We start from the raw sequence: 55,398 nt of genomic DNA on the forward strand, positions 1-55,398 counted from the left end.
CCTTGCTGGGTAAGGAGCTCGCTAATGAAAGATGAAGGATCGCGTAAAATCAGTCGATCCAGGCCTGTGATGGACAGTTCGTTCAGGGACTGATAAGTGATGGGTAAGTCGGGCTTACGCTCCGGATTGAGAGTCATCTGGATCAGGCTCAGCATCTGAATATTGAGCTTGATATACCCTAGGTCTATCAAGGCTTGTAGGGAGTCAGGGGAGTGATCTGCACCCAAGCTATGAAACTCCACAGGGTGTTGTGAAAAATACTTCCACCCTTCTGTCTCGCTGCGAAGCCCAGGAATGAGCAAGGTGACATCTTCAAGCGATTCAAGCAAAGGCACAAAGCTCGCGTCAGGATCGCCTTCGATATCCTCAATTTCATCTGCATTGAGTGAAGACAGAATACCGCGTAGAAGCTTTTGACGATTTTGCGGGCCAGAGAGCTGCTCACTCTTGGTCAACAAGGCTTGATAGAGAATCCCTTGGTGATGATAGATAGCACGCACCAGCCCTGGAAGGGATTCGCTATCCAAAAGCCCACTGACAACCTGTGCGACACGGTCAAGATGATCGATGCCGCCCTCAAGTATCGACTCCAGCTCTGAATGTTTTTTGCCAATACCCTTCAGTTTATCAGGGCCGCAAAGGTATCCGACGAGTGCAGCCAGTAAGCCTCTCCCGGCTGCCAAATCGGAGTGTGATAGCTTTGAAAGTACTAGCTCAGCGTTTACCAGTGGGCTATCAACATTAGGTGACTTGCCCGCACGCAAATCCAGGATGAGGTTCATGTCCTCCATACCCAACGCGCCCGCATAAAAATAACCGATGTACGCTGTGTAATCGGTGCCAAAAAAGCCAGCTCTGACCAAGTAGCTCATTGCTTTCATGGAGGCGAAGTGTGTGACTACCCTCTCATTGAAGGTGGTGTGAGCCAGAGCGCCTTTTAGTGGCATCCTCTGAATTTGCTCTTTCTCTTGACTCAACTTGCTAATAGCGGCGGCCAGCGACCCCGAACTGCTGGACAGCAAACTAACTTTTTTCAGATAAGAGGGAGATCCGTAGTTTAAGAGTTCCGAAAGCTTTATTCGCTTGCCGGTTTTATAGAAACGATAATCGTATCTACCTACCGCAATGTCAGCATCACCTTTCGAAATTTTCTCAAAGACTGTGTCGTCAAGGAACTGCAGCATGGTGTAGAAACCACCGTCTTCCACATCAAAATTAGGTGCATAATCAGCGCCTGTCAAACTTAGTAAGTCAAACCAAAGATTTTGCCGCAACTCCTTTACATTCTTGGCCACCAGTTCCTTGCGGAGCTTTGCTTCTGCTCTTGCAGTATCTATTTCGGCATCGACCTCAGCAACCCGGCCAACCTTCCATGACTCGAAAAGTTCAAATAATGCGTAAATAGTTCCAGCGCGCCGCAGTAGCGCGGCATACTCCTTAGGGTAAAGATTCCTGATAAATATTATTGACAACAGCTTATTTTTATCCAGATTAATCTCAGACGTTAGCAAGCTGGCATACATATCAAATTCATTGACAATGTTCTTCAACAACCTCATATCGTCTATGTAGTAGGAAACGGTTTCCACCAAAATAGGATTCAACCCATGGTAAAGGGTCTCATTTTTTATGTTGCGAACTGAAAGTAGCTCAATCAACTTTTGCTGAGAGTTCTCAAAGTTAACAACTGGAATGACAGGAATGATGACATCAAAAAACTTTGTCTTTTCATTTGAAACAAATAACTCATCACGCAGGGCGTACACAAAAAATATGGGCCTTTTGATCTGCGGAGAGTTCTTAATGATCAGATTGATTTCCCGGAGCCTGAAGAAAACGTCCTGAATACCGAAGCGGTCGAGGTCTTCGATCCAAACCACATCAATATTGCTTCGTTCAAAGCAGTAAATAATTTCATCTATGTTTTTGTGAAGAACTGATCCGTGGTTGGTAGCCTCCAGTTTTCCGCCCTTTACGGTGAGCCCATCTATATTGAACGCTGAGAACAGGCTCGTAGCACGATAAATCAACGAAACTATGCCAACGGTCACCACGAGAGCGGCCGCCCAGTCTGGAATCCTTAACAGGAGATCTACTAACCAGCTTGGCTCGAATGACCAAATGGTCGTTAGATTTTCTGCGTACAAACGCGCGCCACCAAGCACAACTGCGCTTAGAAACACCGTTGACCAAATGATCGATGATTTCGACGCCTGGACGATTCTCTTTAGACGGGTTTTGGGCAAGTCCTTTGCCTTCACCGTATAAAGCAGTTGCTGAACGATCGTTTCCTCGATCCGGTCGAGCAAGTTTAAATCGCTGGTTGTCTTTGGCTGGCCGGAGGAAACGTCCGTCTTCGCACTTTCATTGCCTTGGAGGGGGGGCACTGCTGCCGGTATTGATACTGATGCAGTTGTAGGTGATGGAGAATCAACCACGCCGTCTTTTCCGAAGGTGGCCAGAGACACCCAGGCGTAATTGAGCTCTCGATGCTTCTCTACAAACGTTCGAATCAGGCTACTTTTGCCAGCACCGTAGTCACCTGTGATCGCAATGTTTCGCACCTGATCGTTCAGCAGCGCATGGCGAAGCTCGCTCAGATAACGAGCCGACTGCTCGTCGGTCATGACTACGGGCGTCAATGGCTCGAAAACGTTCGGTTGCGCGTCATCGCTTGCTAGCTTGTGTGTCAGCAGCGCTCTGGACTGGAGCAGGGACGCGCGCCCCACTATCTGCTGAATCTTTGAGCGCACCGCGATGCCAATTCTACCTAACCGCTGAGTAACTACTTCCATTCCTGCATCCTTACTGAAAATCTTGATGGCCACTCGCGGTCAGGTTCATAAGTCACAGCGCAGCCCCCCTGATGTGAGGTGCTTCGACTTCTCCGACAGCAAAATTGAGAATGCCTGATGATATCGTATAGCCACACGGAGGAGTGAGTTGAAGCCCTTTGCTGATTTATTGGCGGAGCTCAGAACGCGCCCTGCTTACGCAGCATCATGATCGTAATGCCGTTTGGCTCTCGCATTTTGTAGGACAGGCAAAGAAATATGCAGATCAGGCACAGATGGCCGACCTGGTCTTTCCTCACCATGCATCTACAGGGTGCAAGACTGATTACCGATTTTATTGCGGGAGCTGTCGAAGAAGGTATTCGATCAGGCCGCCCGAATCTCATTGAATTACCGATCATGCCCTGAAGAAAAGGGAGCTTGCCCGCTGGGGGGCATAGCCGCCTTCTCCTTCAGATGGTGGCTTGACAAGTTAGTACACATGCAGCTGGCGCAATTCACCACCCTCCTCCTTGAGCCGCTCCAGATACACATCAACGTTCAGCAATTGATGAGGATCCTCTCAGGGTTTAGCACTCACACCGATTGCCCCAGCAAGAGCAGTGTCTTGCGGTCCGGCTCACCCGAATAAAACTGCTCGAGCGCTTGCTGATACACAGCGGGGCCGGACGGGACACTCTTGAACAGCGTAAGGCAGGAGCGAAATTTCAGGTCATCGGGCGAGCCGAATATCCGCTCGGCACTCACCCCTCGGTGCTGCAAAACGGCCGCGACGCATGCCTCCAGTCGTGGCCCCAGCAACTCATGCTGGAGGTAGGCACGAGCCTCGGCAAGGCCGGAAATCGCGAAGCGTCCGGCCATATCGGAGCGACCCAGCCCCTGCAATGGATGGAAGACGAACCACATCCAATGGCTCGTCTTGCGGCCCGCGCGCAGCTCGTCCATGACCCGACTGAACACCAGGCGCTGCGCCTCGACGAAACGGGACAGATTGAACGAATCCTGCATTATTCGCTCCTCCTACGATGAGCGCGTCGGTAATCTCAGTTCAGCGCACAGTCCGCCGCCTTCGCGGTTTCTCAAGGTCAGGGTGCCGCCGAGGGCTTGTGCCAGTTGCTGGGCGATAGCCAGGCCCAGGCCCGTGCCGCCGGTGCTGCGGTTGCGCGAATTTTCCACGCGGTAAAATGGCTCAATCACACGGGCCAGCTCCTCTTCGGCAATGCCGGGACCACGATCCATCACGGTCACCGAGAGGCTGTCGCCCTCCTCCGGCTCGACCCGCAGCTGCGCGGCACCGGCGAATTTGAGCGCGTTATCCGTGAGGTTTACTAGCACTCGGCGCAGCGCGTGGGGCCGCGTGTGAATCACTGCGTTGCTTTTGCCGCTGAGCTGCACGTCCTTGCCCATGTCCTGGTAGTCGAACACGAGGCTGTCGAGGAATGAATCAAGATCGGTACGGCGGCTTTCCTCGGTGGCGCCATGCACGCTGCGGGCATAGGCAACGCCTTCACGCACCAGATGCTCCATCTCGCCGAGGTCATTCCACAATTTGTCTTTGTCACCGCAGTCGTCCATCAATTCGGCACGCAGCTTCATGCGCGTGATCGGGGTTTGCAGGTCGTGGGAAATCGCCGCCAGCAGTTGCATGCGTTCTTTCAGATAGGTCGCAATGCGCGCCTGCATGGCATTGAAGGCGATGGCCGCGTGTGCGACTTCGGTCGGGCCTTGTTCATCCAGATGCACCGGGTGAGTGTTGGGATCAAGGTTTTCCACGGCCTGGGCCAGGCGGGTCAGCGGGCGTATGGCAATACGCACAGCCAGCCACGCGCATAGAATCATCAAGGCCAACTGGCCCAGCAAAACCACCGGCAGCCACGGCGACAATGGCACCATCGAGGGGCGCACGTCGATGGTCACCGGGCTGCCGTCGGCCAGTTTAAGATGGACCTGGAAATGTTTGATAGGCCCGGGAATGTCTGTCACGGTCATCGGGTAATCCTTGCCGATAGCCTCCTTGATCGAGGTCACTGCAATCGGCGTGTCACGCAGGGCGGTGCCTGGCGAGCCTTCGTCGAGCAAATAGCGGTAATTGCGTCGATCCAGTTGTTTCAACCAACTCATGCGTTCCTCGGCGGGCAAGCGATCAAGGATGGCAATGGACGTCGACACATCGGTTTCCAGGTTACCGAGCATGGTGTTTTTCGCGGTTTCGTAACGCTCGTAATACTGCACGCCGAAGGACAAGGCCTGCGCGAGGGTCAGCCCTACCAGAAAGATCAACGACAGCCGCGAGATGAGGGTACGAGGCCAATGCAGCGAAGGCTTCATGCCGGTGCTCCAAGCACTTGCACCGGCAGCGAGAAGACATACCCCTCGCTGCGTACGGTTTTGATGTAAGCCGGCTCGCGGGCATCGTCAAGCAGGCGTTGGCGCAGGCGGCTGACCAGCAGATCAATGGAACGGTCGAACAGGTCGGCGTCACGGCCCTGGGTCAGGTTGAGCAACTGGTCGCGATTGAGTACTCGTTGCGGATGGTCGAGGAACACCCGCAGCAGGCGATATTCAGCGCCGCTGAGGGCGACCATGGTGCCGTCCTCATCAAGCAGATGGCGGGCGGAGGTGTCCAGGCGCCAGCGCCCGAACCCCAGCAACCGTCCGGTTTCGGTAACGACCAGGTTGGGCGGCAGCATGCGCGTCCGGCGCAGCACAGCATTGATGCGTGCCAGCAATTCACGGGCGGCGAACGGCTTGACCAGGTAATCGTCGGCGCCCATTTCCAAACCGATGATGCGGTCGGTTTCGTCGTTGCGGGCGGTCAGCATCAGCACCGGCGTGGCCTTGTGTTTGCCGGCGCGAATGTCGCGGCAGAGCACCAGGCCATCGTCGCCGGGCATCATGATGTCCAGCACGATCAGGTCCACCGGCGTGGCCTCGAGAAACGAGCGCATCTGGCGGCCATCGGCAACCAGGGTCGTGCGCAGGCCGTTCTTCTTCAGGTAGTTGCCTACCATCTCTCGAATCTCACGGTCATCGTCCACGATGAGGATGTGATCAACGTGTTCCATGGGCCAAGCCTCTGTCATTGGAAATTGCGGCTCAGTCTATAGAGGCTGAGCCCGTTCGCCCGCGGCGGTTTGTATTGCAGTGTATCTGCTGTGGCGAAGGATACATGCAGAGGCAAAAACAACAATTTCCTAGGTTTTGTATGGCTGTGTATCGGGACGGGGTCCTGATACGAACCGATTTATCCGCGCCTGTTTTTGACACAGGCGAGATACCTCGCGGGCTTCTAATGAGCCACATCGAGGCCAACCCAAGCGCCTCGGCTCAACTGAACGACCCAACCCTTGAAGCCTTGAGGAAACGACCATGAACACCAATACCCTCTATGCCACTTGCCTGTTTGCCGCCCTGAATATCTGCACCTTCTCGGCCCGCGCCGAAGCCGACGTCACGCCGCAAACCTACACCTACGGCACGCATCTGGACATCCAGAAAGTGGTGGCATTGACAGAGGATGCCGGGGCGGCCTGCGGCATTGTCGATGCCCAACTGACCTACCTGAATTCGCAGGGCAAGACCGAGATCCTGAACTACCGCAAATTTGCTGAGTGCCACAGCGATAACTGAGCCCGGCCCACATTTCATCAGGAGACCCTTATGTTCCTCATCGCATTCCTGGGCGGCTTATTGACCGTCCTCAGCCCTTGTATCCTGCCGGTCGTGCCGTTTCTGTTCGCCGGTATCGACCGCACACGCTCCTCGATCCTGCTTACCCTTGGTGGCATGGTCCTGACCTTCGCGCTGGTTTCCAGCCTGGCCGTGGTCAGCAGTGAATGGGTGATTCAGGCCAACAACACCGGGCGTCATGGGGCACTGGTGGTGATGGCGCTGTTTGCCTTGTCGCTGATCTCGGCGCGGATCAGTGGCTGGCTGGCCAGCCCGTTCGTGTTACTGGGCAATCGCCTCGCCCCCCAGACGCGCAAAATGTCCGGGCCGCTGGGTTCGCTGATGATCGGCGTCGCCACCGGCCTGCTCTGGGCGCCGTGCGCCGGGCCTATCCTCGGTGTGATCCTGACCGGCGCCATGCTGCAAGGCGCCAATGCGCAAACCAGCCTGCTGCTGGTGGCCTACGGCCTGGGCGGTGCACTGTCGTTGGGTACGCTGATTTTCGCCGGACGCGGTTTAGTCAATCGCCTGAAGGCCTCGATTCCGGTCACGGGTTGGCTGCGGCGCGTCACCGGTTTTGCGGTTCTGGCCGCAGCGCTGATGATTTCTACCGGTGCCGACAAGACGCTGTTGGCCGGGGCGTCGTCCGAAGGCGTCAGCGTGCTGGAAAAAGGCGTGCTGCAAAGCGTCCCCAAAGTCGTCGAATACTTGGTAAGCAAGGCCAAGGCCGAACCCACCCTCGACAACGCCCAAGGCCCGATGCCGTCGCTGTCCGGCGCTGTGGAGTGGCTCAATTCGCCCGCACTGACCAGTGAATCGCTCAGAGGCAAGGTGGTGCTCGTCGATTTCTGGACTTACGACTGCATCAATTGCCAGCACACCCTGCCGTACGTGAAGGACTGGGCGCAGAAGTACGAGAAGGATGGCTTGGTGGTAATCGGCGTCCACACCCCGGAATACGGTTTTGAACGCATCATCAGCAATGTCAGGGATGAGGTGAAAAAGCTCGGCATCACTTACCCGGTAGCCATCGATAACAACTACGCGATCTGGCGCAACTTCGATAACCAGTACTGGCCCGCGCACTACCTGATCGACGCCAAAGGGCAAGTGCGTTTCACCCACTTCGGAGAAGGTCGCTACGAGACGCAGGAAAAGATGATTCAGCAACTGCTGCAGGAGGCGAAAGCTCCAGCCGCGTAACCCTTGAAAATCCATGGCCCCCAGGCAACGCGCTGTGGGCCATTAGCTTTTTCTGCTGCGGCCTGGGTTGCGCGACCACACTCTCCCGCCCACCCCAGGCTAATCGGACACGATGCTTTTGGCCTCAAGAAATGCTTGCAGCCCAAAGGCTCCAAACTCCCGGCCGACACCGGACTGCTTTACCCCGCCGAACGGCGCCAGCAGCTCTGGCGAAATTCTGTTGATCAACACCGAGCCGGCCTGCAGCTGGGTCGCCAGGCGTTGGGCACGTTCCGGTTGCCGGGTAAATACATAAGCCTGTAAACCGTAGAGACTGGCATTTGCAATAGCGATCACCTGTTCTTGCGAGTCATACGCAATGATCGATAGCACCGGGCCGAAAATCTCCTCTTGCGCGATGTCCATGTCATTGCTGACGTCGGCAAAGACCGTAGGCCTGACGAAATAGCCCTTGTCCAAGCCGGTCGGTCTGCCCTCCCCGCCGACAATCAACGTCGCGCCTTGCGCCTGCCCGCGGCGGATGAAAGCTTGTACGCGGTCGAATTGGGCGCGATTGACCAGCGGCCCGAGAGCCGTGGCCGGATCCTGCGGATCGCCGACGACCATCGATTCAACCAGGCTTTTGACGCGGTTGATAATGTCCTCGGCGTGCGTGCGCGGCACCAGCAGACGTGTGCCAGCGACACATGCCTGACCGTTGTTCATGAACGCAGCATTCAGAGCCAGGGGAATGGCGATGTCGAGATCGGCGTCATCCAGGATGATAGAGGCCGACTTCCCCGTGAGCGACAGGCTCACTCGCTTCATGGTCTCGATTCCGGCACGTGCAATGAGCTTTCCGGTGGCGGTGGACCCGGTGAATGAAATTTTCGCGATGAGTGGGCTGGCGCTGATTTCGTCACCCACATCACTGCCGCGTCCCAACAGAATATTGAAAACCCCGCTGGGTAACTCTGCGCGATGCAACGCTTGGGCGAGCACGGTGGTCTGCAAGGGGCTCAACTCGCTCGGTTTGATGACCGAGGCACAACCCGCCGCAATGGCCGATGCCAGTTTGCTGCATATCGTCCCGGCGGTGCTGTTCCAGGGGGCAAACAGCGCGGCGACTCCGACCGGCTCCATCACCACGGTAGCGTCACCGATCGAACGACTCAGGTCGAAGTGTTTCAACACCTGCCCCGCATTGGCAAATGACTGCGAAGCGTAGCGACTGACCCATTGCGCACGGGCGAACGGCGCACCGTACTCTTCGATGGCGGTGTCGCGAATTTCATTCGTGCTCGCCAGCACGGCAGCCTGCAACTGCTCGAGCATGTCGATACGCTCGGCTTTGGAGGTGCGGCCCATCGCGACTTGAGCATGCGAAGCCGCCGCGATAGCGCGCCTGGCATCTTCACGATCAGCCAGAGTGAGCGTACCGATGACCGCCTCGGTAGCCGGATTGATGCATTGCACCGTTTCATTGCCCTGGACGGGAACGAATGCTCCGTCAATGTAACTGTGATTGATCTTCCACATCGTGGCGTACCTGATTGATTGCGGTTGCCCGCGATAAGCACAACGCCCGGTATACCCAGGCGTTGGCCGCGTCGAATACCCCCTCTCCCGCGTTTCAGCGTTGCACAAGTTCAAAACGAATCCCGCCGGGCGCCGTGTAAAGCCCGCCTCGGCGTAGAGCGCTGAAAACGCTGCTTCGCCGTTGGCGTGTCATTTCGCCGTGGCGGCTTTTTCGATGAGGCGGGCAACCGGTTCCGGGTTCGAAACCATCACCACATGTGAAGCGCCCTTGACCACTTCAACGGCTTTGGCGGCGGCGCGCTTGGCCATGAATGCCATGGCTTGCGGGGGAATGTTCTTGTCCTTGTCGCCGTAGATGTACCAGGACGGAATATGCTTCCAGGCAGGGCTGCCGGACGCTTCGTTGAGCGCCGCTTCCGTTACCGGGCGTTGGGTGGCGGCCATCAATGCCGCCTCTTTCGCGGGGACGTCAGCGGCGAACTGGTTGTGAAATTTGTCCTGCTGGATGTACAAGTCCTTGCCCCCATCGGCCAGCGGTACAGGCGCAGCCAGCGTTGGGCCCAGCGTGCTGCCCGGGAATTTGCCGGCCAGCCCGGCGACGGTTTCCCCGGCCTCAGGTGCAAACGCACTGACGTAAACCAGGGCTTTGACGTTTGCATGATCGTTGGCCGCATCACTGATAACGTTGCCGCCATAGGAATGGCCGACCAACACCACCGGCGAATGAATGCTCGTCAGCAATGCCGAGATTGCCGAACCATCGCTCTTTACACCGCGCAATGGGTTGGCAGCGGCAACCACCGGGTAACCGTCCTTCTCGAGAATCTTCACGACACCATTCCAACTCGACGCATCGGCAAAGGCGCCATGTACGAGCACAATCGTGGGTTTTTCAGTTTGCGACCAGGCGTGTGTCGCCATGCCCAGGCTGACGGCGACGGCCAGTGCGGTTAATACTTTTTTCATTGGTGACTCCGGGTTTGGCGGGAAATCAGGGAGCGACGCGAGTGAAGACAAAGTCGTGATTACGCACTCGCGCCTGGTGACAGGCGAAGCAGGTTGCGTGTTGGGCTTCATCGGCCGGTTTACCGTTGATAAACCGCCCGAATCCCCAGCCACCGGTTGCTGCATATTTTTTCGAGTCCTTGACCATCACCTGCACGGTCGTGGCCGGCCCCGGGATGGACGCCGGCTCGAATTCCGGAGACTGCACATGTTTCCACGCCAGCTTTACCAGCACCGTGCCATCAGGGAATGGCAGCGTTGAGTCCTGATAAGCCTTGATGGCCAAGTCATTGCCCAGCACGGCTCGCAGTTCATTCAGGGGTGCTGCTTCCTGCGCCGGCGCAATCAGCGGCCATAAGCGGTAGTTTTCAGGCAATTTCACGCCATAGATCGGTGAGGCGTCGCCAGTACTGGCGTCGCCCGAGGCAACACCGGTAGCGCTCAACGCTGCGATTGCAAGGGCAGCCGACATCGCGGCCAGAAATTTCAGCTTCATCATCGCCATCCTCTCAGCCGGTTTTCAAAGATGATCGGCATCGATCACCGCCTGGGCGAAGGCTTTCGGCGCTTCCTGCGGCAAGTTGTGGCCTACACCACCGGTGATCAATCGGTACTCATACTTGCCAGTGAAGCGCTTGGCGTACGCTTCGGCAGGTGGGTGCGGTGCGCCGTTCGCATCACCTTCCAGGGTGATGGTCGGCACGCTGATGGATGGAAATGCCGCGAGTTTCTTCTCCAGCGCGTCGTATCTGGCCTCGCCCTTGACCAACCCCAGGCGCCAGCGATAGTTGAAAATCGACACGGCCACGTGATCAGGGTTTTGCAAGGACGCCGCGCTGCGCTCATAAGTGGCGTCGTCGAAATTCCACTGTGGCGACGCCAGCTTCCAGATGAGCTTGGCGAAGTCATGGGTGTTTTTCTCGTAGCCCAGGCGCCCGCGCTCGGTCGCGAAGTAGAACTGGTACCACCACTGCAGTTCGGCGGCTGGCGGCAATGGCGCCTTGCCAGCCTCTTGGCTGCCTATCAGGTAACCGCTCACAGCGACCAGGGCTTTCACTCTTTCCGGCCACAGTGCCGCAACGATATCTGCAGTACGGGCGCCCCAGTCAAACCCACCCAGTACCGCCGTCTTGATCTTCAGCGCGTCCATGAAGTCGATCAGGTCGGTCGCCAGCGCAGCAGGTTGACCATTGCGAACTGTCTTGGCCGAGAGAAAATGCGTATCGCCATAACCACGCGCAGAAGGGATCAACACTCGATATCCCTTGTCCGCCAAAGCAGGAGCGACATCAGCGTATGCGTTGATATCGTAGGGCCAGCCGTGCAACAAAATGATCACAGGGCCATCGGCTGGGCCGAGTTCCGCGTAAGAAACGTCCAGCAGCCCCGCTTTCACATGCTTAAGAGCACCGAGAGAGGTGTGAGCTCCCGGGGTGATAGCCCCAATGGTGGACGCGGGCACATCAGCCGCGCTGGCTTGGGAAAAACCGACAGCTACCGCCGCGAATTGCAGCACCGCTGCTGCCAACAGCGATGGGGCAAGACCCCGCAGGCGGCTGGATTTATTTTGATTGTTCAGCAAGGTCATCTCCATGGTGTTTCTCCGTAGCGAGCCGCCGAATAGCGGCCCGGTGTGTTGACTCGATTGCGTGTGAGCTACTGGGCTGTCTTCGTTGCGCTCAGCTTGGCGCGCAGCGGCCGGAAGGCCTCCCGCAACTCTTCGCTGAACAATTGAGGTTGCTCCCAGGAAGCGAAGTGGCCGCCCTTGTTAACCTGGCTGTAGTAGGAAAGTGATGGGTAAGCGCGTTGCGCCCAGCTTTTTGGCGCCTGATAAATCTCGTGCGGGAAGACCGTGATCGCCACCGGCACCTTGATGCTTGCGGTGTTCTGCGCGGCAGCGCTGAAATTGTTGTTGTTGTTTTCCCAGTAGAAACGCGATGACGATGCGCCTGCGTTCGTCAGCCAGTACAGGCTGATATCGTCCAGCATCTCGTCACGGGTCAATACCCGTTCAGGCTGGCCATCACTGTCCGTCCACGCGGCGATTTTTTCGTACATCCACGCCGCAGTTCCGGTGGGCGAATCGGCCAGCAGGTAACCGATAGTCTGCGGGCGCGTAACCATCATCGCGCCGTATGCTGCATTGCGGCCGAAGAAGGTGCTCAAGGAATCAAACGCCTTGCGTTCAGGCTCAGTGAGCCCGTCAGGGGCCGGGTCACCACTGTTGATCGGCTTGACCAATTCGGGCGGGATGGTGGCCGGCATGTTCAAGTGAATGCCCAACAGCCCCGGCGGATTCAGGCGGCCCAATGCATCCGATATGACCGAACCGTGATCTCCGCCCTGGGAAACATAATGGGTATAACCCAGACGTTTGACGAGCACATCCCAAGCCTTCGCGACTCGATCCGGCCCCCAACCCAATTCAGTCGGCTTACCGGAAAAACCGTGTCCCGGAATCGATGGAATGATCACGTCGAACGAATCTTCAACCTTACCGCCGTAAGCAACGGGATCCGTCAGCGGGCCGATAGTCTTCAGGAACTCAAACTGTGAGCCAGGCCATCCGTGTGTCAGAAGCAGCGGCATCGCGTTGGGGTTTGGCGAGCGAACATGGATGAATTGAATATCGACGCCGTCGATTCTCGTGATGAATTCAGGCAGCGCATTGAGCTTCGCTTCGGCCTTGCGCCAGTCATAGCCGCTACCCCAATACTTCACCAGCGCCTGGACCTGGGCCAACTGCACGCCTTGGGAAACGTCGTTGACGGTCTCTTTGTCCGGCCAGCGGGTCGCCGCAATGCGCTTTTTCAGATCGGCCAATTGAGCTTCATCGACGTGAATTCGATAAGGTCTAATCGATTCGGGACTGGTCGAGGCCGAGCTGGCAACTGAAGCATCGGCGGCCGGGCCAGCAGCCCAGGCACCACCGCTGCCGGTTATCAGGGCCAACCCCAAAACACCCATTCTCACGGAAGAAGCCAGACAATGGCGCCAGGTGAAACCGAACGTGGCTGCAGGCATTTTGAATTTCCTATAAGTCATTGGTCGACAACGTCGCGAAACGCGCAGAGATAGCCGCGAGTTAAATGAGTCATCCATTGGAGAAGGTTTGCGCCTTCTCGATGGGTTCATTTAAAGCCCCGCTGGTATCCCGTATGTGTCATCAACCGACTTAAAGGAATCGCTGTGTATCTATCCAAAGCGCAGATACAAAACGATACAAATGCGCCAATCGCTGCTAAAGACAGGGTTCCACTTCGTGATCTACCCCCTGCCCATTCACGCCTTGATCGATTTGGGTATCGCGATACGGCTACTGGTCTTAATTTCGCGTAAAGCCAGACTGGACTGGATGGACGCAATACCCACCTGATGCCTGAGCACCTGCTCGATAAAGTCACTGTAGCTATCAAGGTCCTCTGCTAACACTTGCAGCACGTAATCGGCATCCCCGGTGATCTTGTGACAGGACAACACTTCAGGCAGTTGAGCGATCACCGCCTCAAAATCATCGGGAGCGTGGTCGGCGTGGGTGGAAAAACGGATATGCACGAACGCCATGATATCCAGCCCCAGCATTCGTCGATCAAGGTTCGCCTGATAGCCTTTAATCACGCCCGCCTCCTCCATTCTCTTACGCCGCCTCCAACAAGGTGTCAGGCTTAACGACAAGCGCTCACTGAGCTCCGAGTTGGAAATACTCGCATCCTCCTGCAGCAACGCGAGAATCGCCAGGTCGGTGTCGTCGAGACTGATGCGTTTGGATGTTTTTTTCTGCATTACGTCATTCCTGAGTAAAAACGCCCGAATAATCCAGTAAACCACGAAAACAAAGCAAAGAAAGCGCATCAGAGCCGGAACAGAATATTTGCACTGGCTCACATCAACGGATGCGCACAATGTTTACAGTTTTCAGTGATTCCCACCGTTTGCACCACGGCACCGAATTGAAAGACGGCGTGCTCAAGCCGTCCTTCGAACAGCCCAGTCGGGCCGATACCGTCCACAATCGGGTCAAACAGGTAGGTCTTGGCCAGATCATCGAACCGCGGGCATTTGATCGGTCGTGCTATGTCAACGCGCACAGCGAGCGCTACGTAACTTTTCTGGAATCTGCCTGGTCTGAATGGTGTGCAACCGGGCGCACCCACGACGCCTTGCCGCTGGTATGGCCAGTGCGTGATCTGGCCAACGAGCAAGTTCCGAGTTTCATCGACGGCAAGCTGGGTTTCTACGCCATGGACGCCGGCTCCCCCATTACCGCCACCACCTGGCAAGCGGTAAAAACCAGTGCCGATATCGCGCTGACCGGACTGGCGCTGATCGATGAAGGTCACGACAGTGCCTTTGCCCTATGCCGCCCGCCCGGCCATCACGCAGCACGTGAATACATGGGCGGCTATTGCTATCTGAACAACGCAGCCATTGCCGCACAGCAGGCTATTACCCGAGGCGCCAAGCGTGTCGCGGTATTGGATGTCGACTTTCATCATGGCAACGGTACTCAGAATATTTTCTACGGACGCAGTGACGTCATGTTTGTCTCGCTGCACGGCGAACCGGCGGTGTCCTATCCGTACTACTCAGGCTACAGCCACGAAGTCGGCGCTGGTCACGGCGAAGGTTACAACCTGAACTATCCGCTGCCGAAGAACACCTCTTGGGAAAGCTACCGCAACGCCTTGCACCACGCCTGCAAGAAACTTCAGCAATTTGCCCCTGACGTGCTGGTTATTTCACTGGGCGTCGACACCTTCAAGGACGACCCCATCAGCCACTTTTTGCTTGAAAGCGAAGACTTCATCGGCATCGGCGAGTTGATAGCCGGCGTGGGCTGCCCTGCCCTGTTTGTGATGGAAGGCGGGTACATGGTCGATGAAATCGGGATCAATGCAGTCAATGTGCTGCATGGTTACGTGAGCAAACGGGCCTGAAACTCCGCAAACCACTACCGTCAGTAGCCATTACATCTCTATCAAGGTCACGTGATTCCCACTTTTCTACCAAAACTCAAAAACATAAAATCAAGAGGTTTTGTAATGAAATCGACTCCGTCCGAACGGGTTGAACAGCCCGCGCTGCAGCGCACGCTCAGCAATCGTCACATTCAGTTAATGGCCATGGGCGGTGCTATCGGGACAGGCCTGTTCATGGGGTCCGGGAAGATCATCGCCCTCTCTGGCACGTCGATCATCCTCATCTATATGATCATCGGTCTGTTCGTCTACTTCGTCATGCGTGCCATGGGCGAAATGTTACTTTCCAACTTGAACTTCAAAACCTTCGCTGATTTTGCCGGTGCCTATCTTGGCCCACGCGCAGCATTCTTTCTCGGCTGGTCATATTGGCTAAGCTGGAGCGTTGCAGTGATAGGTGATGCAGTTGTGGTGGGTGGATTTTTTCAGTATTGGTTCCCTGATTTACCCGCCTGGATACCGGCCATCGGCATGCTGATAACACTGTTCGCCTTGAACGTGCTGACTGTCAGGCTCTTCGGTGAAGTGGAGTTCTGGTTCGCGATCATCAAAATCATTGCCGTCGTTGCCCTGATTAGCGTGAGCATGGTGATGATTGCCAGCTCCTTTGTCTCACCCAGTGGCGTCACTGCGTCCCTGAACCACTTGCTGGATAAACAGGGCGCATTCCCCAACGGCTTTTTCGGTTTCTTTGCCGGGTTTCAGATGGCGATTTTCTCATTTGCGGGCACCGAGCTGATCGGCACCGCAGCCGCCGAAACGCGCTCCCCCGAAAAGACCCTGCCTAAAGCCATCAACTCGATTCCGCTCAGAATCATCTTGTTTTATGTGCTGGCACTGGCCTGCATTATTGCAGTGACTTCCTGGCAACAGGTTTCGCCCAACAAGAGCCCCTTCGTCGAGCTGTTTCTGGTTGCGGGGTTCCCCGCAGCAGCCGGTATCGTCAACTTTGTGGTGCTGACATCCGCCGCCTCATCGGCCAACAGTGGCGTATTTTCATCCAGTCGGATGCTGTTCGGGCTGGCCAATCAGGACAACGCTCCGGGGATTTTTCGGCGTCTGTCGAGCAACAGCGTGCCTCTGCTGAGTTTGGCGTTCACCACCTTGTTGATGCTGCTGGGCGTGTTGTTGCTGTTCATCGTTCCAGAAGTCATGACCGCGTTCACCATCGTCTCTACCGTGTCAGCAATTCTGGTGATTTTCACTTGGTCGACGATCCTCGCGTCGTACATTGCCTATCGCAACACTCGCCCTGACCTGCATGCAAAATCGACCTACAAGATGCCTGGCGGCGCGCCGATGGCCTGGTTCTCTTTGGCGTTTCTGGGCTTTGTTCTTTGTCTGCTGGCATTGAGACCAGACACCCGAATTGCCTTGATGGTCATGCCGGGTTGGTTCATATGGTTGGCAATTGCTTACCAGTTGACCTGTTCCAGAAAACCCAAGCCCGCTGACAGTTCGGCAAATCAATACACACGCGAAGGCTTGGTTTAAGGGCTATGGCTTACCGCCCTCGTACCTCCTGGCGCGGAACTCCAAGAAGTACGAGGGAAATCTTGTTGAGGTTCAGCGACCAAGCAATCTCTTCAGCACCAGTAAAGCAACAGCCCCGATTGCCAGTGCAGCAACCGGCTTCTCTTTGACGAATGTAGAAACGCTGTCCAGTGCGTCGCCATAAGTTTGCGTCAGTTGACCGGCAGCCTGGCGTCCAGCGCCCTCAGCTTCCAACTTCGAATCACCAAATAGCTTCCCGACTGCGCTCTGCGCTTTGCCAGCAACCTTTTCTACAACGCCTTCTACCTGTTCGCTCTTCATGATTAACCAAACCTTCGTGTGTAATTGAGTAACCCAGGAAAAACCTGGGTTTGAGGCAACGTGCAAAGCGTTAGGTGGACAGGCTTATTGATTAGTTCAAAGTTGATGAGCCTCACTTAGTCCAGATCAACCGATAAGTCTTCTTTCCTGTAGCGGCATCCTGATAGGGATTTTCGCCCTTCGCTGTCTTGTCCTCACCATCCATTTGAATCGAAGCCATCTTCATCATCCGGCCATACCCGTTGGCCTAGCCAAACGCCTCTTTGACCAAGCTGTCGAACATACTGTAGGCCGACAGCGCTTCACGACGGTAATCCTCGTCGTTGGCGTCCAGGGGTGTGACCCGCAAGGTTTGGATCTCGATGATATTGCTGGTTGCGTCATGCTGGTAGTGAAGCAGCACCGAGATACCGTAGTTTTCGCCACACAGGCTGTAGCAGACGTTCATATACTGCGGCTTGAGCAGCGCCAGGCCGTGCATCTGGCTATGGATCGCCAAGGCACAGACCCTGGCCTGGCAGGTCGCGGCGAATGCAGATTTGGGTAGTTTCTCGGCGTAGGCCGCGTCTCCGATCACATGCACGCCCGGTACTAACAGGGATTCCAGGGTCTGGGTGTTGACCGGACACCAGCCATGTTCGGCAGCAAGGCCGTTGTACCGTGAAAAATCATCAGCCTGCTGAGGCGCAATGATGTTGATCACTTGGCCACTGACCGGCCCTCCCTCGGTCAGCAGCTGCCCTTTAGCTTCGTCGAAACCTTGCACGGTCCCGCCCTGCAAAGCGCCGATCCACTGGATGTTGGCCTGCTCGGTGCCATAGCCATAGAAGCGTTTCCAGGCCTGCTCGAATTGCGCTTGCTTGGCGAACTTGGGCTTGGCGTCCAGAATGATCACGCGTGACTCGGGCTTGTGGGTCTTCAGATAATCGGCAATCAGGCTAGCCCGTTCATACGGCCCGGGCGGGCAACGATAGTCGTCCACGGGAACTGAGATCAGCACGTTGCCGCCGTTGGGCATTGCCTCCAGTTGCCGTCGAAGCAGGCGCAGTTGCTCGCCGCCGCCCCAAGCATGAGGTACACGCTGTGCCACCGCCTCGCTGTAACCAGCGATGCTGTCGTACTTGTAGCCTATGCCCGTGGCTACTACGCAACGGTCATAGCCGAGCATCGAACCGTCGGCGAGCATCACCTGCTTTCGTTTGGCATCGATCAAGCGTGCTTTTTGATGGACCACCTCGATCCCCTCGGCGCATAACTGCTCGTAACCAAATATCAGGGTTTTTTCGTCCCTCTTGCCTACCAGGTATTCGACCCCCAGCGGACAGCAGTGATACTGCCGGCTGGGCTCGACCAGCGTGATACCGACCTTGCTATCCAGACGCCTGAGTGTACGAGCGAAAGTTGCGCCGGCAAAACCGCCGCCGATCACCACTACGCGGTAGGACGGGACCGTTACGGGCGTCACGGTGCTCGCCAGGGCCCGGATCGAAGAGGCGCCGATGCCGGTGGCCAGCCACTTGAGCAACAGCCTTCGTTGAGGGTTCAGTGGCATAAAGCCTCCTGCGAGCAACCTTGCAGGTAACCTAGCAATTGCTGTAATTCCTCACCTGTGAGGGCGGACATCGCGCTGGCCATCTCCCTTGGTATCGTTCGTTGGCCTGTGGCCATATCTTTCAGCACGTCTTCCATGTACTGCGCATTTTGCCCTCTCAAATACGGCGTATCCGCCTGCCCTTCATGGCAACCGGAACAGTGTTGAACGTACAGTCCCTCCCCTTGCCCGGGTACCTTGGACATGGCCGTCGCCGGCGTGTCTTTCGACAGGCCGCTGTAATACTTGGCGAACTGCCGGAGTGTCCGGTCGTCGTACCCTTCCATCGCCCGGTTCATGATGGTGCCCTTGAGCGTGCCGTCGCGATACGCCGCGAGGGTCTTGTACAGGTAGGCCTCGGGCTGGCCCGCCAGTGAAGGAATAGCCCCCGGCGTACGTCGCCCCTCAAAACCGTGACAATTGATACAGCCGTTGCTCAACATGAAGGGCTCGCCGCGATTGCCGGCTTGCACACCTGGAACCGCAAAAACTAGGCCGATAAACAGCGACCCGATGACCACGTGCATAGGCTGGGACTCTCTCTGTTTTTTGTCGGTCGTTTTACTCGGTGAGCACGTTGCTCATGTACACCTTGGTGTGGCGCAGGTATTCCTTGGGAATGTGGTAACCGCCGTAGGCTTTCACATGGCCGTCTATGTAGCCGCTCATAGCCTCGCGTGAAGCAAATATTTGCTTGGCCCGCTCAAAGGTCGCCGGGTCCCGGTAGATCATCAGGTGGATCAACGGCTCGCCCAGTTCGGTGGGGATCAGGTTGATCACCTTGACCCCGTCCTTCGATTTGCCAGCATAAGTTTGCATGTAGGCAGCTTGAGAGGTGACGAAGGAATTCAGGAACGCCTCCTCCTGTCCCTTGGGCGGCTCGAAAATGATAGTCATGGCCTTGCTGGTGGAAGTTGCAGCCGGGGCTGCAGCTGTCGGGGCCTCAGTCTGAGCCCATGTTTGGCTGCCAAAAAAACACAGAAGGCTGACCAGTCCAAGACGTGCTGTGAGCTTGTTCATCGCTATCACCGTTATCGTAACTAATGGCTTATTTATTCTGTCCGGCCAGGCACGTTAGGCGCGCAGGCCTGAAAGGGGGCTTGAGGCTTTTCCTATTTGTGCAATACGACTGAAATCATTCGTCCGTCCAGCTCCGCCGTGGGGTTGGCGGTATCTCTGGGGGCAACCTGCACCGAGCTGATTTCCACCCGGCGATAATGTTCGAACATCACTCGCTGGTACTCCCGCGGCAGCAAGGGCCGGATGCAGAACAGGGCCAGACGCCCGCCATCGCCCAGTAGCGACTGTGCGGCGAATTTGAGGAACCTGAGGTTCTCGTCGTCAACCGCCGCCATGTCGTCGGCGAACGGATCGAAGAAGATCGCCGAATAACGCTGGGGCCCGGCGTCCAGCTGTTGCCAGTAGCCTGAGTGCAACTGAATGTTCGTGCGTGTGCCCTTCCAGCGCTCAGCCTGGACCAGCACCTGGGGGTGGGGTTCGACAATGGTATGGGACGCCGGGCCGAACTCCTGCAGAATGCTGGCCGAGATGCCCATGCCGAAGCCGATTTCCAGCAGATGGTCATCGGGCGTAAGTTTGAGGTCTTCGACCATCCTACGGATCAGTGGCCTCTCCCATTCATGCATGACGTACTCCTCGCCGATGCGCAGCGAGTCGCCTGTGTAAACCGCTTCTGTCGCCAAATAGTCCTTGCGTTGCGGGTCCATGAATACTCCTTTTCACTTCACTCAGGGTAGGCTCGGCGATCACGCCAACAGGGTGTCGGCGTCACCTGACCAATTTCAATTCGGGCCTGCCGACGAAGGCTTGCGCCGGGGTTACATTTGATTTCAGCAGCAGGGTCTGGAACCCGCCCTTGAACGGGACTCTGGCGAGGATCGCGATACTCAGTTCTTCGAGGTACAGCGAAAAGCTCTGTAACGTCTGCAGGGGCAGACCGGCTAGTACGGCGTAAGCGATTTCCAGCAACAACTGGTCGAGATAGATCACGAGGGTTCTTTCGCTGTGCCGACGGAGAATCGCTTCCAATTCGAGGGCAAGCGCATGAAACAGAGTATTAAGGCTCTCGCTGCCGTTACGACCGGCGTAGGCATCGAACAACCAGTCCATCTTGCGGGCCCCATGCACCTGCTGCGGATCGTAGAACTCCTGCTCGAAGACCAGCGTCTGGATCTCAAGGTTGCCAGCCAGCTCCAGCACGGGGGCATAGCAGGCAGAGCGGCCGGACAGCATTAGCAGGTCGCCATGTGCCCGTTGTAGCGTCTGTAGATGGCTTTGCAATAAAGCCTCGTCGAGCTGGCGCGCACGGCGCATGAGGATCACGTTCATCTCTTCAAGTTCCTGAAGCCAGCCTCGCAGGCCGCCAATGCCTCGATATGCTGTGTACGGGTAGCGCCGACAATACAAGCATCGACCTGGCGATGATGAAAGGCGTAGTCCAGCGCAGGCTCCAAAGGAATATCGCCGCCCGCCAGACAATGCACTGCGTAAAGCCGCGACCGGGCCTTGATCTGATGTAGATAGCCCGCGTAGCTCGCGCATTGCATATTCAAGAGGTTGACTGGCACCGCAGCGCCGGCGAACGGCCGTTCTTTCAACACCTGCAGGAAGCCGGCGCTGGGATGGAACCCCAGGAGAATCCGCGAGGCCGCCGGAATGGCCGCCTCCATCTGTCGCAGGATCGCCTCAAGCAGCGCGTATTGCTGTTGCGCCAGTAGTATGTCCAGCCAGTCGCCACCCAAGGTCACCAAACCAGGCTGGCAGCACCGGATGATTTCGAGGTCTTCGGCTATTTGTTGCGCATCGGCGGTGAAGGTATAGCCAAGTGCAGTGTAGTAGTACGCCGGGGTTGCCTGGACCTGACGGACACTGACGCCCTGCCCTGTTGCCTGCTCGGTCACCCGCAGAAGAAACCGCGAATGATAGATATGCCGCGTTCGTGGGCCGCCGGCCAAGGCATTACTGACCGCCTTGGCTGTGGGCCAGTCGCCGCTGGCCATGCCCAGGTTGGAACTGGCCAATACCCGGCGCGCGATCTCCTCGACCTGCTGCGCCGAGTAGGGGCTGCCGTAACGTTTGAGAAACCCCCGGTCACCCAGGTACAGAATCGGCTCATCCATGAGTACTTCCTTGCATCGGGCAATCAGCGAGTCAGCTCGTCCAGCTCGATGTTATGTTCCAGTCGGCAACGATGATCCACCAGTACCAGGGTATTGCCGCTACGCTCGGCATAACGGTGCAACGCCTGCACATGCTCCGGTAATTGCTCGGCGTGCAAAGCGCTGAACGGCTCATCCAGCAACAACAGACAGTGGCGGTCTTCCGGTAACGCACTCAGCCAGGTATGCATCCAGTTGCTTGCCCCTGGCTCACCGCCGAGCAGCGCCAGGGCTTCACGGTCCAGGTAATAGCGAGTTGATGTCGTCGCCTGCACCACGCCCGGCTCTTCGATGATCACGTCGGTTATCCCGGCCACGCCCTTCAGGTAGTCGCTCTTGCCGGAACCAGAGTGGCCCGATAACAAATACAGCCGGCCTCGCTGCAGGTTCAAGGCACGATAGGCACGTTGAGCGATAAAGGGCGCGATGCTCAGGCTCTGCCCGGCAATCGTCACGGCCACCAAGCTTTTGGGCCGGGCAAAGTGTTGCAGACGCGCCACCGACACCGACTGCGATTTGAAACCCGTGATGGCCAGAAATACATTGGCCAGATCGGAACGAACCAATAGCAAGGCCGTGACCGCCAGCACAAACGCTGAATCACTCGTTCGGTAGAGGCTACCCATCAGGACTATCAGGACAATCACCAGGTCGCTGAGCAACGCACAACTGGCCGCCGTGACGGTACGGGTGATCACACTGCGCATGCGGGTGGTATAGAAATACTTCAGCCCCTCGGCTAACGCTCCGCGCTGAGTGAACGTCAGCCAGTCACCCAGGCGTTCGAAACCCGCCCCACCGGCACGGGAGATTGCAAACGCCACATGGGCCGAGCGTAGCAGGGAATCGAATCCCTTCACGCTCTCCACCCGGGTACGATATAGCTCGTTGATCGAAAGCCGGTACAACACCGCCAGCAACCCGCTGAACAGCAGTGCCACGACAATGCCGAACAGGCCGAACCCCATCCACAAAGCCACGCCATTGCACAGCAACAGCGCAATGATCCAGGCGATGTCGTGGGCATACCAGGCGATGCGTTCAAATGTCGTGGTGACATCGCGCGAAACTGTCTGCAGCGCATCGGCCAGCCCTGTGACTCGGATGTCTCGCAGGCCATCGATGAACAAACGGGAAAAGCGGCTGCGCAACAGATCCTCGATGAACAGTCCGGCAGCGATTCCTGCGCCTACCCCGGCTATGGCATACAACAGAACCTGCCAAGGCGAGAAACCTGCCTCTGGCAGCGTCAAGTTGGCGGCATAGCTCATCATCAGCGCCGGCACCAACAACATCAGCACACCCCAACGACAATACTTGAAGAGATCGCCGAGGCTAAAACGCTCCCGCACCGGAACACCGTCCGACACCGTCGAAGCGGTACGCTCAGCGACCTGCTCCGGTGCCCCTTGGCGCTGCGCTATCGCGCTTGCAGCCGATGGGCTGAAGCTCACCCAGGGCAGACGGTCCAAGGCTCCTTTGACGGCAAGGACGGCTGCGGCGTCCAACACCGAAAGGTCGTGGTCGATATTCAGGGTTCCATTCTGGACTCGGGCCAGAAACACCCCACGCAGCAGTTGCAGACGCAGGCGCTGCCCGGTGGAGAGATTGCTTGCGTCCAGTTCAATGGGCAGTTGCATAACGTGCTGTGGGTCTTGCCCCAACTCGGGTACCAAGCGGAAAGCGCCCAGCAACGCCTGCAAGTCCTCGCGCTGACTATCCAGCGAGCCAGGAATCAGTTCGACCAGCGTTGCGGGCCATATCGGCCAGTCAGCATCGAACTCGATCACGCCGCAGGGCTGATCGGCGTCAGCGGTTCGAGGTACCGGCTGACTGGACGAATGCTGATACAGGCTATTAAGTGCCTCCAAGGAGCGGCCTACGGCCTTGTAACTCACGTACGCGCGGGGCAACGCGAGCACCGCCGCCAGCAACGGAATACTTAGCCAGAAAATCGCCCCGTCCCAGACCGAGGCTGATCCCGAGGTGCCCAGTAGTCCAAGCAATACGAAGGGAATCAAACGGCCGAAACCGATGATGTAGCTGTCGGCGCCACGCAGCAATGTGTCCAGGTTGCGAAGGTCACGTTCGCCCGCCAGTGCGTGCTCAATACTCTGCAAGGCGCTCTGGTCAGCGAACTGCTTAAGCCACGGCCCTTTGCGCAACCATGCCGAACACTGTTCGATACGCTGCGCGGTCATATCCATGATTCGCTGGTAGTTACGGTCCGAGAGCCAGGAAAGCAGATAAGAAAGCGGCAGGAACATACTGATCACTGCAACGGCCCAGAAGCCTGCCGTGCCGAAAATCAGCAATGCCAGCAGGATCGAAAGCAGCAGGAAAACCGGAATTGCCAATAGGTTAATGCTAGTACCGATGCCATCTAGAATGATGCTGAAATCCCGTGACACAACCCGTTCCAGCACCGAAACCTCAACGCGGGGGTGCAGCTTGCGCGCCAGAAGGCTCTCGAACTCGCGGCACAGCCTCAGGCAGATGTAGCGCTCCAGGTTGAGCTCGCTCACCACCAGCAAGAACCCACTGATGGCCAAGAACGCGAGGAGCGCGATATCCCACAGCACAGTATCGGCACTGCTTTGGGCGCTCACCAGTGTGCTCAGCGTGTAGATGAACAATAGTGGCACGCTATATTGCAACAGCGACACCAGTACATAAGCGCCGGTCGCCCACGGCGCAAGGCTGAAGGCCAGGCCGAAAAAGCCAGTGGCGAACGCTCGCTCTTCGCAGCGAACGGCCGGCCGATAGCGCAACGCTGGGGTAAAGCAGTACATCCACTTCACGACAGCGCCTCCTCGCAGTACACCCGACCAGGCTGCATGGCCTGCACACGCTGCAGGCAGTCTTGGATTTTGTGTAGATCGTAGTAGTGGGCGGGAATCTTTCTGCATGCACAGTAACAGGCCACCCACTCCTCCAGGCTCCACGGACATGAAGGCACCGCCCCCAGGAATCGGCTCAAGGACAAGATGTCGAACCACACGCTGCGCTGCAGGGAATGAGTCTCCAGGTCGAGGATGCGCACGCCATCCGGCGTAACGAGCAAATGCTCCGGCTTGCCATCACCGACGCTGATGCCCTGCAGGTCAAACGAGGGAAAACGACACCGGGAAGACAGGCAGGGATCGACGAACTCAGGGGTACCTTGCTGCCCCATGACACGCTGGATATTCGCCAGGGCCGTGGCGTGCATCGCTGCATAGGCCTTAATCACTTCAGGCAGGTCGGCCAAACCGGGCATACGGCCTTGGAGAAACTCCAGCACCAGTACCTGATGCTGCGAATCTTGATAACGCACGCCTGCGATCGGCCCCGAGCGGAACAACAAATAACCGCTAGTTTCTGCGGCATAGGCCGCCTCGTCGAAGTAACGCTTGATCACCACCTGCTCGCCCGAGGCCATGCACAGGCCTGAGCAAACCAGGGACTTCACCGACTGGCCGAGTACACGCAGAACCTGATAACGCTCGGCCAACAGCTCGGCAAGCGCCTGGTGCTGCAGCTCTACCTGATCTGCTGCGAGAAGTTCCAGATGCACGTGCTCAAACGCTCTTTGCCCGCTCATGACGCAGTCGCCAGCGACTGTTCATAACTGCGCAACGCGCGACCATAGTCCACTTGCTCGTTGTAATACTCGAGCCAGAACGCCAGCGGGCTGTCATAGCGATCGCAGACATACCACTGTGATGCCGACAGGTTGAGCAGTTCCCATATCTGCAACTCGCCGAGAATCAGTTGGCAAAAATCACTATGGTCGACACGGATACCGTAGGGATAGCGCTTGATTGCGCCCTCGCCTTCGTCCGGCACCTCGACGAACTCAACCTTTGACACATCCAGCAGCCACTGTTGGCCGACGCCGTCATCCCGGGTCAATTGCAGTACCGCACGGCATTGGCCAACCGGGCGCCCAAGGTAACTACTCTGGGTCATCAGCACCTGCCCGTAGTGGGTAATCAGCCAGGTTCTGGCCATGTCGTCGAGATGAGCCTTGATTTGCTGTGTGTCCAGCGAGATCAGCCGGCGTTGTTCTCGCGGCGGGCGGGGTTCTGCCTGCTCCTGCGAAACGTGGATCCAGTCCGCCGGTTCCCCAGGCTGTGCCGGCAACACGTCAAAGCTTTCGCCGGGTGTCAGTGAGTGCACCGCCCGCAACAACGATAGTTCGCTACAAATCTGCGCCAGTTCAAGGTTCGACCAAGGGTGGTGCATCTTGCCTAAAGGATCGTGATAACCATTGCCCGCGAGAATCAGGGTCGGTACTTGGTTCAGCCGGCGCATCGGCTTATGTACGATTTCGTCCAACAGGCGCAGGCCGGACAACCGGGTGTAGCGCTGATCGGGCAGCGGCAATAAGTTGTCCAGGCCAACCGGACCTTGCGCCCCGCTACTCTGGAAATTGTTAGTCATCACCATGACCTGCGGCGACGTAATGGCTGCGCTATTGACATCGGCAAAGTAGGTGTCGGCGATACGGGTATCAGACTGGATGAAAACCGCTTCGCGGCCTTGGTGCTCGACATGCAGCGACGCCACGCGGCTGTCCCAGAACAGTACCTCGGTGCAGGGCATGTAAAAGCGCAGGCTCAGCGCGCCGATGACAAACTCGGCCTGAGTATCGACTCGCTGCACCTCGTAACCGCAGGCGCGAGCAATTGCTTCGGCCGCGCCGGGAAAAAGCTCCGGGACATAGACCAGCCTGCGTTTGAGCAAATGCCCGAAGTCCGACGACAGGCGACGCAACGAGGCGGGGTGAAAGTGCTGCAGGTGCTCGGTGGTCAAGACAATGCCATCTACCGCGGGCATGCGCTGCAGGTCGACATTGCGTGCCGGGACTATCTCGAACTGCCGGTCGGCATCAGAACCGAAGCCACTACCCAGCACCGGGTCGATCAGCACGTGACTGTCGCCAGCCTGTAGCGACCAGCTTTCATGGCCGATCATTGTCAGCTTCATGGGCACGCCTCTAGATTGCGCATGTTGCGCCCGATGATTTTCGCCAATAGCTCCGGGCTGCCGTTTTCGCCGTAGTAGCTGTAGAAAAACGGGATTAAACCGTCAAAAATGCCACCCTCGAACCAGGACTGAACAGACACGCCCACGATGTCCCAGATCTGCAGGTCCCCCTCGACCATTCCGACAAAGTCCACAAGGGGCAGGCATACGCCAAAGGGATACTGCGCCACCAGCGATTCGAGCTGGTTGTGCTTCTCAGCCTCGAACTGGCCGCTGATGAGGTTCAGCGCATAGCTGTCCTGACGCCCCAAGGCATGCGATACAAAACTGAAAACGATTCTTTTCGGACCGAGCTTGCACCCCTTGTAGTGAGACATCGCCAACACCTTGCGCCCGGTAATAAATAGCATCAGGCTTTTCGCCAGGCGTTGCAGCTCGGCTTGCGCCCGCCGCAGCAGCACTTCATATGCTTGAGCGTCTTGCACGTCGGGGCATACCGAAGCGACCACCTCGACGGTCTTGCGTGCCTCGATGAATTGGTCCAGTTCCCCGATCAGCAAGTTGTGCTGCACGGTGTTCACCTGGACCCAGTCGATAACGCCCTGCTGGCAGGGCTCAGGGTCCAGGGCAAAGGCTTCGCCTGGCAGCAGGCCGACAATATTGGTGTCCAGGCTGAGCCGGTTGGCAAGCCTGCTCAATGTAGGCTGGTCGGAAAATGGAAATGCGGCGAACTCGCCCAGGCGCTTGATGAACCCGCCGCCGCACAGAGCGATGTTTGCGGGTTGCACCGGAAAATCGTCCATATAGCTGGTCAGCACGGCGCTCAGCACACCGATCCCCAGCGGACCGACCTTACGGTTGCTGTCACTCGCATTCTTGCCCCAGTTTTCCAGGGACTGAAAGGCTCCCGGAGGCGAGACCCTGGAGTTGTTCGAGACAATCACAAGCTTGGGGGGCGCCAGTCGTCCTTCGACGATATCGGTCTTGAACACTTCGGACACCAATGCGTCCACAGCAATGAAGATGCCATTGCTTGGCTGCTCCGCCTCCTCGATATGCACCTGTGTGACTCGGCTTTCCCAGAAAGCGGTCTTCGGATCCGCCGGGTAGAAGCGCAGGCTCAGGTCGCCGATCCGCATTGGCTCGGTGTCGTTGACTTGGGTAAGGCTGAACCCGAGGTCGCGGATGCATTGCTTGACCGGTTCGACGATGGTCGCACCCACCACAAACCTTGCTGAACGTGGCAACAGATTCAGCGACTGGATATCGAAATGATCGGAGTGTTCGTGACTGAGGAAAATCAGGTCTATATCGGACAGCGCGGTGGCATCGACAGTACGTGGCGGATAGATTTCGATCCGGTGTTCGCGGACCAGACCGAAGTCCTCACATAAGAGCGGGTCAATCAGGATCCTGGTGCTTCCATGTTCCACAAGCCACGTTTGATGGCCGATAAAGATCGCCCTCATGCCCACCTCCCTGGTTGACAATTGAATACGCGTTACCCAAAAAACGAAAAAGCAAGAAAGTCCTTTCTTGCTTTTTCGGGGTCAGCTCAACGGTGGTACGCGCAGCTCGCCGCCTTGGTTTCGCAAGCACCGGTCTTGGACTTCTTGATAGCGTCGCTCAAGGCCTGCAACTCTTCTTTGCTGAAGAGTACTTTGTCGTTGTCTTGATGGTTGGGTGCGGCCACACCCTGCTGGGTTTTCTGATTCATGACTTGCTCCTTGTCTGGCTGTTTCCAGGTACGCCTAAAGCGCAACGACGTCCTGTCCTGAACCAATATAACGGAGGAAACCGATTTTTCAAGAAAGAAACATATCTTGAGTGGTGACACGGTGGACTTTTTATGCATCAGAAAAAATTTGATACAAACTCGCCATTTGCAGCCGCCTCATCACTCTGCACTCGATAGATGTGCGAAACCACCCGCCTAGTCGCCTCCTCAACCGTTCCTTCATTCCGGCACAGCACCCAACCGTTATCGACGACAGCTCGTTCAAACGCCTCGGTACAAACAATCTGCTCCTCCAGCCTATGCATCACCGTACTGCTCAACCCCCGCGGTCGTGCTGCAGCCCTGGCCCACGAAATCTGGGCAGCGGTCACCACCCCCACATGCAGGTCTGGCACTCGCACCTGTCGATCAAGGTTCATCTGAAGAATGTCGGTAAACGGAATCAGCCGTCGAAACGCTGCATCGGACGGGTACCAGCGGTCCATCAGGATGATGCTGCCAGCAGGTTGTTTAGTCAGTACGTGCTGGGAGATCCAGCGACGGCTCTCAGCAAAGCGTTCACACACCTCAATCTCTAAGTCCCGGCTGGGGCTTCTGACGAGTTGGTTGACGAGGGCCATTGTTTCAGCCCTGTAGGGATCGCTTTTTTTCTCGCACAGTCGCACCACTTTTTGGTTGCCTGCCCTCAGTGCTTGTGTGACGGCCTCCAACAGCGTGGTCTTGCCGGTTCCCTTGGGCCCATCCAGTGAAACAAACAAACCACGATTCATTCAATCCGTTCCCACGGTGGACTTTACGAGCGTAGATAGTATCGCAATTGACTGACAGCCATCAGGCGATCAGCCTGGCCGTTGCAAGGTCCAGGCCTTGTGTGAGCACCCACCTCGCTACCGCCACAGTCGACCGATCACACGTTCGGCATCCGGCTTTCGGGCAACGCAGCCTCGTACCTCAACGCCCATGGCGCAATCAACCGCTGCGGGGTCTGACAGGTTTTGCGCTTAAGCACGAAGTTACGGCACTTTTCGGCAAACTGTTGGCGGTTATGCACCATGTCCAATTGCATCTGTGCCAACTCGTGTTCGCGGCAGCGTTCGAGCTGCTCACCCTCCAGCGTGGCTTTACGTGTGCGTGCGTGAGGATATTTTTCATCGGTCAGCACGCACTCGGCCTGTTGCAAAAGCCATAGGCCAAATGCCTGTGGGCAACGCGGGCCGATGGCCTGAACCATGCCGTACTGCTGGGCCTGGATGGCGCTGACGGGCAGGCATTCTTCGGTAAGCTTATGCGCGATTTCACTGCCCACGGCCCGTGGCAGGCTGTAGGTCCAGTATTCGGAGCCGTAGAGTCCCATGGTCTTATAGTGCGGGTTGAGCACCACACCTTCGCGGGCCAATACAATGTCGGCGGCCAGCGCCAGCATCACACCGCCTGCGCCTGCGCTGCCGGTCAGGCCGCTGATCACCAGTTGTCTGGCGGTGAGCAGCTCCAGGCACCCATCGTCGATGGCTTGAATGTTGGCCCAGGCTTCCAGACCCGGCACGTCGGCGGCCTGGATGACGTTGAGGTGCACCCCATTGGAAAAGCTGCCGCGCCCGCCCTTGATCAGCAACACTTGGGTATCTCGCGCCTTGGCCCAGCGCAACGCAGCCACCAAGCGCTGGCATTGTTCGGTGCTCATGGCGCCGTTGTAGAACTCGAACGTCAGTTCGCCGATGTGGCCGAACTCTTGGTAGCGAATGGGTTGATAGACTCGCTCGTTGAACGGCTGGCGGGCGATTGAGCTGTCCAACACCGGAACGCCGGCGAGCTTTTGCGCCAGAACGTGCCGTGCCGGCAGCTTGAAGGTCTCTGGGCCTTTGGGTTTGAGCGAGCCGATCCACAGGCTGTAATCTGCGGCCGCCACCAACACAGCGTCGTCCTGTACCGCGAGGATTTCTCCGGGAGTGCCCTGGCGGGCGTCCAAGTGCGCGTCGTAGAGGTAATATTGCCCGCCCGACAGGCTCGCCAACACGCCGGGCTGGCCATCGGCAGCGTCGATGCTGCGCTTGATAAAGGCTGCGCAATCGAACCAACTGAAGGTGCGGTCAGCCTGGGTCATGTTCGGCTGCAAGCGCCCGATGACACTGGGTTGGGTGTAATCGAGCGGTGTCGGGACGAAGCCCTTGGCGAATTTCGCCACGACGTCACGGATGCAAACCATCGCGGCGTCGCTCACCAGGCCATTGTACAGCTCGGATTTGCGCACCTGGTCGGGCATGTCGAATTCACAGGTGGACCATATCGGCCCTGCGTCCATTTCCTCCACCGCTTGCAAAGCCGTGACGCCCCAACGGCTGGCCTGCTGGGTGATGGCCCAGTCCAGCGCACTGGCGCCACGGTCGCCGACGATGCCCGGATGGATGATCACCACCGGACGCTTTGGATGGCTCCACAGTTGATGCGGCACACGGTCCTTCAAAAATGGGCAGATCACCAGGTCGGCGCCTGACGCCTCGATTTGCTGGCACACCGTGGTTTGATCGGTGAACACTACAACGCTGGGGTCGTGACCCGCCTGGCGCAAATCCAGCCAGGCCCGTTGGGTTAAACCGTTGAATGCCGATGATAACAACAGGATCTTGAGTGATCGCATGGCTGACTCTTCCTTGAGAATGTGCGACCAGAGTGCTCGTTGAGCCGTCCCTGGCCATCGATGGAAGCCCAAGGTTATAGAGCGGGCCAGCGGGGTTAGCTGATCAAGATCAATCTTGTGTCAGCCAATCGCGTTGCCTGTTCGAGTTGACAGCACCCGGCAAAACTCAACAACCTGCACCTCTCACCGCCCTGCCCTGAGGCTGCCCTTGGACTATTTCACCGCCCTCACCGCCTTCATCGAAGCCGCCGAAGGCAACAACTTCTCCCGCGCCGCCGAGCGCCTGGGGATCAAGGCCTCAACGGTTTCACGCTATGTGAAGGACCTTGAGCAGGACTTGGGCATCGCGCTGTTCAACCGCTCCACGCGCACCCTGCATCTGACCGAAGGCGGCCAGACCTTCCTGATACACGCACGCAGGGTGCTGGATGAGCTGGAACACGCCAAGGCCGCCACGTCTGCGCTGAACCAGCATCCACGGGGCGTATTGAAACTCAACCTGCCACCGGCGTTTGCGCGTCATCACATCCTGCCGGCGTTGAATGACTTTCTGGTGCGCTACCCGCAGATCAGCGTGGAACTGGTGCTGGATAACACCCAGGTCAATTTGATTCATGCCGGCGTCGACTTAGCCATCCGCATTGGCACGCTGGCCGACTCCAGCCTTAAAGCACGCAAGCTCAGCGACGGCCACTACCGCATGGTGGTCAGCCCGGCATTTGGCATGCGCCACCCTCCTCCGTCCACGCCCACGGACCTGGCCGGTGTGCCTGCGGTGCTGGGCACGGCTACCACCGGCGATATCAGTTTTGTATCCGGCGGCCGCGCGTTCCCGTTGCAGCATGACGGCGTTATTCGAATCAATGACCTGGACGCGCAACTCATCGCCGTGCGCCAAGGCTTGGGCTTTGCGCTGTTGCCGGACTGGCTGGTGGCGCGAAGTATCGAGGCCGGCGAGTTGGTAGTCTGGCTACCGGAATGGCATATCCAGGGCGTGGAGCGGGCGTTTTCCGTGTGGTTTGTCTACCCGCCCAAGCGCATCGTGTCATCCAAGGTCCGGTGTTTTATCGACTTTATCGTTGAACGACTGGGCGAAACACCGGACTGGAAGTGACTCAACTGAAGCGGATATCCAGCGCACGCAAGTAGGTTTGCAGCCCCGCATCCTGAATCGGGATCAGGAACGCCTCGCTATCCGATTCATTAAAATGCGCATGCCAGTAACCCGGTGGCGTGACGAACGCCAGGCCGGGCGACCAGTCGACCCGCTGCGGGTTACGGATGTGCCCATCCGCGTCCAGCTCGGTGCCCACCAATGAATAACAGCCCTTGGGGCAATCAATAATGAAGTCCAGTGCAATCGACTGATGCCGATGGGGTTTCTGCACCGATCCCGCCGGCAGAATCCCGTACATGGCCCACAGCACGTGGGTCACCGTGCGCGTCTGCGGGAAATGACGGTTGCCCAGCAGGATGCTGATGCGGCTGCGGTCCTGTGCCCTGGGATCATCGGCCGCTTCACGCAACTTCGCGTTGGCCAGTGCTGCTGGGTACAGGGTCGGTGCAAAGCGATCGGTGCTGGGTGTCACCCCAAGGTAACGCAGCAACGGCTCATCGTGCACATAGTAAAGGCGTGCATCCTCGCGGGCACTGAAGTGCGCCTGCTGTAATCCCGGCAGGGCGATAAAGCAGCCCTTGGACCATTGAATCTCATACTCGCCCTGGACCACGCTGCCCTCCCCGGCAATCACGTAGAACACCTGGGAGGTGGCGTTGGGTTGCAGGGTCAGCGTGTCGCCACGGTTAAGGCGCATGAAGTTCGCGCATAACCCGGGGCCTGTTGCAGGGCCTTCGCAGCCCAAAGCCTCGCTGAGGTCCAGCGGTACCACGCGCGAGGGGCCATTGTCATACAGCGAGGCGGGAAAGCTGTGGTAGGGAACGCGGGAAATCAGATTGGCACTGATGGGATTCGCCGCCTTGCTGTACTCGAAGTACTCGGCGTCCACTTGGTTGATATCCGTCAGTGCGGGGTCTAATTCACGGTTCATCAGGCTCACCTCAGTCTTGGGCTGGATCGCGCAGCGCGGTTGAAGCGCTGCACGGGGTGAGTGGACTATAGGCATTGCGCGCTGGCGGATGAATGCCTGTGACGGCACAGCAGTTATGCGAAACGGGGCAGTTAACGCAACTGAAACCAGGTGGTTTTCAACTGCGTGTACTTATCAAACGAATGCAGCGACAAGTCGCGCCCGAACCCCGACTGTTTGCCGCCGCCGAAAGGCACGGTCACATCCAGCGCATCAATGGTGTTGACCGACACAGTGCCGGCATTCAGGGCACGGGCCACGCGATGCGCACGGTTCAGGTCATCACTCCACACCGATGCCGCCAGGCCGTAGAGGCTGTCGTTGGCTTGCTGTATGGCCTGCTCTTCGGTATCGAAAGCACTCACCGCCAGCACGGGGCCAAACACCTCCTCACGGGAAAGGCTCATGTCAGCGGTGACGTTGGCGAATATCGTCGGAGGGATGAAGTTTGAACAACCCTCGATGTTCAACTGTTGGCCACCGGCCAACAGCGTGGCACCGTCTGCGCGAGCCTGCCCGATGGCTTGCAGGATGCGTGCGGTTTGCCCGCTGTCGACGATTGCACCGGCGGCGCTGGTGGGGTTGAGTGGGTTGCCGGGCATCCAGGCACGGGACTTGTCGATCAGACGCTCGATGAACTCGTCGTGGATGCAGCGTTGCACGTAGAGGCGCGAATTGGCCGAACACACCTCGCCCTGGTTGAAGAAAATCCCAAAGGCCGCCTTCTCCGCCGCCAGGTCCAGGTCCTGACAGTCTGCAAACACCAGGTTCGGGCTCTTGCCGCCACACTCCAGCCACACCTGTTTGAGGTTGGACTGCGCGGAGTACTGCATGAAGTACTTGCCCACTTGGGTAGAACCGGTAAACACCAGGCAATCGACGTCCGGGTGCAACCCCAGGGCCTTGCCGGCGCCCTCGCCCATTCCTGGCACCACGTTCAGCACACCCTCGGGGACGCCCGCCTCCAGCGCCAGTTGGGCCAGGCGCAAGGCAGAAAATGGCGATTGTTCGGCGGGCTTGAGCACCACGCTGTTGCCTGCCGCCAATGCGGGTGCCAGTTTCCAGGCGGCCATGTCCAGCGGGAAATTCCACGGCACCACGGCTGCAATCACGCCCAATGCTTCGCGGGTAATGGTCGCCAACGCGTTGTGGGCAGTCGGCGCGACCTGATCGTAGATCTTGTCCAGAGCTTCACCGTACCAGGCGAAAACATGGGCCGCGCCGGGCACGTCGACGTTATAGGCGTCCATTACCGGCTTGCCCATGTTCAGGGAGTCCAGCAGTGCGAGTTCTTCGCGGTGGGTCATCAACAGGTCAGCGAGTTTGAGCAGGATTTTCTTGCGCTCGCCCGGGGGCATGCGCCGCCAGGAGCCGTTGTTAAACGCGCGGCGTGCAGAGCGCACTGCCAGGTCGACCTCCGCTGCACCGCAGGCGGCGACCTGCGCAAGCAAGTGGTTGGTTGCCGGGTTGATGGTGTCGAAGGTCGCCCCGCAGAGTGCACCTACGGGCTGCCCGTCGATCAGGGCGGTGCTGATGAAGGTTTGGCGGGCAGCGCGTTGCTGCCAATAGTCGAGGTTGAACATGCTGTACTCCTGAATTGGGCCGTAAGACTTTTGTAGGAGCGAGCTTGCTCGCGAAGAACTCACAGACGCCGCGTTCATCCAGGAAGCACGCGTTATCGTTGACGCTTTTCGCGAGCAAGCTCGCTCCTACAGATGAACCGAGGTGGGGCCTGTTTATTCGGCCATTTGCAGGTCCGGCATGCGTACCCGGAACCCTCGGGTGAGGCACAGCAAACACAGCAGCCCCAGGCCCATCCAGCCCAGGCCGATGGTGAACGACAGGCCCGACAGGCTCGTCCACAGCCAAAGCGTGCTGAGAAACCCCAGGCCTGGCAGGGCGGCGTACAGCAGATAGTTGCGGGAACCACGCAGCTTCTGGTCGCCCAGGTAATGCTTGATCACGGCCAGGTTCACTGCCGAAAACGCGAACAGTGCGCCAAAGCTGATCATGTTGGCCACGGTGTCCAGGCTGATAAACAGCGCAATCAGCGAGAACAGGCTGACCAGCATGATCGCGTTGGCCGGCACGCGCTTTTTCGTGACCAGCTTGCCCAATACCCTGGGCAATGCACCGTCGCGGCCCATCGCGAACAGCACGCGGGACACGCTGGCCTGAGAGACCATCGCAGAAGCAAAGCAGCCCGCTACATAGGTTGCGGTAAACGCACTCACCAGCAATTCACCCCCGACCCTACGCATCACATCGACCGAAGCCGAGTCGGGATCGGCGAAGCTGTCCCATTCCGGGAACACCATCTGAGCGCAATACGACACCACCAGGAACAGCAAACCGCCAATCAGCGACACCGCCATGATCGCCTGCGGAATGGTACGGCGCGGGTCCGGCGTCTCCTCGGCCATGGTCGATACCGCATCAAAACCCAGGAACGACAAGCACAGCACTGCTGCGCCGGTCATGATCAGCGGCACACTGAAACCTTCATGGTGAAACGGCTTGAGCAGCGACACCGGCTCGGCTTGCCCGCTGAGGTTGTGGATCGACAACGCCACGAACACCACGATGAACACCAGTTGGGCCACGATCAGCACCCAATTGACCCGGGTAATCGACTCGATACCCACCAGATTGAGCGCCGTCACCAAGGCAATGGAGCCCAATACCCATACGGCGGTGGGCACGCTGGGAAAGTATTCGGACAAGTAGATGCCGATCAGCAAATAGCTGAGCAGCGGCAGGAAGATGTAGTCCAGCAGCAAGGTCCAGCCGGCGATAAAGCCGAAGGAGGCGCCAAACGCCTTGCGTGTGTAGGTGTAGACCGAGCCCGAATACGGGTGCGCCTTGACCATGCACCCATAGCTGTAGGCCGTCAGCAGCATGGCAGCCAGGGTCAACAGGTAGGCGGTGGCCAGGTGCCCTTTGGTCATCTGGGTTACCAGGCCGTAGGTGGTGAACACCGCCAGCGGCACCATATATGCCAGGCCGAACAGCACCAGGCCGACGAGGCCCAGGGGTTGTCGAAAGCGGCGCGATGAGGTCGGTTGGGTTGGGGTTTGATGGGCGGGAGTATCGGCTACGTTTGTTATTGTATTCATTGCTGACTCCTGGAAAGTGGAATGCAGGGCGCCGCGGCGTTCGATCAAATCGACGCCCTTGATGAGTCATCCTTTGGGAGCGGTGGGCAGGCCGCTATGGGGCGCCCACCCGGTTCAACCGAAGCGGCATGCAGGGGCTCAGCCTTTCATAGCTTTCCCGCGATCCGCGCGGTGCGGTCCACCGCAATGCGGGTCTTGTCGACCAGCTCATCGAGCTCCGCGCGACTGGCCACCAGGGCCGGCGCCATGATCATGCGGCCCAGGGTCGAGCGAATGATCACGCCTTCCTCAAAGCCAAAAGTGCGGCATTGCCAGGCCAGGTCGTTTTCATTGGCAAAGCGTTTGCGCGTGCCCTTGTCCTCGACAAACTGCAAGGCTGCCAGCAGGCCGGTGCCCTGGATCTCGCCGATCAGCGGGTGGTTGCCAAAGACTTCGTGCAGGAGCGCGTGCAAATACGGCCCGGTGTCGTCCTTCACCTGACGCACGATCCCTTCGTCACGCAGGGCCTTGAGGTTGGCCAGGGCCACCGCCGCCGCAACCGGGTGCCCGGAATACGTCAGGCCATGGGCAAACACCCCGCCTCGCTCCACCAACGCTTCGGCCATGCGCTTGCTCAATACCAAACCACCCATGGGCAGGTAACCTGAGGTCAGGCCCTTGGCGATCGACAACGTGTCGGGTTCGAAGCCGAAATACTGATGGGCAAACCACTCACCGGTACGACCGAAACCGCCAATCACTTCATCAGCGCACAGCAGCACATCGTATTGGCGACAGATGCGCTGGATCTCTGGCCAATAGCTTTCCGGGGGGAAAATCATGCCCCCGGCGCCTTGGAAAGGTTCAGCGATAAAACCGGCGACGTTTTGCGCACCCAACTCCAGGATCTTTTCTTCCAGTTGCAGAGCGCAGCGCCGCCCGAACTCGGCCGGGGTCAACTCACCGCCCTGGGCGTACCAATAAGGTTCATCAATGTGCGCGACGTCCGGGATCAAGCCGCCCATTTCGTGCATGAATTTCATGCCGCCCAGGGCAGACGCCGCCAGGGTGGAGCCGTGATAGCCGTTCCAGCGGCCGATCATGATCTTCTTCTGTGGCTTGCCGAGCACTTGCCAGTAGCGGCGTACGGTGCGGATCAGCACCTCGTTGGCTTCGGAACCGGAGTTGGTGTAGATCACATGACTGTAGTGCCCTGGCAACAGGCTGAACAGCAACTCGGACAGCTCGATCACCGCCGGATGGGTGGTGTGGAAGAACATGTTGTAGTACGCCAACTGATCCATCTGCGCCGCCGCCGCAGCCGTCAGGTCCTTGCGGCCATAACCCAGCTGCGTGCACCACAGGCCCGACATCCCGTCCAGGTAACGCTTACCCTCGCTGTCCCACAGGTACAGGCCCTCACCGCGGACCATTACGCGTGGGCCTTCGGCATTCAGCGCCTTTTGATCCACAAAGGCATGGATATGGTGGGCCGCGTCCGAGGCCTGATAGTCCCGGGTCTGGCGTTGCGGTTCAAAGGGTAGGTTCATGGCATTTTCTCTTGTTGTGGGTGGTCATGCAGCCGGTCAACGGCCTTTGCTCATGTAGCGCTCAAGGGGGTCTTTACTCAGCCCGCCCTGGGCCTCGGCCAACGAGTCGATAAACAGGGAAAACAGCTCCGATTGCGTGCCGATGTCGAGCTTGCTGTAGATGTGCTTGCGGTGGGACTTGATGGTGTCTTCGGAGACCCCAAGGCGCTCGGCCAGTGAACGCGTGGAGTGGCCGCGCAGGATCAACTGGGTGATCCGGCATTCGCGCTCGGTCAGCAGCGACGAGCCGAAGTTGTTGAGTGCCGAGTGAATACGCTGTTCCAACAGGCTTTCGAAACGCGCCCCCTGATTCTCCAGGCCGACGAAGTGCTTGCCCAGCACCGCCAGTACCCAAGGCGCTATGCGCTTGAATTGCTCGGTGGTGGTCGCGTCGAGCTTCTGCGTAAAGGCCAGCGACACCGCCAGGCTCAAGCCGTTGCTGGCCTGCAGGATGTAGTTGAGCTCATCCTCCAGGTGCGAATGCCGGTAAAACGACTGGTAGTACTCGCTGTGCTCGAAGTGATCGGGGGCTACGTCGGCGAGGTCGTAGCAGCCGGAAGCCGCGCCCTCCACGCAGGCGCCGTAGAACGGGTCGAGCAAGTAAAAACCGGAGAGGTACTGGCGCACATTGCCCTGGGGCAGCCATGGCCCGTCCAGTTCGAACACTGCGCTGGGCATGCCGTCGTGGGGGTACAGGTACAAGGTCGTGGCCTGAATGGGGCGGATACACCCCAGGGCATCGAACAACGTGGCGGCAAACCCCGCGTGCCCGATGCTCTCGGTCACCCTGGCTATTTGTTCGAACCACTGGGCTGAAGACAGTCGATCATTTTCCACTTCGAAGACTCGCCGTCATAACGGTTGGGTGCGACACCAGGTCACTGGCGCCAGGGACTGAAGTGATAGTCCCACACCCGCAAAGTCATCGAAATCACCCCTTAGGGTGAGGGAGTGCGCGCAAACCTCGGAATCGCCAAGCCCAGGCTTTCACGCAAGGTCGAGCCCTCGTAGGCCGTGCGATAAACACCGCGCTCCTGCAGCAAAGGGATCACCTCCTGAGTGAAACGCTCGAACTGCCCAGGGTGCCCGATGTAGATATTGAACCCATCCACCGCCCGCGCCTCGAACCAATCCGCCAGTTTCTGCGCCACCGTGGCAGCGCTGCCCACGAACGCGCCTGGGCGCAATTGCCGGCCAAATTCGACGGCCTGGCGCAGGGTAAAGCCCTTTTCCCGGGCCTGGTCGGCAATGCGTTTGGCAGCGGTGAAAAAACTGCTGCGCGCCGCCTCCAGGCTCTCCTGCGGGAATGGCGCATCCAGGTCGTACTGGCTGAAATCATGCCAGCCAAAATTGCGCCCGAACTCCTTGAGTGCCAGCGCAAAACTGTGGTCGAGTTGATGATAGTGCTGCTCGATTTCCCGGGCATGGGCATCGGTGTCGCCCACGTAGATTTCCGCACCGGGCATGATCAGTACCTGTTCCGGATCGCGCCCCCGTTGTGCCGCCCTGCCCTTGATATCCCGATAAAACGCCTGGCCCTGCTCGATACTGGCCGCGTGGGTGAAGATCACATCGGCGGTGGCGGCGCCCAGGTCGCGGCCTTGTTCGGAGTCGCCAGCTTGGAATATCACCGGTTGGCCCTGGGGGGAACGCTGGATATTCAACGGGCCCACCACCGAGAAGTGTTCGCCCTGGTGATTCAAGCTGTGCAGCTTGCTCGAGTCGAGAAACTGTCCGGTGGCACGGTTGCGCACAAACGCATCATCTTCATAGGAGTTCCACAGCCCCTGCACCACCTGAACATGTTCGGCGGCACGACCGTAGCGGGTGGCGTAGTCGTAATGTTCGTCGCGGCTGTAATTGCCGGCGGTACCGGCATCGCCACTGGTCACCACGTTCCAGCCGGCGCGGCCTTTGCTGATCAGGTCCAGGGAGGCCAGGCGCCGGGCGACGTTATAGGGTGAGTTATACGAGGTGGTCAGCGTACCGACCAGGCCGATATGCCGCGTGCTCACGGCCAGTGCCGACAGCAAGGTCAGCGGCTCCAGGCGATTGAGGTAATGGGAAGGTGAACCTTCGGTGATGAACTGGCTGTCGACGATGAACATCAGGTCGAACAATGCCGCCTCGGCCTGGCGCGCTATCTCGATGTACCAATCGACGTTGACACTGGCATCGGCCGGCAATTGCGGGTCAAGCCACAGGTTATGGCGGCCCGGCCCACCGCAGCCCATGGTCAGGGCGCCCAGTTTGAGCTGTCTTTTAGTCATTGCGCAGTAGTCCTTCAAGCGGTCAGGGCTGGGTCGTGGCGACGGTGGGCTGCAAGGCGGCCGCGAATGAAGGGTCGAACAACGTGGCGGCCGAGTAAGACTTGACCAGGCCCAGGCCGGCAAAAAAGTCCACGGTCTTTTGCGCCTCGATGGGCGCCTGAGGCGTCAGCGGCTCGACGGTGGTGCGTGCGCGGGCAAACCAGACACGGGCGATTTCGGCATCAGCGCGGGTGCGCTTGGCCCAGGCATCGGCATACGCGTTGGCGTTGGCCGGGCTTTGACGGGCCCAGTCGCGGGCTTTTTTCAGGCGCTGGAGAAAGTCGCTGATGGGCTCACGCTTGGCCTCCACAGCACTGGCGTTGGCGGCAATGAAACTCTGGGCCGGGATCAAGTCTTCAGCGGTTGCCAGCACCCGCGCACCTTGGCGTTCCTGTTGCGTGACGTAGGGTTCCCAGGTAGCGATCACGTCAACCGCACCGCCTTCCAGCGCGTGGGAGGCATCCAGGGCGCTGAGGTAACGCCATTGCAGCGAATCCCGTGCAACCCCGGCCTTGTCCAGCGCGGTCAGCAACAGTTGCTGGCTCCAGGAGCCCTTCCAGATCGCAGCACGCTTGCCTGCCAGATCGGCCAGGCTGTGGATCGAGGAGTCCTTTTTTACCAGGATGGCTACGCCGTCGAGATTCTGCCGGCTGACGGCAATCACCTTGATCGGTGCGCCCAAGGCGCCCAAAAACAACACCGGGGCATCCCCAAGCAGGCCCAGGTCCAGGCTGCCGACGTTGAGCGCTTCGGCCACCGGCGACCCGGCCGTGAACTGCTTCCAGTCCAGCGTGTAAGGCAGGTCATCCAGCACCCCCGCCGCTTCCATCACGGCCTGGGCGTTGTAGCTCTGGTCGCCGACCACCAGGGTTTGAGCCTGCGCCGTCAGGCACAGCAAAGAGGCGGCCAACCCGGCCGCCAGGGTTTTGAGGTAACGCACGTTCGTCTCCAGATGCCTTGTGGGGCATTCAAGTCGATCCGCACGCACGGTCTCGGTTTTAAAAGGTTATTGTCTGTAGCTATGGGGTGTGAGGGCTATTTTTGCGGGCTGAAGGCGAGATGTAAAATACTGATTGCGCATAACCTAATTCAATAATAATGCGTAGATCGCATCACGCTAGCGCGGAAATTCAATCCGAGCCACCAAGCCCGAACTACGCCGATTGCTCAGGCTCAGTTCACCGCCCTGCTCACGCACAATGGCCCGCGCCGCCGAGAGCCCAAGCCCCACCCCACCGGTATTGCGGTTGCGTGAGGTCTCAAGGCGAAAGAACGGGTCGAATACGCGCTCCAGGTCCGCTTCGGGAATCCCCGGCCCCTCGTCGCTGACCTCAATGCACACCCTCTGATCGTCAACACTCAGCGCAATGCTGGGGTGCCGGGCGTACTTGGCAGCATTTTCCAGCAGGTTGACCACCACCCGTTTAAGCCCCAGCGGCCGGCCGTGATAGACCAGATGGGGTGGCCCCCGGAAGTCGACCACCAGTTGCTGGTCGCGATAGTCGTCGATGATGGTTTGCAGCAGTTCAGACAGATCGAATGCAGTGCTGTGCTCCAGCACCGTATCGTCGCGGAAAAACGCCAGCGCGGCGTTGATCATCGACTGCATTTCCTCGACATCACGAATCAGCTTGTGCTGATGGTCCAGGTCCTCCATGAACTCGCAGCGCAGGCGTATCCGCGTCAAGGGCGCGCGCAAGTCATGGGAAATGGCTGCCAGCATTTGGGTGCGTTCGCCGATGAAATGCTGGATCTGCGCCTGCATGGTGTTGAAGGCGATGGTGGCTTGGCGTATTTCGTCGGGGCCTTCGATGTCGATGGGCGGTGCGCGCAGATCGCCACCGAAGCGTCTGGCGGCGCTGGCGAAACGCTGCAATGGCTTGGCCAATTGCCGGGTGGCGACCCAGGCGACCAGCAAGGTAGCGATCAGCCCCAGGATGATGATGACCGCAATCCGCGTGGGCGCGCTCAGGCCCCAACTGCGTTCGGGCGGGATGAAGGCCAACCAGCTGCCGTCGCGTAACTGCATCAGCGCCACATAATGCGCGTCGGGGCTGCCACGCGGCCAATCGTCCGGGCTGTACACCTGAATGGTGCGCCCGGTGCCAAACAACGCCTGTATCCCGGGGACTTCGCCGGCTTGTAGCACGTTGCCGCCGCTGGGCAGGCCGAAATCCACGGGGTCGGTGTGCCAAGTCACCTGCAACCGGGTATCGCTGGCCGCTGCCGCCAGTTGCGAGCGCAATGGCGCAGGCGCGGCCTCGATCACTTTCAACGTCGCGGCCATCTGCTCCAGCAGCCCCGTGCGGTCGATGGGCGGGCGCGCCCACACTCCGGCGACCTGCACGAACAAGGCATTGAGGGCCAGTGAGGTGAGCATTGCGGCAAGAATGGTCAGGGCGATCCGCCGGTTCAGCGTGTCGCGGCGCAACAGGCGGTGGATCATGAGCGGGTCACCGGGGCGGTGAACAGATAGCCGCCATTGCGCACCGTGCGGATCAGGTCCGGACGCTTGCAATCGGGCTCGATCTTGCGTCGTAGCCGGCTGACCTGCACATCGATACTGCGGTCGAAGGCGTCGTGGCCCTGGCCGTGGGTCAGGTCGATCAACTGGTCGCGGGTGAGGATGCGCTGGGGGTGTTCGAGAAACACCACCAACAAATCGAACTCGCCACCGGACAGCGGGATCATGACGCCCTCGGGCGAACGCAGCTCGCGACAGGTGATATCCAGATGCCAACCGGCGAAGGCAATCACCGGGCGTGAGCGCTCGTCGGCCGCACTGACCGACTGTCCCGCACGCCGTTGCACGGCGCGCAGGCGGGCCAGCAACTCGCGCGGGGCGAAGGGTTTGGTCAGGTAGTCGTCAGCGCCCAGTTCCAGGCCAACAATACGGTCGCTCAGCTCGCCCATGGCCGTGAGCATGATGATAGGAATGCCGAACTGCGCCCGCACTTTCTGACACAGGCTGAGGCCGCCTTCGCCGGGCAACATGAGATCAAGAATGATCGTGTCCGGCCGCTGCTCGGCGATGGCCGCCCACATGGCCTCGCCGTCGGCGGCCACGTCGACTTCATAGGCGTGCTGGACGAAAAATTTCTTCAGCAATGCCAGCACTTCCACGTCGTCATCAACGATCAGCAGTCTGCTCACGTTCACAGATTTCCCAGGCCAAAAAAAGACGACATCTAAAACCATTCCGGCGCCGGGGTCATTTATTTCAATCGAGCAACATTCCTTCGCCACGGACACAACCCGGACATCTTTGGGCAAAACCTGTCGGGCATGCTGCACGCCTTCCACTCAAGGAGACGCCTATGAAAGTTTCGAGCAGCAGGTACACCGAGCAAGCAGCAGGCGATGCGCGGCCATTGGTGCTGAGCCAGCGCACCTCCTCCCCCGCACAGGATAGCCCGATGCTGTTCCAGGAATCCTGCCTGGGGCTGAACGCGGACCGTATCGTGCTGCGTCGCTACTTCGAGCACTACAGCCCGCAGGCCGGGCGCTGGGTCGAGTACGCCCACTCCATTCCCATCGCCGAGCTTGTCCACTGGATCATGACCCATGGCCAGTTGCACATCGAATCCTCACACGACAAGCCAAACGAACAGGCAACCCATTGATGGCCCGTAAATGCTCACTCCTGCTACTGATGGCGGCCACCCTGAGCCTGATGGCTTGCAGCAGCAACAAGGTCGAACCCGAGCGATATACAGGCTTTCTTCATGACTACAGCCTGCTTAAAGAGCAACAGAGCCCGTCGGGCCAGACCGTACAGAGTTGGGTCAGCCCGGCCTTGAAGCGTGGCCGCTACAAGCAGGTCTATCTGGCGCCCAGCCAGTTTTTCCCGGCTGTTGAACCCACCGCTCAGATCCCGCAAAGCACGCTCTCCCACGTCACTGGCTACTACGACCTGGTACTGCGCTCGGAACTTGGCAAATACGTTTACCTGGCCTCAAAACCTGGCCCTGACACCCTCACAGTACGCCCCGCCATCACCCGCATCGCCACCAGCCCCCAGGGACTGCGGTTTTATGAGTGGCTGCCGATCACCCTGGTCGCAGCGGGCGTGAGCACCGCCACTGGTATCCGCGATCGAGACAGTGAAATCGCCACGGAGCTGTCATTGGAAGATGGTTCGACCGGTGATGTCGTGGCGGCCATGCTGCGTAAAGGCACCGGCACTCCCCTGGCCAATGACAAGCAAGTCATGACCGCCGACAACGTCAAGGACGTGCTCGACGGCTGGGCCCGCGACCTGGGTACGTCGTACAGTGCAGTCGCTCGATAACCCTCGCCTTGCTCAAACGTCATAATCACAGGGGCATCTGCGTGGTAATCTCCCGGCACCACGAATAGACATTGATCGTCACTTGACGATGACCAAAGCCAGGAAAGACCATGCCCAAGATTTCTCACTCAGCGCTACGCCGTAACTTCCGTGACCTGCTGGCAACGCCCCTGTGCGTTGAAACCGCCTCCGTATTCGACCCCATGTCTGCCCGCATCGCGGCTGACCTGGGGTTTGAAGTGGGAATCCTGGGCGGCTCGGTCGCCTCCCTGCAGGTGCTGGCGGCCCCCGATTTTGCGTTGATTACCCTGAGTGAGTTCGTCGAGCAAGCCACCCGCATCGGTCGTGTTGCCCAGCTGCCCTTCATCGCCGACGCCGACCATGGCTACGGCAACGCCCTGAACGTGATGCGCACCGTCGAAGAACTGGAACGCGCCGGCGTCGCGGCGCTGACCATCGAAGATACCCTCTTGCCCGCGCAATTCGGGCGTAAATCCACAGACCTGATTTCCGTCGAAGAAGGCATCGGCAAGGTCAAGGCCGCGCTGGAGGCACGTGTCGACCCGGCGCTGTCGATCATTGCGCGCACCAACGCGGGCGTGCTGCCCACCAGCGACGTGATTGCGCGTACCAAAGCCTACGAAAAGGCCGGCGCTGACGGCATCTGCATGGTCGGCGTCAAGGACTTCGACCACCTGGAACAGATCGCGGAGAACCTCAGCGTTCCGCTGATGCTGGTGACCTACGGCAACCCACAACTGCACGACAGCGAGCGCCTGGCCAGCCTGGGCGTACGCATCGTGGTGGCCGGGCATGGCGCCTACTTCGCCGCGATCAAGGCCACTTACGACAGCCTGCGTGCCCAGCGTCAGCTGACCCACAGCACTTCGAACCTCAGCGCGACGGAATTGACCCACACCTACACCTTGCCTGAGAGCTATGTGGCGTGGGCGGAAGAGTTCATGGATGTAAAAGAGTAATCACTCACTCACGGCTCAGCCGTTGGCGCATCCCTGCGCTGGCGGCCGGGCCGGGCTGTACCACACACTGATCCATCGCCACCAACCCACCTTCCGCCGTCGCCATCATCGGCTGCACCGGTCGGCCCGTCTCGCGTTCCACCACCTCGACACTGATGCCCTCCTCGGCGTAATGCCGATTGCCCCACGCCACCAACGCCATCAGCACCATACGAAAGTCTTCGCCCCTGGCCGTCGGCACGTATTCGCAGCGTGGCGGCCGCTCGCTGTAGGCACGGCGCTCCAGCATCCCCGCTTCTACCAAGCCATTAAGGCGGCGCGTGAGCATGTTGGGCGCGATGCCCAGGCTGCGCGAGAACTCGTCGAAACGGCGCAAACCGTGCAAGGCGTCGCGCATGATCAGCATGCTCCACCACTCCCCTACCCGTTCAAGGCTACGGGCGACGGGGCATTCGGCACTGATGAGGGATTTGCGCTGCATAGGTATTCCTGTGTGCGAGTACAAACTTGTATGACACCATGTTACTTTCATGATGATAGTGACGTCCATACGCTGTGTATCCTTCAAGCAACAGGAGTCGATTGAGCATGAGTAAACGTATCGTCGTGACGGGCATGGGCGCACTGACGCCGCTGGGGTCGAGCGTGGAATCCACTTGGCGGCGCTTGCTGGACGGGCAGTCGGGCATCCGCCGTTTGCCGCAAGAGTTGATCGGGGATCTGGCGGTCAGCATCGGCGGCCAGGTGCAAAGTGTGTTGCAAGACCCCGAAGCCGGTTTCGATCCTGATCGACTGTTGGCGGCCAAGGAACAGCGCAAGATGGACCGCTTTATCCTGTTCGCCCTGGCGGCCGCGGATGAAGCCCTGAAGCAGGCCAATTGGGCCCCCAAAACACCCGAGGAGCAGGCGCGCACGGCGACTATCATCGCCTCCGGTGTCGGTGGTTTCCCGGCCATTGCCGATGCGGTGCGCACCACTGACAGTAAGGGCCCGCGTCGTTTGTCGCCCTTCACCATTCCATCGTTTCTGAGCAACATGGCTGCCGGGCATGTGTCGATCAACTATGGCTTGAAAGGCCCTCTGGGTGCGCCAGTAACCGCGTGTGCCGCCGGGGTTCAGGCTATCGGCGACGCAGCGCGAATGATCCGCGCCGGGGAAGTCGACGTCGCGGTATGCGGCGGTGCCGAAGCGGCGATTCATCGCGTCAGCCTTGCCGGCTTCGCCGCAGCGCGGGCGCTGTCCAGCGATTTCAATGCCACCCCGGAGCGCGCTTCGCGACCCTTCGATCAGGCGCGCGACGGCTTTGTGATGGGCGAAGGCGCCGGCATTCTGGTAATTGAAGAACTGGAGCATGCACTGGCGCGAGGTGCTCAGCCGATTGCCGAACTGGTGGGCTATGGCACCAGTGCGGACGCCTATCACATGACCGCAGGGCCTGAAGACGGTGACGGTGCGCGTCGAGCAATGACTCAAGCGTTGCGCCAGGCGGGCATCGAGGCGTCGCAGGTGCAATACCTGAATGCCCACGCGACCTCCACACCTGTGGGCGACAAAGGCGAACTGGCGGCGATCAAGACGCTATTCGGTACCGGCGGCAGCCCGGCGATCAGCTCAACAAAATCCGCCACCGGCCACTTGCTCGGTGCTGCGGGAGGCATCGAAGCCGTCTTCACCGTACTTGCCCTGCGTGACCAGATCGCGCCAATGACACTCAACCTGGAAAACCCGGACGCCCTCGCCGACGGCCTGGACATGGTGCGCGATGAGGCCCGGCCCATGCCGATTGAATATGCGCTGTCCAATGGCTTCGGCTTTGGCGGCGTGAACGCCAGCGTGCTGTTCCGACGCTGGCTATGAGCCGGGGTTTGCCCCTAGGGTGAATTTCACCGACCATGGCGCCTTTCTGTTCCTGCCAACACGAGGTGCCCATGGCCAACCACGACCTGTCCTATACCCCTGACCCGGACGCCGACTCCATCTCCTCCGATGTAATCGGCTTCAACGGCATCCTGGTCTCCACCCAGATTCCCACCCGCGCCGATGGCAGCCTGGAGTTGGGCGATATCACTCTGCAAAGCGAGTGCACCCTGCAAGCGCTGAAAGTCGCGCTGGAAAAAGCCGGCAGCTCTATGGACCGGGTCATGCACCTGACTATTTATCTCACCGACATGGCCGACCGCGCGGCGTTCAACGAGGTCTACAAGCGCTTTTTCGCCAAGCCCTGGCCAGTGCGGGCAGCAGTAGGCGTTGCCGCCTTGGCGGTGGAAGGTATGCGGGTAGAAGTGACGGCGATGGCTGCCAAGGCTTGAATCTGTAACGACTTTAGAACCGAACTGATCGGAATGTCGAACTCGGTCAGAAAGGTGGGAGCTGGCTTGCCTGCGATAGCGGTGGTGAATGTTCCATCGCCATCGCAGCATAGGTATTTACACAACTTTTTAGTTGTAGCCGTCAACGGTAACCATGATGCGAAACGAGTCGCTCTTGATCTTGCTCTGCTTTTGATCTCAGGCGCCCCGTTAAACCACGCTGGCCGGAATTCGACAGGGATTTGGGGGGTAAACCGGCAGGGATGCCGGTTTAGCTGCCCCGCGCCATGGATGGCGCGTGGCGGCGGCCCCCCAAATCACTGGCGGATTACGGGCACACCGAGCCTGGGCGAGGTGCCGAGTGGTGGGGCAAGAGCGTTTTGCTTACTTTGCCGCTTTTGCAAAGTGAGCCGCCGTTGGGCGGAACCCTAAGTGGCCGTTACCGCAGGAATGGATATGTACTCGGTATAACAGTGTCGGCTGTCATGCCGCCTTCGCGAGCAAGCCCGCTCCCACAGTGGGATCGTGGGGTGTCAGGTAGATAAGCATCGGCTGGAAGGCCGTCATCGCAGGCAAGCCAGCTCCCACATTTGGATCCTGGGTGTCAGGTAGAGATGCGTCGGCTGTCAGGCCGTCACGGGAGCAAGCTCCCTCGCCACAGGTCCAGCGTCGCCCCAAAGTTGTGTAGATACCTATGGCCATCGCAGGCAAGCCACAACGGGTCTTCGTTGCGTTGAGCATTGCGTTCGCTTAACGGACTTGCATTAGGCCCGACAGCCCTGCGGTAGATGCCGCCCAGGCATTTCACGGCTACAATGCGCGCCTCAACCGTGACAAGCCTGACTAAAAAAACTATGTCCTTGCCCAAGCATCACCTGGAATTGCTCAGCCCTGCCCGCGATGTCGCCATTGCGCGTGAGGCTATCCTGCACGGCGCCGACGCCGTTTATATCGGCGGGCCGAGCTTCGGCGCTCGCCATAATGCGTGTAACGAGGTGAGCGATATCGCTCAACTGGTGGAATTCGCCCGCCGTTACCACGCCCGCGTCTTCACCACCATCAACACCATCCTGCATGACAACGAGCTGGAGCCCGCACGCAAGCTGATCCATCAGCTCTACGATGCCGGTGTCGATGCGCTGATCGTGCAAGACCTGGGCGTGATGGAGCTGGATATTCCGCCGATCGAGCTGCACGCCAGCACCCAGACCGACATCCGCACCCTGGGCCGGGCCAGGTTTCTCGACCAGGCCGGTTTCTCGCAGTTGGTATTGGCCCGCGAGTTGAACCTGCAAGAGATCCGCGCCATTGCCGACGAGACCGATGCCGCCATCGAGTTCTTTATCCACGGCGCCCTGTGCGTGGCGTTCTCCGGGCAGTGCAATATCTCCCACGCGCAAAATGGCCGCAGCGCCAACCGTGGCGACTGCTCCCAGGCCTGCCGCCTGCCCTACACCCTGAAAGATGACCAAGGCCGCGTGGTGGCCTTTGAAAAGCACCTGCTGTCGATGAAAGACAACAACCAGAGCGCCAACCTGCGCGCCCTGGTCGAAGCGGGCGTGCGTTCGTTCAAGATCGAAGGCCGCTACAAGGACATGGGCTATGTGAAGAACATCACCGCCTACTACCGCCAGCGCCTCGACGAGATCCTCGAAGACCGCCCGGACCTGGCCCGCGCTTCCAGCGGCCGTACCGCGCACTTCTTCCTGCCCGACCCGGAAAAAACCTTCCACCGTGGCAGCACCGATTACTTTGTCAGCGACCGCAAGATCGACATCGGCGCCTTTGATACCCCGACCTTTACCGGCCTGCCCGTAGGCACCGTGGAAAAAGCCGGCAAGCGCGACTTGCAGGTGGTCACCCATGAGCCGCTGTCCAACGGCGACGGCCTCAATGTGCTGATCAAGCGTGAAGTGGTGGGATTCCGCGCCAACATCGCCGAGCCCAAGGGTGAGTTCGAGGAAGACGGTGAGAAGCGCTACCGCTACCGCGTCGAGCCCAACGAAATGCCAGCCGGCCTGCATCAACTGCGCCCGCATCACCCGCTCAATCGCAACCTGGACCACAACTGGCAACAGGCCCTGCTCAAGACGTCGGCCGAGCGCCGTATCGGCTTGTCATGGGTCGCGTGCCTGCGTGAAGAGCAGCTGCAAATCACCGCGACCAGCGAAGAAGGCATCAGCGCCAGCGTCACCCTGCCCGGCCCGTTTGGCGTGGCCAATAAGCCGGAACAGGCACTGGACACCCTGCGCGACCTGCTCGGCCAGCTCGGCACCACCGAATACCACGCCACCCGCATTGAGCTGGATGCGCCGCAGGCGTTCTTCATCCCCAACTCGCAGCTCAAGGCGTTGCGCCGTGAAGTGATCGAAGCACTGACCGCCGCACGCGTCGCCGCGCATCCGCGGGGTGGGCGCAAGGCTGAAACTTCGCCGCCGCCGGTGTATCCCGAAGCGCACCTGTCGTTCCTGGCCAACGTCTACAACCAGAAGGCCCGGGACTTCTACCACCGTCACGGCGTGAAGCTGATCGATGCGGCCTTCGAAGCGCACGAAGAAACCGGCGAAGTACCGGTGATGATCACCAAACACTGCCTGCGTTTCTCGTTCAACCTGTGCCCTAAACAGGCCAAGGGTGTGACCGGGGTAAAGACCAAGGTGGCGCCGATGCAATTGATCCACGGTGACGAAGTGCTGACCCTGAAGTTCGACTGCAAACCCTGCGAGATGCATGTGGTGGGCAAGATCAAGGGGCATATCCTCGGCCTGCCGCAGCCAGGCAGCGCGGTGGAGCATTTCAACCCGGAAAACCTTATCTACCAGGGCACGCACTAACCGCTTTTGTAGGAGCGGGCTTGCCCGCGAAAAACCTGAGGACGCCGCGTGTTAACCAAATGCGCTGCGTTATCGTTGGAGTTTTTCGCGAGCAAGCTCGCGCCTACCGAGGTTGCGGGGCCACCACCAGCCCCGCTGCAACCCCGCCGCTGCCAGCAGAATCGCCGCCACACCCAGCCATTGCAGCCACCCCAGGCGATGCCCGAACGCGATCCAGTCCACCAGGATCGCCGCAATCGGGTAGATGAACGACAACGCGCCGGTCATCGCCGTGGGTAGCTTCTGAATGGCCCCGTACAGCAACACATACATCAAACCGGTATGCACCACTCCCAATGTCGCGAGTGCCGCCCAGGCAGTGGTCGACACGGGCAAGCTGTGCCAGGGCACCAGCGGCGCCAGCAGCACGGCGCCGGTGGTCACCTGGATCAACGCCATCAAATGCGGCGGTACGTCCTTCAGGCGTTTGATGATCAGCGCCGCCACCGCGTACAAAAATGCCGCGCCCAAAGCCAAGGCAATGCCAGCCAGATAATTCCCGCCGCTAGATTGCTCACCATGGGCGGTCACGATCGCCAACATGCCCAGGAACGCCACACTCAGCCACGCCATTTTTTGCACGGTGATCTTCTCACCGAGAAACACCGCCGCCAGCATCACCAGTATGAACGGCTGCACGTTGTACACCGCCGTGCTGATCGCGATGGACGCAGAGGAATAGGACTCGAACAGCAACAGCCAGTTACCGACGATCGCCACGCCGCTGAGCACTGCCAGCCCGAGCTTGGCCCAGTTGAGTAACTCCAGGCGCAAATACCCCAGCAACGCGCACACCAACAGCAGTGTCAGCGCGCCAATCACGCAGCGCCAGAACACCACCTCAAGCACCGACACGCCCGACACCAGCACAAACCAGCCAATGGTGCCGGAAATCAGCATGGCGGCGATCATTTCCCAGGTTCCGCGACGGATTGATGTATCCATGATTGAGGCTCCTCAAGTGAGGCTCAATTATGGCAATCTGCTCGACACGGCTACAGCGACTAAAAAAGGCAAAACCCAGGATTCACCTTTTCTTATTAGGCAAACCTCATGATCGACACCATCGACCAGCAATTGATCGCCGCCTTGATGGACGACTCGCGGCTGTCCCTCAAGGCCCTGGCAGGGATCACCGGGCTCTCCTCGCCCAGCGTCAGCGAACGCCTGCGGCGCCTGGAAGAACGCGGCGTGCTGACCCACTACACCGTCGACATCGACCCCAAACACTTCGGCTACCTGCTGCAAGCCATCGTGCGCATCCGCCCCCTGCCCGGCAAACTGCAGGAAGTGGAGCGCCAGATCCAGGCGATCCCTGAGTTCACCGAATGCGACAAGGTCACCGGCGAGGACTGCTTCATCGCCCGCCTGCATGTGCGCACCATGGACCAGTTGGACAGCCTGCTGGACCGGATCAATGGATATGCCGAAACCAATACTGCGATTGTGAAGAAAACCCCGGTGAAACGGCGCTTGCCGCCGTTAGGCGATCGCTGAGGTTTGTGATTAGCGCCATGCCAAGGGAATGTCATGGCCAAACACAGTCAAGTGTGGGAGCAAGCCCACTCCCACAGAATGCCGAGGGCATGGCCTCAGCGACTACGCTCCGGCTTGATCGCCACATCAGGCACCGGCTTATACAGCGGGCCATAGTCCACCAATAGCTCATCGCCTTTCTTGATGTCATTGAGCGCCACATAGAACGTCAGGTTTTTCCCCACGGCGATGGAGATAACGTTATTGGCCTTCCACGCTGGCCCGTCGCCCAGTTGCGAGGTATTGATCAGGCTCAGGGTATTGCCGGTGTGCAGCGCACTCACTGAGCGATTGCCCGAGCGGGTTCCGAACAGGTAAGTGAGCACCGCCCGCGAGCCTTGTTTGCGTTGCTCCTGAAACAATGACGTCTCGGTAGCATGGTACTTGCCTGCGTAAGGGCCCAGCACTTCAAACTGGGCGATGTCGCGGCGAGCCCACACCGAAGCGCCGCGAGCCGGGCCACCATCCTCCAGCGCCGTGACCACCTCCAGGGTCTGGTCAAAGCGCGGCTGATGTTGGCCTTCGGTACGCAGCCAGTCTTTGATCGAGGCCTTTATTTGCGCGGACACCCGCTGCTTGGTGGGGTTATCGAGCCCGTCGAGCAGGCCATTCCAGTGAGTGATACGGATATCGTCGATGGGGCCCTCCAGTGCCCGGGTCAAGCTGAGCCTGGGGTTGTCCGGGTCTTGCAGAATCGGCAGCGTGTTGTCGATGTGATGGCGAGGCAATGTCGGGAATTCGCTGGGCTCTACCTTGATCACCACGGGCGGGACTGCCGAAGACGGGCCTGGGACCTCTGTGCCGTGTGGCGTGCCGTCGTGCGGGGTCATATCCGCGACCTTGGGTTGCGGCGGGTCCAAAGGGTCTGTTGCCGGTCGTTTTCGTGCGGTATCCACAGCCGGTTGCTCAGGAACGGGGCGCGGCTCAATGCCTTGCTGTAACCGTCCGAGACGTTGCGAGGCGAGCGCTGTAAACGAGCCGTCAGCCCTCACGTAGTTTGCCCACTGACCTGGATTTAGCCCATGTTTCTGTATGAACTTCTCTGGCGTAACTGAGTTGCCGGGTTGCCCGGATTGCTTTTGCCAATCACACAAATGGTCGTCGGTAATCCGGTTATAGGGAATGCCGGTCGCTTGATTCTGCAGCGCTTCACCGATTGGCCTCAAGCTACCATCAGCCCGTATAAGGTTTTTAAAGGTACTCGGACTCAGCTGATGATGTCCGGCAAATCCCTCCATGGTCATGGCCGCCCGATCTCGCTGTAACATGTTTTGCCAAGCAAGGAGATGTGTATGGGTAACCTTATTGAACGGTGTATTGGGGGCGCGATCGTGCACTATTACGCCGGTTGCACTCAGTTGCCCATCTGGTTTTACGTAGTACTCAAAGGTGTTCTGGTTCAGAAAATGACGGCGCGCAAAGCCCCCAGGGGTCACTTTCAGCTGTTCATCACGCGGTAACGCCACCCAAGCTCTTAAATGCGCCGCGGTGATCCTCGTCTGGCGCGCCCCCGACATCTGGATATTCAACTCGATGGGCGGGGTTGCCTCCATTTTGGATTGCCGCCGCGCGGGGGGCCGTACCGTGTTTTCCCCGGAATTGAGGCGCTGCAAAGTCTCCTCTTTGAAGGAGCCGTCAGACCTGACGTGGATTTTCCAAGAGTTAGGGCTGAGTTTGTGTTGGCGTATAAACGCTTCCGGCGTAATTACATTATCCGGTTTTTCCAAGAGCTTTTTCCATTGGCGTAAGTGCTCATCGGTAATGACTTGATGAGACACACCAGTGACCCTGTTCAACAGGGCTTGACCGGATGGCCCCAAGCTGCCATCGGCACGCACATACGCTCTGAACGCAGCAGCACTAATGTGATGCTGACCAGCAAACCCATCCATGGTCATAGCATTGCGCTTCTCTTGTGTCAGGCTTTGCCAGTCATTGATGTGGGTTTTGGTCACCTTTTTCAAGGGAGTATCAACAGGGCGATCACGCACGATCACGCCGGTATCGCTCAACTGGCCGCCGGGCTTCACGTAGTACTCAAAGGTTTTGATGGGGAGGTTATTTTTCTTGGCAAACCCCCGGGGAGTAAGCGTTTCCTGTTCCCTGCGTGGCAACAGCTCCCAAGCCCGCAAATGTTCAGCGGTGATCTGCCCGCCACCGGGTGCCCCCAGGCGTTGCCATTCGTCGCCTTGTACATGCTGGACCAGCAACTCGGTTTGCCGGTTGTTGTGATAAACCCGGGCCTGTACGGTGCCGTCTTCCGTGCGAGACACCTGGCGCACCTCATACACCGCGGTGTCACCGTTGCTGTCGGTATGGCGTATGTGCGAGGAGTGCCCATCGGCGGCTACATACACGCCCTGGCTGTTGCGTGGGAGCCCTGCGATTTGGGATTCGGGCACTTTGAAGTGCCCGAACAACTCATGGCTCAACTCACTTAGCCCCTCGAAGCTCGCAGTGTCCACCTCACCGTCGACAGCCTGGGTTGCGGCCTTGAACTCATCGAGCGGGCCGCCATAAGGCCGCATCGCGTCGACATCGAATGAATACCACTTGCCGCCCTTGAGCACCGCGGCCCCCTCCACCGTCTGGCCTGCCACCTTCACGGTGCCCGTTGCGGCAGCCTCGTACTGTTTGCTGATCGCCTTCAACACGTCGTAACTGCCGGTGGCGCCTCTGAGCTTGTTGACCGCCTTGACGCCTTTGGACAGTACATAGAGACCAGCGCTACCCACCAGCCTGGGCAAATCGCCCACCCCGCCCACGGGGTTGAGCATGTCAATGGCCGCCACGCCGATGACCTTGGCCGCCCGCAATGCCTTGACCCCAGTGGACAACGCAGAACGGCCGACCTTGAGCAGTTTTCCGGCGGTAGCGGCGCCAGTGGTAAGAAAGCCGAAAACATCCAGCAAGAGATCGAATGCGCCCGCACCGTACTGGCCGTTCTGAAAACTGACAATGGCGGACCTGAACGGGATAAGGTTCAACAAAAACTCGCTCAACTGCGCGTTCGCCGTGTCCAAGGCGGTTTGCCCACGGGCCTGCTGTTTGATCGCGGGATCGTCGAGGTCCAAGTGTTCGACAAACGCCGTGGCAATCCCATGGGATCGAGCACTGGTAAAGCTATCCAAGGGCGCGTTATTCAGCGGGCGCTCACGACCGAGATCAGCGGCTTGATAACGAGGTGTGAACGCCTTAGTGGTAAAAACTTTGTTGGCCACCTCAGAACGT

General features: G+C 58.9%; 48 protein-coding genes. 12 read left to right on the top strand and 36 right to left on the bottom strand.

Going from position 1 to position 55,398, the window contains the following annotated elements:
• From ODQ19_RS25555 to ODQ19_RS25570, 4 genes are all read right to left on the bottom strand, one after another.
• Positions 1–2,795, bottom strand: a 2,795-nt coding sequence (locus ODQ19_RS25555) for a YobI family P-loop NTPase (protein ID WP_330211556.1), incomplete at its 3' end; no start/stop codon positions are given.
• A 576-nt stretch (positions 2,796–3,371) separates the two neighbouring features.
• Entirely contained in the window at positions 3,372–3,803 is a 432-nt protein-coding gene (locus ODQ19_RS25560; RefSeq protein ID WP_330211557.1) for a DUF1810 domain-containing protein, read from the bottom strand.
• Positions 3,804–3,815: 12 nt separating this feature from the next.
• Positions 3,816–5,123, bottom strand: a complete 1,308-nt coding sequence (locus ODQ19_RS25565) for a sensor histidine kinase (protein WP_330211558.1) — start codon at positions 5,121–5,123, stop codon at positions 3,816–3,818.
• Complete coding sequence (locus tag ODQ19_RS25570; RefSeq protein ID WP_116667505.1) at positions 5,120–5,860, bottom strand: response regulator; 741 nt, start codon at positions 5,858–5,860, stop codon at positions 5,120–5,122. Before ODQ19_RS25570 ends, ODQ19_RS25565 begins: the two co-directional genes overlap by 4 nt.
• Positions 5,861–6,164: 304 nt before the next feature.
• Here ODQ19_RS25570 and ODQ19_RS25575 point away from each other — a divergent pair, with 304 nt between their 5' ends.
• Together ODQ19_RS25575 and ODQ19_RS25580 are read left to right on the top strand one after the other, a co-directional pair.
• The gene (locus ODQ19_RS25575; RefSeq protein ID WP_116667504.1) at positions 6,165–6,425 is read left to right on the top strand and encodes a DUF2790 domain-containing protein; all 261 of its coding nucleotides are present in this window, start codon (positions 6,165–6,167) and stop codon (positions 6,423–6,425) included.
• Positions 6,426–6,455: 30 nt separating this feature from the next.
• Positions 6,456–7,667: a cytochrome c biogenesis protein DipZ gene (locus ODQ19_RS25580; RefSeq protein WP_330211559.1), complete on the top strand. Its 1,212-nt coding sequence runs from the start codon at positions 6,456–6,458 to the stop codon at positions 7,665–7,667.
• A 99-nt stretch (positions 7,668–7,766) separates the two neighbouring features.
• Here the strand turns inward: ODQ19_RS25580 and ODQ19_RS25585 are convergent, their stop codons facing one another.
• From ODQ19_RS25585 to ODQ19_RS25610, 6 genes are all read right to left on the bottom strand, one after another.
• Complete coding sequence (locus tag ODQ19_RS25585) at positions 7,767–9,185, bottom strand: aldehyde dehydrogenase family protein (protein ID WP_330211560.1); 1,419 nt, start codon at positions 9,183–9,185, stop codon at positions 7,767–7,769.
• 189 nt (positions 9,186–9,374) lie between these two features.
• Positions 9,375–10,151, bottom strand: a complete 777-nt coding sequence (locus tag ODQ19_RS25590; RefSeq protein ID WP_223018290.1) for an alpha/beta fold hydrolase — start codon at positions 10,149–10,151, stop codon at positions 9,375–9,377.
• Between the two features lie 25 nt (positions 10,152–10,176).
• Positions 10,177–10,686 (bottom strand): cytochrome P460 family protein, encoded by a 510-nt coding sequence (locus ODQ19_RS25595; RefSeq protein WP_330211561.1) that lies wholly within the window; start codon positions 10,684–10,686, stop codon positions 10,177–10,179.
• A gap of 24 nt (positions 10,687–10,710) precedes the next feature.
• A complete protein-coding gene (locus ODQ19_RS25600; RefSeq protein WP_330211562.1) occupies positions 10,711–11,784 on the bottom strand; it encodes an alpha/beta fold hydrolase in 1,074 nt (357 codons plus the stop codon).
• Between the two features lie 62 nt (positions 11,785–11,846).
• A complete protein-coding gene (locus tag ODQ19_RS25605) occupies positions 11,847–13,214 on the bottom strand; it encodes an epoxide hydrolase family protein (RefSeq protein WP_330211563.1) in 1,368 nt (455 codons plus the stop codon).
• A 258-nt stretch (positions 13,215–13,472) separates the two neighbouring features.
• Entirely contained in the window at positions 13,473–13,973 is a 501-nt protein-coding gene (locus ODQ19_RS25610; RefSeq protein WP_032875302.1) for an Lrp/AsnC family transcriptional regulator, read from the bottom strand.
• Between the two features lie 119 nt (positions 13,974–14,092).
• Between ODQ19_RS25610 and ODQ19_RS25615 the strand changes: the two genes are divergently transcribed.
• Positions 14,093–15,127, top strand: coding sequence for a histone deacetylase family protein (locus tag ODQ19_RS25615; protein WP_330211564.1), 1,035 nt, complete (start codon positions 14,093–14,095; stop codon positions 15,125–15,127).
• A gap of 105 nt (positions 15,128–15,232) precedes the next feature.
• Positions 15,233–16,663 (top strand): amino acid permease, encoded by a 1,431-nt coding sequence (locus ODQ19_RS25620; protein WP_330211565.1) that lies wholly within the window; start codon positions 15,233–15,235, stop codon positions 16,661–16,663.
• A 72-nt stretch (positions 16,664–16,735) separates the two neighbouring features.
• On the opposite strand, the gene ODQ19_RS25625 is transcribed toward ODQ19_RS25620, so the two are convergent.
• The 14 genes from ODQ19_RS25625 to ODQ19_RS25690 all read right to left on the bottom strand — a co-directional run bounded on the left by ODQ19_RS25625 (position 16,736) and on the right by ODQ19_RS25690 (position 31,098).
• A complete protein-coding gene (locus ODQ19_RS25625) occupies positions 16,736–16,984 on the bottom strand; it encodes a CsbD family protein (protein WP_014718439.1) in 249 nt (82 codons plus the stop codon).
• Between the two features lie 247 nt (positions 16,985–17,231).
• Entirely contained in the window at positions 17,232–18,536 is a 1,305-nt protein-coding gene (locus ODQ19_RS25630; protein WP_330211566.1) for an FAD-dependent oxidoreductase, read from the bottom strand.
• Positions 18,527–19,102 carry a c-type cytochrome gene (locus tag ODQ19_RS25635; RefSeq protein ID WP_330211567.1) on the bottom strand — a complete coding sequence of 192 codons (576 nt, stop codon included), beginning with the start codon at positions 19,100–19,102 and terminating at the stop codon, positions 18,527–18,529. The genes ODQ19_RS25630 and ODQ19_RS25635 overlap by 10 nt, the downstream gene beginning before the upstream one ends.
• A 34-nt stretch (positions 19,103–19,136) precedes the next feature.
• Positions 19,137–19,595, bottom strand: a complete 459-nt coding sequence (locus ODQ19_RS25640; RefSeq protein WP_133298344.1) for a hypothetical protein — start codon at positions 19,593–19,595, stop codon at positions 19,137–19,139.
• Positions 19,596–19,687: 92 nt separating this feature from the next.
• A complete protein-coding gene (locus ODQ19_RS25645) occupies positions 19,688–20,302 on the bottom strand; it encodes a class I SAM-dependent methyltransferase (RefSeq protein WP_330211568.1) in 615 nt (204 codons plus the stop codon).
• Between the two features lie 61 nt (positions 20,303–20,363).
• A complete protein-coding gene (locus tag ODQ19_RS25650; protein ID WP_330211569.1) occupies positions 20,364–20,924 on the bottom strand; it encodes a hypothetical protein in 561 nt (186 codons plus the stop codon).
• A complete protein-coding gene (locus ODQ19_RS25655; protein WP_330211570.1) occupies positions 20,921–21,715 on the bottom strand; it encodes a hypothetical protein in 795 nt (264 codons plus the stop codon). Before ODQ19_RS25655 ends, ODQ19_RS25650 begins: the two co-directional genes overlap by 4 nt.
• A gap of 23 nt (positions 21,716–21,738) precedes the next feature.
• Positions 21,739–24,555, bottom strand: coding sequence for a hypothetical protein (locus tag ODQ19_RS25660; RefSeq protein ID WP_330211571.1), 2,817 nt, complete (start codon positions 24,553–24,555; stop codon positions 21,739–21,741).
• Positions 24,552–25,337, bottom strand: a complete 786-nt coding sequence (locus ODQ19_RS25665; protein ID WP_330211572.1) for a hypothetical protein — start codon at positions 25,335–25,337, stop codon at positions 24,552–24,554. The genes ODQ19_RS25660 and ODQ19_RS25665 overlap by 4 nt, the downstream gene beginning before the upstream one ends.
• Positions 25,334–26,725, bottom strand: a complete 1,392-nt coding sequence (locus tag ODQ19_RS25670) for an MBL fold metallo-hydrolase (RefSeq protein WP_330211573.1) — start codon at positions 26,723–26,725, stop codon at positions 25,334–25,336. The genes ODQ19_RS25665 and ODQ19_RS25670 overlap by 4 nt, the downstream gene beginning before the upstream one ends.
• The gene (locus tag ODQ19_RS25675) at positions 26,722–28,194 is read right to left on the bottom strand and encodes an MBL fold metallo-hydrolase (protein ID WP_330211574.1); all 1,473 of its coding nucleotides are present in this window, start codon (positions 28,192–28,194) and stop codon (positions 26,722–26,724) included. The genes ODQ19_RS25670 and ODQ19_RS25675 overlap by 4 nt, the downstream gene beginning before the upstream one ends.
• 86 nt (positions 28,195–28,280) lie before the next feature.
• Positions 28,281–28,442, bottom strand: a complete 162-nt coding sequence (locus tag ODQ19_RS25680) for a hypothetical protein (RefSeq protein WP_330211575.1) — start codon at positions 28,440–28,442, stop codon at positions 28,281–28,283.
• Between the two features lie 137 nt (positions 28,443–28,579).
• Entirely contained in the window at positions 28,580–29,233 is a 654-nt protein-coding gene (locus tag ODQ19_RS25685; RefSeq protein WP_330211576.1) for a dTMP kinase, read from the bottom strand.
• Between the two features lie 137 nt (positions 29,234–29,370).
• Positions 29,371–31,098 (bottom strand): hydrogenase maturation protein, encoded by a 1,728-nt coding sequence (locus tag ODQ19_RS25690; protein ID WP_330211577.1) that lies wholly within the window; start codon positions 31,096–31,098, stop codon positions 29,371–29,373.
• A 208-nt stretch (positions 31,099–31,306) separates the two neighbouring features.
• Here ODQ19_RS25690 and ODQ19_RS25695 point away from each other — a divergent pair, with 208 nt between their 5' ends.
• The gene (locus ODQ19_RS25695) at positions 31,307–32,212 is read left to right on the top strand and encodes a LysR family transcriptional regulator (protein WP_330211578.1); all 906 of its coding nucleotides are present in this window, start codon (positions 31,307–31,309) and stop codon (positions 32,210–32,212) included.
• Position 32,213: 1 nt separating this feature from the next.
• Here ODQ19_RS25695 and ODQ19_RS25700 read toward each other — a convergent pair whose 3' ends face one another.
• From ODQ19_RS25700 to ODQ19_RS25740, 9 genes are all read right to left on the bottom strand, one after another.
• Positions 32,214–33,146 carry a cupin gene (locus ODQ19_RS25700; RefSeq protein ID WP_330211579.1) on the bottom strand — a complete coding sequence of 311 codons (933 nt, stop codon included), beginning with the start codon at positions 33,144–33,146 and terminating at the stop codon, positions 32,214–32,216.
• Between the two features lie 131 nt (positions 33,147–33,277).
• Positions 33,278–34,768 carry an aldehyde dehydrogenase gene (locus ODQ19_RS25705; RefSeq protein WP_330211580.1) on the bottom strand — a complete coding sequence of 497 codons (1,491 nt, stop codon included), beginning with the start codon at positions 34,766–34,768 and terminating at the stop codon, positions 33,278–33,280.
• A gap of 153 nt (positions 34,769–34,921) precedes the next feature.
• Entirely contained in the window at positions 34,922–36,301 is a 1,380-nt protein-coding gene (locus tag ODQ19_RS25710) for an APC family permease (protein ID WP_330211581.1), read from the bottom strand.
• A gap of 146 nt (positions 36,302–36,447) precedes the next feature.
• Positions 36,448–37,830 (bottom strand): aspartate aminotransferase family protein, encoded by a 1,383-nt coding sequence (locus ODQ19_RS25715; protein WP_330211582.1) that lies wholly within the window; start codon positions 37,828–37,830, stop codon positions 36,448–36,450.
• Between the two features lie 36 nt (positions 37,831–37,866).
• Positions 37,867–38,706, bottom strand: a complete 840-nt coding sequence (locus ODQ19_RS25720; protein WP_330211583.1) for a helix-turn-helix transcriptional regulator — start codon at positions 38,704–38,706, stop codon at positions 37,867–37,869.
• Between the two features lie 101 nt (positions 38,707–38,807).
• Positions 38,808–40,139 carry an LLM class flavin-dependent oxidoreductase gene (locus ODQ19_RS25725; RefSeq protein ID WP_330211584.1) on the bottom strand — a complete coding sequence of 444 codons (1,332 nt, stop codon included), beginning with the start codon at positions 40,137–40,139 and terminating at the stop codon, positions 38,808–38,810.
• A gap of 22 nt (positions 40,140–40,161) precedes the next feature.
• The gene (locus ODQ19_RS25730; protein WP_330211585.1) at positions 40,162–41,118 is read right to left on the bottom strand and encodes an ABC transporter substrate-binding protein; all 957 of its coding nucleotides are present in this window, start codon (positions 41,116–41,118) and stop codon (positions 40,162–40,164) included.
• Between the two features lie 177 nt (positions 41,119–41,295).
• Positions 41,296–42,624 (bottom strand): ATP-binding protein, encoded by a 1,329-nt coding sequence (locus ODQ19_RS25735; RefSeq protein WP_330211586.1) that lies wholly within the window; start codon positions 42,622–42,624, stop codon positions 41,296–41,298.
• A complete protein-coding gene (locus ODQ19_RS25740) occupies positions 42,621–43,376 on the bottom strand; it encodes a response regulator (protein ID WP_330211587.1) in 756 nt (251 codons plus the stop codon). The genes ODQ19_RS25735 and ODQ19_RS25740 overlap by 4 nt, the downstream gene beginning before the upstream one ends.
• A 119-nt stretch (positions 43,377–43,495) precedes the next feature.
• Here ODQ19_RS25740 and ODQ19_RS25745 point away from each other — a divergent pair, with 119 nt between their 5' ends.
• The 3 genes from ODQ19_RS25745 (at position 43,496) to ODQ19_RS25755 (ending at position 45,449) form a co-directional block, all read left to right on the top strand.
• Positions 43,496–43,801 (top strand): hypothetical protein, encoded by a 306-nt coding sequence (locus tag ODQ19_RS25745; protein WP_116667474.1) that lies wholly within the window; start codon positions 43,496–43,498, stop codon positions 43,799–43,801.
• Positions 43,801–44,469 (top strand): DUF3313 domain-containing protein, encoded by a 669-nt coding sequence (locus ODQ19_RS25750; RefSeq protein ID WP_330211588.1) that lies wholly within the window; start codon positions 43,801–43,803, stop codon positions 44,467–44,469. Before ODQ19_RS25745 ends, ODQ19_RS25750 begins: the two co-directional genes overlap by 1 nt.
• Before the next feature lie 110 nt (positions 44,470–44,579).
• Positions 44,580–45,449 (top strand): isocitrate lyase/PEP mutase family protein, encoded by an 870-nt coding sequence (locus ODQ19_RS25755; RefSeq protein ID WP_014718426.1) that lies wholly within the window; start codon positions 44,580–44,582, stop codon positions 45,447–45,449.
• Between the two features lie 4 nt (positions 45,450–45,453).
• Here the strand turns inward: ODQ19_RS25755 and ODQ19_RS25760 are convergent, their stop codons facing one another.
• Positions 45,454–45,930, bottom strand: a complete 477-nt coding sequence (locus tag ODQ19_RS25760; RefSeq protein ID WP_330211589.1) for a winged helix-turn-helix transcriptional regulator — start codon at positions 45,928–45,930, stop codon at positions 45,454–45,456.
• Positions 45,931–46,037: 107 nt separating this feature from the next.
• On the opposite strand from ODQ19_RS25760, the gene fabF reads away from it, so the two are divergent.
• From fabF to ODQ19_RS25775, 3 genes are all read left to right on the top strand, one after another.
• Positions 46,038–47,306, top strand: a complete 1,269-nt coding sequence (gene fabF, locus ODQ19_RS25765; protein ID WP_116667471.1) for a beta-ketoacyl-ACP synthase II — start codon at positions 46,038–46,040, stop codon at positions 47,304–47,306.
• 71 nt (positions 47,307–47,377) lie between these two features.
• On the top strand, positions 47,378–47,758 hold the full coding sequence (locus tag ODQ19_RS25770; protein WP_071484081.1) for a RidA family protein: 381 nt from the start codon (positions 47,378–47,380) through the stop codon (positions 47,756–47,758).
• 854 nt (positions 47,759–48,612) lie between these two features.
• Positions 48,613–50,592 (top strand): peptidase U32 family protein, encoded by a 1,980-nt coding sequence (locus ODQ19_RS25775; RefSeq protein WP_014718422.1) that lies wholly within the window; start codon positions 48,613–48,615, stop codon positions 50,590–50,592.
• 69 nt (positions 50,593–50,661) lie between these two features.
• Here the strand turns inward: ODQ19_RS25775 and ODQ19_RS25780 are convergent, their stop codons facing one another.
• On the bottom strand, positions 50,662–51,576 hold the full coding sequence (locus ODQ19_RS25780) for a DMT family transporter (RefSeq protein WP_330211590.1): 915 nt from the start codon (positions 51,574–51,576) through the stop codon (positions 50,662–50,664).
• Between the two features lie 108 nt (positions 51,577–51,684).
• Between ODQ19_RS25780 and ODQ19_RS25785 the strand changes: the two genes are divergently transcribed.
• A complete protein-coding gene (locus ODQ19_RS25785; RefSeq protein WP_032897385.1) occupies positions 51,685–52,128 on the top strand; it encodes an Lrp/AsnC family transcriptional regulator in 444 nt (147 codons plus the stop codon).
• Between the two features lie 95 nt (positions 52,129–52,223).
• Here ODQ19_RS25785 and ODQ19_RS25790 read toward each other — a convergent pair whose 3' ends face one another.
• Positions 52,224–55,169, bottom strand: a complete 2,946-nt coding sequence (locus tag ODQ19_RS25790) for an SET domain-containing protein-lysine N-methyltransferase (protein WP_330211591.1) — start codon at positions 55,167–55,169, stop codon at positions 52,224–52,226.
• Positions 55,170–55,398: the final 229 nt, after the last annotated feature.

The sequence above is a fragment of the Pseudomonas sp. AM4(2022) genome, assembly GCF_036346515.1.
GTDB lineage: Bacteria > Pseudomonadota > Gammaproteobacteria > Pseudomonadales > Pseudomonadaceae > Aquipseudomonas > Aquipseudomonas paracarnis.

What these genes read in the sequence shown, in the direction of transcription:
- ODQ19_RS25625 (WP_014718439.1), bottom strand. Translation starts at nt 16,984, where the DNA reads ATGAAGAGCGAACAGGTAGAAGGCGTTGTAGAAAAGGTTGCTGGCAAA.
- ODQ19_RS25745 (WP_116667474.1), top strand. Translation starts at nt 43,496, where the DNA reads ATGAAAGTTTCGAGCAGCAGGTACACCGAGCAAGCAGCAGGCGATGCG.
- ODQ19_RS25560 (WP_330211557.1), bottom strand. Translation starts at nt 3,803, where the DNA reads ATGCAGGATTCGTTCAATCTGTCCCGTTTCGTCGAGGCGCAGCGCCTG.
- ODQ19_RS25710 (WP_330211581.1), bottom strand. Translation starts at nt 36,301, where the DNA reads ATGAATACAATAACAAACGTAGCCGATACTCCCGCCCATCAAACCCCA.
- ODQ19_RS25760 (WP_330211589.1), bottom strand. Translation starts at nt 45,930, where the DNA reads ATGCAGCGCAAATCCCTCATCAGTGCCGAATGCCCCGTCGCCCGTAGC.
- ODQ19_RS25630 (WP_330211566.1), bottom strand. Translation starts at nt 18,536, where the DNA reads ATGCCACTGAACCCTCAACGAAGGCTGTTGCTCAAGTGGCTGGCCACC.
- ODQ19_RS25755 (WP_014718426.1), top strand. Translation starts at nt 44,580, where the DNA reads ATGCCCAAGATTTCTCACTCAGCGCTACGCCGTAACTTCCGTGACCTG.
- ODQ19_RS25675 (WP_330211574.1), bottom strand. Translation starts at nt 28,194, where the DNA reads ATGAGGGCGATCTTTATCGGCCATCAAACGTGGCTTGTGGAACATGGA.
- ODQ19_RS25735 (WP_330211586.1), bottom strand. Translation starts at nt 42,624, where the DNA reads ATGATCCACCGCCTGTTGCGCCGCGACACGCTGAACCGGCGGATCGCC.
- ODQ19_RS25590 (WP_223018290.1), bottom strand. Translation starts at nt 10,151, where the DNA reads ATGAAAAAAGTATTAACCGCACTGGCCGTCGCCGTCAGCCTGGGCATG.
- ODQ19_RS25690 (WP_330211577.1), bottom strand. Translation starts at nt 31,098, where the DNA reads ATGCGATCACTCAAGATCCTGTTGTTATCATCGGCATTCAACGGTTTA.
- ODQ19_RS25595 (WP_330211561.1), bottom strand. Translation starts at nt 10,686, where the DNA reads ATGAAGCTGAAATTTCTGGCCGCGATGTCGGCTGCCCTTGCAATCGCA.
- ODQ19_RS25665 (WP_330211572.1), bottom strand. Translation starts at nt 25,337, where the DNA reads ATGAGCGGGCAAAGAGCGTTTGAGCACGTGCATCTGGAACTTCTCGCA.
- ODQ19_RS25635 (WP_330211567.1), bottom strand. Translation starts at nt 19,102, where the DNA reads ATGCACGTGGTCATCGGGTCGCTGTTTATCGGCCTAGTTTTTGCGGTT.
- fabF (WP_116667471.1), top strand. Translation starts at nt 46,038, where the DNA reads ATGAGTAAACGTATCGTCGTGACGGGCATGGGCGCACTGACGCCGCTG.
- ODQ19_RS25670 (WP_330211573.1), bottom strand. Translation starts at nt 26,725, where the DNA reads ATGAAGCTGACAATGATCGGCCATGAAAGCTGGTCGCTACAGGCTGGC.
- ODQ19_RS25705 (WP_330211580.1), bottom strand. Translation starts at nt 34,768, where the DNA reads ATGTTCAACCTCGACTATTGGCAGCAACGCGCTGCCCGCCAAACCTTC.
- ODQ19_RS25620 (WP_330211565.1), top strand. Translation starts at nt 15,233, where the DNA reads ATGAAATCGACTCCGTCCGAACGGGTTGAACAGCCCGCGCTGCAGCGC.
- ODQ19_RS25575 (WP_116667504.1), top strand. Translation starts at nt 6,165, where the DNA reads ATGAACACCAATACCCTCTATGCCACTTGCCTGTTTGCCGCCCTGAAT.
- ODQ19_RS25700 (WP_330211579.1), bottom strand. Translation starts at nt 33,146, where the DNA reads ATGAACCGTGAATTAGACCCCGCACTGACGGATATCAACCAAGTGGAC.
- ODQ19_RS25615 (WP_330211564.1), top strand. Translation starts at nt 14,093, where the DNA reads ATGTTTACAGTTTTCAGTGATTCCCACCGTTTGCACCACGGCACCGAA.
- ODQ19_RS25580 (WP_330211559.1), top strand. Translation starts at nt 6,456, where the DNA reads ATGTTCCTCATCGCATTCCTGGGCGGCTTATTGACCGTCCTCAGCCCT.
- ODQ19_RS25585 (WP_330211560.1), bottom strand. Translation starts at nt 9,185, where the DNA reads ATGTGGAAGATCAATCACAGTTACATTGACGGAGCATTCGTTCCCGTC.
- ODQ19_RS25740 (WP_330211587.1), bottom strand. Translation starts at nt 43,376, where the DNA reads ATGGTTTTAGATGTCGTCTTTTTTTGGCCTGGGAAATCTGTGAACGTG.
- ODQ19_RS25640 (WP_133298344.1), bottom strand. Translation starts at nt 19,595, where the DNA reads ATGAACAAGCTCACAGCACGTCTTGGACTGGTCAGCCTTCTGTGTTTT.
- ODQ19_RS25750 (WP_330211588.1), top strand. Translation starts at nt 43,801, where the DNA reads ATGGCCCGTAAATGCTCACTCCTGCTACTGATGGCGGCCACCCTGAGC.
- ODQ19_RS25785 (WP_032897385.1), top strand. Translation starts at nt 51,685, where the DNA reads ATGATCGACACCATCGACCAGCAATTGATCGCCGCCTTGATGGACGAC.
- ODQ19_RS25600 (WP_330211562.1), bottom strand. Translation starts at nt 11,784, where the DNA reads ATGGAGATGACCTTGCTGAACAATCAAAATAAATCCAGCCGCCTGCGG.
- ODQ19_RS25565 (WP_330211558.1), bottom strand. Translation starts at nt 5,123, where the DNA reads ATGAAGCCTTCGCTGCATTGGCCTCGTACCCTCATCTCGCGGCTGTCG.
- ODQ19_RS25770 (WP_071484081.1), top strand. Translation starts at nt 47,378, where the DNA reads ATGGCCAACCACGACCTGTCCTATACCCCTGACCCGGACGCCGACTCC.
- ODQ19_RS25715 (WP_330211582.1), bottom strand. Translation starts at nt 37,830, where the DNA reads ATGAACCTACCCTTTGAACCGCAACGCCAGACCCGGGACTATCAGGCC.
- ODQ19_RS25725 (WP_330211584.1), bottom strand. Translation starts at nt 40,139, where the DNA reads ATGACTAAAAGACAGCTCAAACTGGGCGCCCTGACCATGGGCTGCGGT.
- ODQ19_RS25645 (WP_330211568.1), bottom strand. Translation starts at nt 20,302, where the DNA reads ATGGACCCGCAACGCAAGGACTATTTGGCGACAGAAGCGGTTTACACA.
- ODQ19_RS25775 (WP_014718422.1), top strand. Translation starts at nt 48,613, where the DNA reads ATGTCCTTGCCCAAGCATCACCTGGAATTGCTCAGCCCTGCCCGCGAT.
- ODQ19_RS25780 (WP_330211590.1), bottom strand. Translation starts at nt 51,576, where the DNA reads ATGGATACATCAATCCGTCGCGGAACCTGGGAAATGATCGCCGCCATG.
- ODQ19_RS25680 (WP_330211575.1), bottom strand. Translation starts at nt 28,442, where the DNA reads ATGAATCAGAAAACCCAGCAGGGTGTGGCCGCACCCAACCATCAAGAC.
- ODQ19_RS25650 (WP_330211569.1), bottom strand. Translation starts at nt 20,924, where the DNA reads ATGAACGTGATCCTCATGCGCCGTGCGCGCCAGCTCGACGAGGCTTTA.
- ODQ19_RS25605 (WP_330211563.1), bottom strand. Translation starts at nt 13,214, where the DNA reads ATGCCTGCAGCCACGTTCGGTTTCACCTGGCGCCATTGTCTGGCTTCT.
- ODQ19_RS25655 (WP_330211570.1), bottom strand. Translation starts at nt 21,715, where the DNA reads ATGGATGAGCCGATTCTGTACCTGGGTGACCGGGGGTTTCTCAAACGT.
- ODQ19_RS25685 (WP_330211576.1), bottom strand. Translation starts at nt 29,233, where the DNA reads ATGAATCGTGGTTTGTTTGTTTCACTGGATGGGCCCAAGGGAACCGGC.
- ODQ19_RS25610 (WP_032875302.1), bottom strand. Translation starts at nt 13,973, where the DNA reads ATGCAGAAAAAAACATCCAAACGCATCAGTCTCGACGACACCGACCTG.
- ODQ19_RS25570 (WP_116667505.1), bottom strand. Translation starts at nt 5,860, where the DNA reads ATGGAACACGTTGATCACATCCTCATCGTGGACGATGACCGTGAGATT.